The organism is Bacillus sp. 95MFCvi2.1 (assembly GCF_000374965.1).
In the GTDB taxonomy this organism is placed as follows: domain Bacteria; phylum Bacillota; class Bacilli; order Bacillales; family Bacillaceae_G; genus Bacillus_A; species Bacillus_A pseudomycoides.
Map to the genome: position 1 here is coordinate 55,916 of NZ_KB895691.1, position 56,468 is coordinate 112,383.

The 56,468-nt window shown below is 36.7% G+C and carries 66 protein-coding genes, 1 pseudogene, 1 riboswitch and 1 other annotated feature (2 of these 69 running past the window's edge); of the genes and pseudogenes, 47 read left to right on the plus strand and 20 right to left on the minus strand.

Annotation, left to right across the window (positions count from 1 at the left end):
* The 15 genes from lpdA to C568_RS0103420 all read left to right on the plus strand — a co-directional run.
* A protein-coding gene (gene lpdA / locus C568_RS0103350) for a dihydrolipoyl dehydrogenase (RefSeq protein WP_003200196.1) crosses the window boundary here: on the plus strand, nt 1–135 show its 3' portion. It extends 1,287 nt beyond the left edge of the window; only the last 135 of its 1,422 coding nucleotides appear in the window; its start codon lies off the left edge, out of view; its stop codon occupies nt 133–135.
* A 26-nt stretch (nt 136–161) separates the two neighbouring features.
* The gene (gene bfmBAA, locus C568_RS0103355; protein ID WP_018766143.1) at nt 162–1,163 is read left to right on the plus strand and encodes a 3-methyl-2-oxobutanoate dehydrogenase subunit alpha; all 1,002 of its coding nucleotides are present in this window, start codon (nt 162–164) and stop codon (nt 1,161–1,163) included.
* Between the two features lie 13 nt (nt 1,164–1,176).
* Nucleotides 1,177–2,160 carry a 3-methyl-2-oxobutanoate dehydrogenase subunit beta gene (bfmBAB, locus tag C568_RS0103360; RefSeq protein WP_003200187.1) on the plus strand — a complete coding sequence of 328 codons (984 nt, stop codon included), beginning with the start codon at nt 1,177–1,179 and terminating at the stop codon, nt 2,158–2,160.
* Between the two features lie 15 nt (nt 2,161–2,175).
* Nucleotides 2,176–3,492 (plus strand): dihydrolipoamide acetyltransferase family protein, encoded by a 1,317-nt coding sequence (locus C568_RS0103365; RefSeq protein WP_006095956.1) that lies wholly within the window; start codon nt 2,176–2,178, stop codon nt 3,490–3,492.
* A gap of 345 nt (nt 3,493–3,837) precedes the next feature.
* Nucleotides 3,838–5,016 carry an FtsW/RodA/SpoVE family cell cycle protein gene (locus tag C568_RS0103370; RefSeq protein WP_018780792.1) on the plus strand — a complete coding sequence of 393 codons (1,179 nt, stop codon included), beginning with the start codon at nt 3,838–3,840 and terminating at the stop codon, nt 5,014–5,016.
* A gap of 119 nt (nt 5,017–5,135) precedes the next feature.
* Entirely contained in the window at nt 5,136–5,840 is a 705-nt protein-coding gene (locus C568_RS0103375; RefSeq protein ID WP_018766141.1) for a DUF421 domain-containing protein, read from the plus strand.
* Between the two features lie 79 nt (nt 5,841–5,919).
* The gene (locus C568_RS0103380) at nt 5,920–6,393 is read left to right on the plus strand and encodes an NUDIX hydrolase (protein ID WP_018766140.1); all 474 of its coding nucleotides are present in this window, start codon (nt 5,920–5,922) and stop codon (nt 6,391–6,393) included.
* 120 nt (nt 6,394–6,513) lie between these two features.
* Complete coding sequence (locus C568_RS0103385; protein WP_018780793.1) at nt 6,514–6,921, plus strand: YjdF family protein; 408 nt, start codon at nt 6,514–6,516, stop codon at nt 6,919–6,921.
* 154 nt (nt 6,922–7,075) lie between these two features.
* Nucleotides 7,076–7,489: a BrxA/BrxB family bacilliredoxin gene (locus C568_RS0103390; RefSeq protein ID WP_003208428.1), complete on the plus strand. Its 414-nt coding sequence runs from the start codon at nt 7,076–7,078 to the stop codon at nt 7,487–7,489.
* Between the two features lie 398 nt (nt 7,490–7,887).
* The gene (locus C568_RS0103395; RefSeq protein WP_003200151.1) at nt 7,888–8,673 is read left to right on the plus strand and encodes a transporter substrate-binding domain-containing protein; all 786 of its coding nucleotides are present in this window, start codon (nt 7,888–7,890) and stop codon (nt 8,671–8,673) included.
* A 37-nt stretch (nt 8,674–8,710) separates the two neighbouring features.
* Nucleotides 8,711–9,370, plus strand: a complete 660-nt coding sequence (locus C568_RS0103400; RefSeq protein ID WP_003200153.1) for an amino acid ABC transporter permease — start codon at nt 8,711–8,713, stop codon at nt 9,368–9,370.
* The gene (locus C568_RS0103405; protein ID WP_018780794.1) at nt 9,363–10,085 is read left to right on the plus strand and encodes an amino acid ABC transporter ATP-binding protein; all 723 of its coding nucleotides are present in this window, start codon (nt 9,363–9,365) and stop codon (nt 10,083–10,085) included. The genes C568_RS0103400 and C568_RS0103405 overlap by 8 nt, the downstream gene beginning before the upstream one ends.
* A 100-nt stretch (nt 10,086–10,185) precedes the next feature.
* Nucleotides 10,186–11,154: an aromatic acid exporter family protein gene (locus tag C568_RS0103410; protein ID WP_018780795.1), complete on the plus strand. Its 969-nt coding sequence runs from the start codon at nt 10,186–10,188 to the stop codon at nt 11,152–11,154.
* Nucleotides 11,155–11,359: 205 nt separating this feature from the next.
* The gene (locus C568_RS0103415; protein WP_006095921.1) at nt 11,360–11,920 is read left to right on the plus strand and encodes a L,D-transpeptidase; all 561 of its coding nucleotides are present in this window, start codon (nt 11,360–11,362) and stop codon (nt 11,918–11,920) included.
* Nucleotides 11,921–11,983: 63 nt separating this feature from the next.
* Complete coding sequence (locus tag C568_RS0103420; RefSeq protein ID WP_016116232.1) at nt 11,984–12,223, plus strand: DUF3894 domain-containing protein; 240 nt, start codon at nt 11,984–11,986, stop codon at nt 12,221–12,223.
* Between the two features lie 112 nt (nt 12,224–12,335).
* Here C568_RS0103420 and prli42 read toward each other — a convergent pair whose 3' ends face one another.
* Nucleotides 12,336–12,428 carry a stressosome-associated protein Prli42 gene (gene prli42, locus C568_RS34115; RefSeq protein ID WP_018780796.1) on the minus strand — a complete coding sequence of 31 codons (93 nt, stop codon included), beginning with the start codon at nt 12,426–12,428 and terminating at the stop codon, nt 12,336–12,338.
* Nucleotides 12,429–12,785: 357 nt separating this feature from the next.
* On the opposite strand from prli42, the gene C568_RS0103435 reads away from it, so the two are divergent.
* Nucleotides 12,786–13,328, plus strand: coding sequence for a GNAT family N-acetyltransferase (locus tag C568_RS0103435; RefSeq protein ID WP_018780798.1), 543 nt, complete (start codon nt 12,786–12,788; stop codon nt 13,326–13,328).
* Between the two features lie 127 nt (nt 13,329–13,455).
* Nucleotides 13,456–14,574: a tripeptidase T gene (locus tag C568_RS0103440; protein WP_003200167.1), complete on the plus strand. Its 1,119-nt coding sequence runs from the start codon at nt 13,456–13,458 to the stop codon at nt 14,572–14,574.
* A 55-nt stretch (nt 14,575–14,629) separates the two neighbouring features.
* On the opposite strand, the gene C568_RS0103445 is transcribed toward C568_RS0103440, so the two are convergent.
* Nucleotides 14,630–14,836 carry a hypothetical protein gene (locus tag C568_RS0103445; RefSeq protein ID WP_029426860.1) on the minus strand — a complete coding sequence of 69 codons (207 nt, stop codon included), beginning with the start codon at nt 14,834–14,836 and terminating at the stop codon, nt 14,630–14,632.
* Between the two features lie 157 nt (nt 14,837–14,993).
* Here C568_RS0103445 and C568_RS0103450 point away from each other — a divergent pair, with 157 nt between their 5' ends.
* A complete protein-coding gene (locus C568_RS0103450; protein ID WP_018780800.1) occupies nt 14,994–16,232 on the plus strand; it encodes a DNA polymerase IV in 1,239 nt (412 codons plus the stop codon).
* 42 nt (nt 16,233–16,274) lie between these two features.
* On the opposite strand, the pseudogene C568_RS32565 reads toward C568_RS0103450, so the two are convergent.
* From C568_RS32565 to C568_RS0103460, 3 genes and pseudogenes are all read right to left on the minus strand, one after another.
* Nucleotides 16,275–16,379 (minus strand): annotated as a pseudogene (locus tag C568_RS32565) (MgtC/SapB family protein); the annotation flags it as partial.
* Nucleotides 16,379–16,903, minus strand: coding sequence for a YhcN/YlaJ family sporulation lipoprotein (locus tag C568_RS0103455; protein WP_018766132.1), 525 nt, complete (start codon nt 16,901–16,903; stop codon nt 16,379–16,381). The gene C568_RS0103455 and the pseudogene C568_RS32565, both read right to left, overlap by 1 nt.
* A 290-nt stretch (nt 16,904–17,193) precedes the next feature.
* Nucleotides 17,194–17,445 carry a DUF3932 family protein gene (locus C568_RS0103460; protein ID WP_018780801.1) on the minus strand — a complete coding sequence of 84 codons (252 nt, stop codon included), beginning with the start codon at nt 17,443–17,445 and terminating at the stop codon, nt 17,194–17,196.
* Nucleotides 17,446–17,633: 188 nt separating this feature from the next.
* On the opposite strand from C568_RS0103460, the gene rnz reads away from it, so the two are divergent.
* The 4 genes from rnz (at nt 17,634) to sdaAA (ending at nt 20,936) form a co-directional block, all read left to right on the plus strand.
* Nucleotides 17,634–18,557, plus strand: coding sequence for a ribonuclease Z (gene rnz, locus C568_RS0103465; protein WP_003200147.1), 924 nt, complete (start codon nt 17,634–17,636; stop codon nt 18,555–18,557).
* Between the two features lie 504 nt (nt 18,558–19,061).
* Nucleotides 19,062–19,331 (plus strand): hypothetical protein, encoded by a 270-nt coding sequence (locus tag C568_RS35150; RefSeq protein WP_018780802.1) that lies wholly within the window; start codon nt 19,062–19,064, stop codon nt 19,329–19,331.
* A 48-nt stretch (nt 19,332–19,379) separates the two neighbouring features.
* Complete coding sequence (sdaAB, locus tag C568_RS0103475; protein WP_016116224.1) at nt 19,380–20,039, plus strand: L-serine ammonia-lyase, iron-sulfur-dependent subunit beta; 660 nt, start codon at nt 19,380–19,382, stop codon at nt 20,037–20,039.
* 18 nt (nt 20,040–20,057) lie between these two features.
* Complete coding sequence (gene sdaAA / locus C568_RS0103480) at nt 20,058–20,936, plus strand: L-serine ammonia-lyase, iron-sulfur-dependent, subunit alpha (protein WP_003208393.1); 879 nt, start codon at nt 20,058–20,060, stop codon at nt 20,934–20,936.
* A 57-nt stretch (nt 20,937–20,993) separates the two neighbouring features.
* On the opposite strand, the gene proI is transcribed toward sdaAA, so the two are convergent.
* Nucleotides 20,994–21,833 carry a pyrroline-5-carboxylate reductase ProI gene (gene proI, locus C568_RS0103485; protein ID WP_006095917.1) on the minus strand — a complete coding sequence of 280 codons (840 nt, stop codon included), beginning with the start codon at nt 21,831–21,833 and terminating at the stop codon, nt 20,994–20,996.
* A gap of 166 nt (nt 21,834–21,999) precedes the next feature.
* Here proI and C568_RS0103490 point away from each other — a divergent pair, with 166 nt between their 5' ends.
* Together C568_RS0103490 and C568_RS0103495 are read left to right on the plus strand one after the other, a co-directional pair.
* The gene (locus tag C568_RS0103490) at nt 22,000–22,953 is read left to right on the plus strand and encodes an MBL fold metallo-hydrolase (RefSeq protein ID WP_018780803.1); all 954 of its coding nucleotides are present in this window, start codon (nt 22,000–22,002) and stop codon (nt 22,951–22,953) included.
* A gap of 9 nt (nt 22,954–22,962) precedes the next feature.
* Nucleotides 22,963–23,757 (plus strand): SDR family NAD(P)-dependent oxidoreductase, encoded by a 795-nt coding sequence (locus tag C568_RS0103495; protein WP_018780804.1) that lies wholly within the window; start codon nt 22,963–22,965, stop codon nt 23,755–23,757.
* A gap of 29 nt (nt 23,758–23,786) precedes the next feature.
* On the opposite strand, the gene C568_RS0103500 is transcribed toward C568_RS0103495, so the two are convergent.
* A complete protein-coding gene (locus tag C568_RS0103500; RefSeq protein WP_018766126.1) occupies nt 23,787–23,972 on the minus strand; it encodes a YqzH family protein in 186 nt (61 codons plus the stop codon).
* A gap of 225 nt (nt 23,973–24,197) precedes the next feature.
* Between C568_RS0103500 and argC the strand changes: the two genes are divergently transcribed.
* From argC to C568_RS34585, 7 genes are all read left to right on the plus strand, one after another.
* On the plus strand, nt 24,198–25,235 hold the full coding sequence (argC, locus tag C568_RS0103505) for an N-acetyl-gamma-glutamyl-phosphate reductase (RefSeq protein ID WP_018780805.1): 1,038 nt from the start codon (nt 24,198–24,200) through the stop codon (nt 25,233–25,235).
* Nucleotides 25,236–25,247: 12 nt separating this feature from the next.
* On the plus strand, nt 25,248–26,471 hold the full coding sequence (gene argJ, locus C568_RS0103510) for a bifunctional glutamate N-acetyltransferase/amino-acid acetyltransferase ArgJ (RefSeq protein ID WP_018780806.1): 1,224 nt from the start codon (nt 25,248–25,250) through the stop codon (nt 26,469–26,471).
* Between the two features lie 11 nt (nt 26,472–26,482).
* Nucleotides 26,483–27,250 (plus strand): acetylglutamate kinase, encoded by a 768-nt coding sequence (gene argB, locus C568_RS0103515; protein ID WP_018780807.1) that lies wholly within the window; start codon nt 26,483–26,485, stop codon nt 27,248–27,250.
* Nucleotides 27,247–28,407, plus strand: a complete 1,161-nt coding sequence (locus C568_RS0103520; RefSeq protein ID WP_018766124.1) for an acetylornithine transaminase — start codon at nt 27,247–27,249, stop codon at nt 28,405–28,407. Before argB ends, C568_RS0103520 begins: the two co-directional genes overlap by 4 nt.
* A 12-nt stretch (nt 28,408–28,419) precedes the next feature.
* The gene (gene argF, locus C568_RS0103525) at nt 28,420–29,370 is read left to right on the plus strand and encodes an ornithine carbamoyltransferase (protein ID WP_006095911.1); all 951 of its coding nucleotides are present in this window, start codon (nt 28,420–28,422) and stop codon (nt 29,368–29,370) included.
* A 167-nt stretch (nt 29,371–29,537) separates the two neighbouring features.
* Nucleotides 29,538–30,089 (plus strand): DUF2062 domain-containing protein, encoded by a 552-nt coding sequence (locus C568_RS0103530; protein ID WP_003200118.1) that lies wholly within the window; start codon nt 29,538–29,540, stop codon nt 30,087–30,089.
* Between the two features lie 55 nt (nt 30,090–30,144).
* On the plus strand, nt 30,145–30,318 hold the full coding sequence (locus C568_RS34585) for a hypothetical protein (protein ID WP_003200119.1): 174 nt from the start codon (nt 30,145–30,147) through the stop codon (nt 30,316–30,318).
* A 23-nt stretch (nt 30,319–30,341) separates the two neighbouring features.
* On the opposite strand, the gene C568_RS0103540 is transcribed toward C568_RS34585, so the two are convergent.
* Both C568_RS0103540 and C568_RS0103545 read right to left on the minus strand, forming a co-directional pair.
* A complete protein-coding gene (locus C568_RS0103540; protein ID WP_018766123.1) occupies nt 30,342–30,788 on the minus strand; it encodes a MarR family winged helix-turn-helix transcriptional regulator in 447 nt (148 codons plus the stop codon).
* A 72-nt stretch (nt 30,789–30,860) separates the two neighbouring features.
* Complete coding sequence (locus C568_RS0103545; RefSeq protein ID WP_018780808.1) at nt 30,861–31,631, minus strand: GDSL-type esterase/lipase family protein; 771 nt, start codon at nt 31,629–31,631, stop codon at nt 30,861–30,863.
* 459 nt (nt 31,632–32,090) lie between these two features.
* On the opposite strand from C568_RS0103545, the gene cpdB reads away from it, so the two are divergent.
* On the plus strand, nt 32,091–34,415 hold the full coding sequence (cpdB, locus tag C568_RS0103550; RefSeq protein WP_018780809.1) for a bifunctional 2',3'-cyclic-nucleotide 2'-phosphodiesterase/3'-nucleotidase: 2,325 nt from the start codon (nt 32,091–32,093) through the stop codon (nt 34,413–34,415).
* Between the two features lie 74 nt (nt 34,416–34,489).
* Here cpdB and nhaC read toward each other — a convergent pair whose 3' ends face one another.
* Nucleotides 34,490–35,863: a Na+/H+ antiporter NhaC gene (nhaC, locus tag C568_RS0103555; RefSeq protein WP_003208412.1), complete on the minus strand. Its 1,374-nt coding sequence runs from the start codon at nt 35,861–35,863 to the stop codon at nt 34,490–34,492.
* Between the two features lie 257 nt (nt 35,864–36,120).
* Nucleotides 36,121–36,342: a binding site (T-box leader), on the minus strand.
* 144 nt (nt 36,343–36,486) lie between these two features.
* Between nhaC and C568_RS0103560 the strand changes: the two genes are divergently transcribed.
* From C568_RS0103560 to C568_RS0103600, 9 genes are all read left to right on the plus strand, one after another.
* Nucleotides 36,487–36,843, plus strand: a complete 357-nt coding sequence (locus tag C568_RS0103560) for a hypothetical protein (RefSeq protein WP_018780810.1) — start codon at nt 36,487–36,489, stop codon at nt 36,841–36,843.
* A gap of 122 nt (nt 36,844–36,965) precedes the next feature.
* Nucleotides 36,966–38,354: an adenosylmethionine--8-amino-7-oxononanoate transaminase gene (gene bioA, locus C568_RS0103565; protein ID WP_018780811.1), complete on the plus strand. Its 1,389-nt coding sequence runs from the start codon at nt 36,966–36,968 to the stop codon at nt 38,352–38,354.
* Nucleotides 38,354–39,082 (plus strand): dethiobiotin synthase, encoded by a 729-nt coding sequence (gene bioD, locus C568_RS0103570; protein ID WP_018780812.1) that lies wholly within the window; start codon nt 38,354–38,356, stop codon nt 39,080–39,082. The genes bioA and bioD overlap by 1 nt, the downstream gene beginning before the upstream one ends.
* A complete protein-coding gene (gene bioF / locus C568_RS0103575; RefSeq protein ID WP_018780813.1) occupies nt 39,048–40,235 on the plus strand; it encodes an 8-amino-7-oxononanoate synthase in 1,188 nt (395 codons plus the stop codon). Before bioD ends, bioF begins: the two co-directional genes overlap by 35 nt.
* Nucleotides 40,232–40,972: an alpha/beta fold hydrolase gene (locus tag C568_RS0103580; RefSeq protein WP_018780814.1), complete on the plus strand. Its 741-nt coding sequence runs from the start codon at nt 40,232–40,234 to the stop codon at nt 40,970–40,972. The genes bioF and C568_RS0103580 overlap by 4 nt, the downstream gene beginning before the upstream one ends.
* A complete protein-coding gene (gene bioC / locus C568_RS0103585; protein WP_018780815.1) occupies nt 40,938–41,798 on the plus strand; it encodes a malonyl-ACP O-methyltransferase BioC in 861 nt (286 codons plus the stop codon). The genes C568_RS0103580 and bioC overlap by 35 nt, the downstream gene beginning before the upstream one ends.
* Entirely contained in the window at nt 41,752–42,750 is a 999-nt protein-coding gene (gene bioB, locus C568_RS0103590) for a biotin synthase BioB (protein ID WP_018766115.1), read from the plus strand. Before bioC ends, bioB begins: the two co-directional genes overlap by 47 nt.
* 235 nt (nt 42,751–42,985) lie before the next feature.
* A complete protein-coding gene (locus C568_RS0103595) occupies nt 42,986–43,309 on the plus strand; it encodes a GMC family oxidoreductase N-terminal domain-containing protein (protein ID WP_018766114.1) in 324 nt (107 codons plus the stop codon).
* A gap of 357 nt (nt 43,310–43,666) precedes the next feature.
* On the plus strand, nt 43,667–43,987 hold the full coding sequence (locus tag C568_RS0103600; RefSeq protein WP_018766113.1) for a hypothetical protein: 321 nt from the start codon (nt 43,667–43,669) through the stop codon (nt 43,985–43,987).
* 32 nt (nt 43,988–44,019) lie between these two features.
* On the opposite strand, the gene ribH is transcribed toward C568_RS0103600, so the two are convergent.
* Genes ribH through ribD form a run of 4 tightly spaced genes read right to left on the minus strand, consistent with a single transcriptional unit; the run spans nt 44,020 to nt 47,458 of the window.
* Nucleotides 44,020–44,481, minus strand: a complete 462-nt coding sequence (ribH, locus tag C568_RS0103605) for a 6,7-dimethyl-8-ribityllumazine synthase (protein WP_016131961.1) — start codon at nt 44,479–44,481, stop codon at nt 44,020–44,022.
* A 32-nt stretch (nt 44,482–44,513) separates the two neighbouring features.
* Nucleotides 44,514–45,707: a bifunctional 3,4-dihydroxy-2-butanone-4-phosphate synthase/GTP cyclohydrolase II gene (locus C568_RS0103610; protein WP_018780816.1), complete on the minus strand. Its 1,194-nt coding sequence runs from the start codon at nt 45,705–45,707 to the stop codon at nt 44,514–44,516.
* Between the two features lie 12 nt (nt 45,708–45,719).
* On the minus strand, nt 45,720–46,364 hold the full coding sequence (gene ribE, locus C568_RS0103615) for a riboflavin synthase (RefSeq protein ID WP_018780817.1): 645 nt from the start codon (nt 46,362–46,364) through the stop codon (nt 45,720–45,722).
* Nucleotides 46,346–47,458, minus strand: a complete 1,113-nt coding sequence (ribD, locus tag C568_RS0103620) for a bifunctional diaminohydroxyphosphoribosylaminopyrimidine deaminase/5-amino-6-(5-phosphoribosylamino)uracil reductase RibD (protein WP_018780818.1) — start codon at nt 47,456–47,458, stop codon at nt 46,346–46,348. The genes ribE and ribD overlap by 19 nt, the downstream gene beginning before the upstream one ends.
* A gap of 308 nt (nt 47,459–47,766) precedes the next feature.
* Nucleotides 47,767–47,910: riboswitch (FMN riboswitch) on the minus strand.
* Between the two features lie 313 nt (nt 47,911–48,223).
* Here ribD and crcB (C568_RS0103630) point away from each other — a divergent pair.
* Both crcB (C568_RS0103630) and crcB (C568_RS0103635) read left to right on the plus strand, forming a co-directional pair.
* Entirely contained in the window at nt 48,224–48,628 is a 405-nt protein-coding gene (gene crcB / locus C568_RS0103630) for a fluoride efflux transporter CrcB (RefSeq protein ID WP_003208320.1), read from the plus strand.
* Nucleotides 48,625–48,978 carry a fluoride efflux transporter CrcB gene (crcB, locus tag C568_RS0103635; RefSeq protein ID WP_018780819.1) on the plus strand — a complete coding sequence of 118 codons (354 nt, stop codon included), beginning with the start codon at nt 48,625–48,627 and terminating at the stop codon, nt 48,976–48,978. Before crcB (C568_RS0103630) ends, crcB (C568_RS0103635) begins: the two co-directional genes overlap by 4 nt.
* A 38-nt stretch (nt 48,979–49,016) precedes the next feature.
* Here the strand turns inward: crcB (C568_RS0103635) and C568_RS0103640 are convergent, their stop codons facing one another.
* Nucleotides 49,017–49,223: a CDGSH iron-sulfur domain-containing protein gene (locus tag C568_RS0103640; RefSeq protein WP_003200081.1), complete on the minus strand. Its 207-nt coding sequence runs from the start codon at nt 49,221–49,223 to the stop codon at nt 49,017–49,019.
* 141 nt (nt 49,224–49,364) lie between these two features.
* Here C568_RS0103640 and C568_RS0103645 point away from each other — a divergent pair, with 141 nt between their 5' ends.
* Entirely contained in the window at nt 49,365–49,610 is a 246-nt protein-coding gene (locus tag C568_RS0103645) for a DUF2552 family protein (protein WP_003200083.1), read from the plus strand.
* Nucleotides 49,611–49,625: 15 nt separating this feature from the next.
* On the opposite strand, the gene C568_RS0103650 is transcribed toward C568_RS0103645, so the two are convergent.
* Nucleotides 49,626–50,549 (minus strand): alpha/beta hydrolase, encoded by a 924-nt coding sequence (locus C568_RS0103650; RefSeq protein WP_018780820.1) that lies wholly within the window; start codon nt 50,547–50,549, stop codon nt 49,626–49,628.
* Nucleotides 50,550–50,632: 83 nt separating this feature from the next.
* Here C568_RS0103650 and C568_RS0103655 point away from each other — a divergent pair, with 83 nt between their 5' ends.
* On the plus strand, nt 50,633–51,112 hold the full coding sequence (locus tag C568_RS0103655; protein WP_018766107.1) for a GNAT family N-acetyltransferase: 480 nt from the start codon (nt 50,633–50,635) through the stop codon (nt 51,110–51,112).
* 147 nt (nt 51,113–51,259) lie between these two features.
* Complete coding sequence (locus C568_RS0103660; protein WP_018780821.1) at nt 51,260–52,198, plus strand: LacI family DNA-binding transcriptional regulator; 939 nt, start codon at nt 51,260–51,262, stop codon at nt 52,196–52,198.
* 27 nt (nt 52,199–52,225) lie between these two features.
* Here the strand turns inward: C568_RS0103660 and C568_RS0103665 are convergent, their stop codons facing one another.
* Nucleotides 52,226–53,545, minus strand: a complete 1,320-nt coding sequence (locus C568_RS0103665) for a Na+/H+ antiporter family protein (protein WP_018780822.1) — start codon at nt 53,543–53,545, stop codon at nt 52,226–52,228.
* 132 nt (nt 53,546–53,677) lie between these two features.
* Nucleotides 53,678–54,676 carry an alpha/beta fold hydrolase gene (locus C568_RS0103670; protein WP_018780823.1) on the minus strand — a complete coding sequence of 333 codons (999 nt, stop codon included), beginning with the start codon at nt 54,674–54,676 and terminating at the stop codon, nt 53,678–53,680.
* Nucleotides 54,677–54,809: 133 nt separating this feature from the next.
* Between C568_RS0103670 and C568_RS0103675 the strand changes: the two genes are divergently transcribed.
* Nucleotides 54,810–55,286, plus strand: a complete 477-nt coding sequence (locus C568_RS0103675) for a ribbon-helix-helix domain-containing protein (RefSeq protein ID WP_018780824.1) — start codon at nt 54,810–54,812, stop codon at nt 55,284–55,286.
* 154 nt (nt 55,287–55,440) lie between these two features.
* Here C568_RS0103675 and C568_RS0103680 read toward each other — a convergent pair whose 3' ends face one another.
* On the minus strand, nt 55,441–55,884 hold the full coding sequence (locus tag C568_RS0103680) for a ferritin-like domain-containing protein (protein WP_006095889.1): 444 nt from the start codon (nt 55,882–55,884) through the stop codon (nt 55,441–55,443).
* A gap of 242 nt (nt 55,885–56,126) precedes the next feature.
* Nucleotides 56,127–56,468, minus strand: partial view of a bifunctional metallophosphatase/5'-nucleotidase gene (locus C568_RS0103685; RefSeq protein ID WP_018780825.1) — the 3' end only. The gene runs 1,248 nt beyond the window's last position; the window shows 342 of its 1,590 coding nt (coding positions 1,249–1,590); its start codon lies off the right edge, out of view; the stop codon is at nt 56,127–56,129.

Below are 56,468 nucleotides of genomic sequence, written 5' to 3' on the forward strand. Positions count from 1 at the left end.
TCTGAAGCGGGTCTTGCAAGAGTACTTGATGCAACACCTTGGGAAGTTGCACATACAATTCATCCGCATCCATCATTATCAGAAGCAATTGGTGAAGCTGCATTAGCGGTAGATGGAAAAGCGTTACACGCATAAAAATGTGGATTTAGGAGGTTATGAAAATGGCAGAAGTAAAAGAAAAGCGCCATGAAGAGCTTGGCTTAAGTGATGAGCAAGTAGTAGAAATGTATCGTACGATGTTGCTTGCACGTAAAATTGACGAACGTATGTGGCTGTTAAACCGTGCAGGGAAAATTCCATTCGTAATTTCTTGTCAAGGACAGGAAGCTGCACAAGTAGGCGCAGCATTTGCACTTGATCGTGAAAAAGATTATGCATTACCATACTACCGTGATATGGGTGTAGTACTAGCGTTTGGTATGACAGCAAAAGAGCTTATGTTGTCTGGCTTTGCAAAAGCAGGAGATCCAAACTCTGGTGGCCGTCAAATGCCTGGTCACTTCGGTCAGAAGAAAAACCGTATTGTGACAGGTTCATCACCAGTTACAACACAAGTGCCTCATGCAGTAGGCATTGCACTAGCAGGGAAGATGGAAAAGAAAGATTTAGTAACGTTTGTTACCTTCGGTGAAGGCTCTTCTAACCAAGGTGACTTCCACGAAGGTGCTAACTTTGCTGGCGTACACAAATTGCCTGTTATTTTCATGTGTGAGAATAACAAATATGCAATTTCTATCCCTGTTGAAAAGCAATTAGCATGTAAAAATGTATCAGATCGTGCAATTGGTTACGGTATGCCAGGATACACAGTGGACGGAAATGACCCACTTGCAGTATATAAAGCTGTAAAAGAAGCAGCGGATCGTGGCCGCCGCGGCGAAGGTCCAACTTTAATTGAAACAGTATCATATCGTTTAACAGCACACTCTAGTGATGACGATGATCGTGTATATCGTGATAAAGAAGAAGTAGAAGAAGCGAAGAAAAAAGATTCCATCTTTACATTTGCTGCTTACTTAAAAGAGGTTGGCGTGTTAACAGAGGAATCTGAAAAACAAATGTTAGATGAAATTATGCATATCGTAAACGAAGCAACAGAATATGCAGAAAATGCTCCGTATGCAGCACCTGAAGATGCATTGAAGCACGTATACGCAGAATAGGGGGGAACGTTTCATGGCTGTAATGTCTTATATTGACGCGATTACATTAGCAATGCGCGAGGAAATGGAACGCGATGAGAAAGTATTTGTATTAGGAGAAGACGTTGGTAAAAAAGGTGGCGTATTTAAAGCGACAAATGGATTATATGATCAATTTGGTGAAGATCGTGCGCTTGATACACCGCTTGCAGAATCTGCAATTGCAGGGGTAGCAATCGGGGCAGCGATGTACGGAATGCGTCCAATTGCTGAAATGCAATTCGCTGATTTTATTATGCCAGCAGTAAACCAAATTGTTTCTGAGGCAGCAAAAATTCGTTACCGTTCTAATAATGACTGGACTTGTCCGATCACTGTGCGTGCACCATTTGGTGGCGGCGTTCACGGTGCATTGTATCACTCACAGTCTGTAGAAGCAATGTTTGCAAACCAACCAGGTTTAAAAATTGTTATTCCTTCTACACCATATGATGCAAAAGGATTATTAAAAGCCGCAATTCGTGATGAAGATCCAGTACTATTCTTTGAACATAAACGTGCATATCGTTTAATTAAAGGCGAAGTACCAGAAGATGATTATGTATTACCAATCGGAAAAGCAGATGTAAAACGTGAAGGTGATGATATTACTGTCATCACATATGGATTATGTGTTCACTTTGCTCTTCAAGCTGCTGAAAAATTAGCGAAAGATGGCATTTCTGCTCACATTCTTGATTTACGTACTGTATATCCATTAGATAAAGAAGCGATTATTGAAGCAGCTTCTAAAACAGGTAAAGTTCTTCTTGTAACGGAAGATAACAAAGAAGGAAGCATTATAAGTGAAGTAGCAGCAATTATTGCAGAAAATTGCTTATTTGATCTTGATGCACCAATTGCACGTCTTGCAGGTCCAGACGTTCCAGCAATGCCATATGCACCAACAATGGAAAAATTCTTTATGGTAAATCCAGATAAAGTTGAAAAAGCAATGCGTGAACTTGCGGAATTTTAATCGGGGGGACTATACATGGCTGTAGAAAATATCACAATGCCTCAGCTTGGGGAAAGTGTAACGGAAGGTACAATTAGTAAATGGCTCGTAAATGTTGGCGATCACGTAAATAAATATGATCCGCTTGCAGAAGTAATGACAGATAAAGTAAACGCAGAAGTACCATCTTCTTTCACAGGAATTGTGAAGGAGTTAGTCGCTGCTGAAGGTGATACACTTGCTGTAGGTGAAGTCGTTTGTGTGATCCAAGTAGAGGGCGCGGATGAGGTAGCTGCGACAGCTGTAGAAGAGAAAACAAAAGAGGAACCAAAAACAGAAGTGGCTTCAACTGAAAAAGCACCAAAAGTGAAGCAACCAACTGATGGCAAACCTCGTTTCTCACCAGCTGTATTAAAACTTGCAGGTGAGCATAATATTGATTTAGATGCAGTAGAAGGTACGGGTGCAAATGGTCGTATTACACGTAAAGATATTCTGAAGCTTGTGGAATCTGGAAACATTCCGGTAGTTGGTGCGAAGAAAGAAGCAGCACCTGTATCTATGCAGGCATCACAAGAAGCACCAAAAGTGACTGCACCATCAGCTCCAAAAACAGAAGCGGCAAAACCTGTATCTGTACCGACAGTACCTGGCGATATTGAGATTCCGGTAACAGGTGTACGTAAAGCAATTGCTGCGAACATGCTGCGTAGTAAACACGAAGCACCTCACGCTTGGATGATGATTGAAGTAGATGTAACAAATCTTGTATCATACCGTAATTCAATTAAAGGCGAATTTAAAAAGCGTGAAGGCTTCAACTTAACATTCTTTGCATTTTTCGTTAAAGCAGTTGCACAAGCATTGAAAGAATACCCACAAATTAACTCAATGTGGGCTGGTGACAAGATTGTTCAAAAGAAAGATATTAATCTTTCTATCGCTGTTGCAACAGAAGATGAATTATTTGTACCAGTTATTAAACAAGCAGATGAGAAAACAATTAAAGGTATTGCTCGTGAAATTACAGAACTTGCAGGAAAAGTTCGTACAAAATCATTGAAAGCAGACGAAATGCAAGGAGGTACATTTACAATTAATAACACAGGATCATTTGGTTCTGTTCAATCTATGGGTATTATTAACCATCCACAAGCTGCTATTTTACAAGTAGAATCTATTGTAAAGCGTCCAGTTATTATGGATAATGGTATGTTCGGTGCACGCGACATGGTTAACCTATGTTTATCCCTTGATCATCGTGTACTGGATGGCTTAATTTGTGGTAAATTCTTAGGACGTGTAAAAGAAATTCTTGAAAATGTATCAGAGAATAATACGTCTGTATATTAATAAAAAGCTCGCGTCTGCGAGCTTTTTACTTTAGAAAAAATATATTTCTTCACTTTTTATCCCACAATAAAAAATGCCTTCCATTAATGTGACAATGAATAATAATGTATTATGAATTTACGAAAATACATTGCTGATATCCAGTATATAGATATACAATAAGAAAAGAATATTTTTTTGGAAAATCTTACTGATGAAACTGTAGTATAATGTATTGTATTGTTTAAAAAAGAAAGTTATTCTATATAAGTATTTTATAGATTAATGTGCAATCAGTCGTCAAAATATAAAGAATGTTGACTCCTGGTTTTTTATTTTGCCTTAACAATGTTTCAGGAGGATGTCATGAAGAGAAGTACCGAATTTCTAAAAAGTTTAGATGTAAAATTAATTTTAATTTTGTGTATATTATGCGTCACGAGTATAGCTGCCATATATAGCAGTCAACAAACAGGACAATATGGAAATTCAAATTTTGCAATGAAACAAGGGATTAACTATGTAATCGGTATTGTTTTATTACTACTTGTTGCAAGTATTGATTTAGATCAACTGCAAAAATTAGCGTGGCCATTTTATATTGTTGGGTTTGCTTCGATTATTATACTTAAGATTTCACCATTTAAAGCTTTAACCCCTGAAATATTAGGGGCAAAAAGATGGTTTAAAGTCCCAGTTCTTGGGGCGATCCAGCCATCAGAGTTTTTCAAAATTGCGTTGCTTATTTTAGTTGCTAGTTTAGCAGTCAAGCATAATGAAAAATATATGGTACGGACTTTTCAAACGGATTTAAGATTAATAGGTAAAATTATTTTAGTATCGATTCCACCTGCTCTACTTGTATATAGTCAGCCTGATACAGGGATGGTTTTCCTATATGCTGCAGGGATTGCATGTATTTTGTTTATGTCAGGTATTCAAAAGAAATTAATTGCAATATGTACAGTTATTCCACTGACCATATTGTCCACGTTAGTATTTATATTTTTGAAATACCCAGATATTTTTTTCAACAAATTGGTTACTTTACTAAAGCCGCATCAACAGTCACGAATTTTGGGTTGGCTGGATCCATTTGAGCACGTGGATCAAGGTTATCAAACACAACAATCGATTTTAGCGGTTGGTAGTGGAGGAATGGATGGAAAAGGATTTGGATATGGAAGTGTATATATTCCTGAAAAGCATACCGATTTCATTTTTGCTACAATTGCTGAAGAAGGTGGATTTTTAATTGCAGCTTTTGTTGTATTTATGTTCCTGCTTCTTTTATATCGAACAATTATAATTGGGTATTCAGCAGATAATTTGTTCGGTACATTATTATGTGCTGGAGTAATTGGTGTTTTAACATTACAAATTTTCCAAAACGTTGGTATGATTGTTGGATTAATGCCGGTAAAAGGAATTGCGCTTCCGTTTTTATCATATGGAGGAAGTTCCTTATTCTCGAATATGATGATGATGGGGCTCGTCTTATCGGTACGGAAAACATACAAAAAGTATATGTTTTCAGTTAGTTAATTTTTATGTAAAAAGGCTGATTCGTTTTCATGCGAATCGGTCTTTTTTGTATAGATGATCTTAATCATCACAAACTAAAGGGAGTGTGAAAGTTTGTGATGATTAAGGAGTGCAAATTCATGCATATGCATATTTTTGAGGGAGCACATCATCTTTCTCATATAGAATGGATGATTCGAGCTATAATAGCATATATCTTTCTAATTATTGTTGCCAAAGCAATGGGACAACGCTCCATTGCACAACTCCGCTTCTTAGATGTGGTATTAGTTTTATTGTTAGGTGGAAATATTTCCAATGCACTATCCGATGAAAAAGTGGGTTTAACAGGCTCGATGATTACAACTTTTATGCTCGTTGTTCTTCATATCATAAGTTCGATTTTAATGTTGAAATGGGATCGGTGGAGACGTTTTTTAGAACCAGCTCCGGTTATTCTCATACATAATGGTTCAATCGATTTTAGCAATTTGAAAAAAGCAAGAATTACGGTAGAGTATTTATTTTCTGAACTACGCTTACAAAATATTAGTGATATTAAAACAATAAAATTAGCATTATGGGAAGCAAGTGGTGTTGTTTCGGTATTTCAGTATCCAGAATATGAAACGGTATCTCGGCTGGATATGAAAGTAGCTGGTAAAAAATCACCTATTTCATTTATTCTTGTAAAAGACGGGAAAATTCAAAAGGATGTGCTTACTTTATTGGGGAAAACGGAAACATGGGCAAAGGAGGAATTATCAAAAAAAGTATCAATTGAATTGATTCAATTAGCAACGATAGATGAAATGGAAAAAATAAATATTTTGTTAAAAAAATGAAATGAATACGCATTTTACCATCTTATGCATATGATACAATAGTGTGGACAACGAAATAAAAAAAGAAGGGTTTGTTTCGATGGGATATGTAGAGGAGTTACGAAAAGTAGTTGGTCATCGCCCTTTAATTTTAGTTGGTGCTGTTGTTCTCGTATTAAATGAAGGTGGACATGTTTTATTACAACAACGAACAGAACCGTATGGAAAATGGGGATTGCTTGGTGGTTTAATGGAGCTTGGAGAATCCACAGAAGAGACAGCTTGCCGTGAAGTATATGAAGAAGCAGGAATTTATGTGAAAAATTTAAAACTCATTAATGTGTTCTCTGGAGCTAATTACTTTATAAAATTAGCGAATGGTGATGAATTTCAATCTGTAACGACTGCTTATTATACAAATGAATATGAAGGTTTGCTAGCTGTCAATAAAGAGGAAGCGGTTCAGCTTAAATTCTTTCCCGTTACAGAATTGCCTGAGTATATTGTAGGATCACATAAAAAAATGATTGAAGCATATGAGAAGATAGAAAAAGAAAGTAGAAATAATATATAATAGCTATAGAAATACAAAAACACAGTTCTGGTTGGTAGTCCAGACGCATACTAGTATGTCAGTAACCTTCCCCTCCGGGATGTCCAGTATTTCTAATTTTTTTCTAAGGAGGGGCTGTCGATGAAATTGACAGTATATCATGATGGTCAGTTTTTTGTAGGAATGATTGAGGATACACATAAAGGGATTTTGTATGCAGCGAGGTATATTTTTGGTGCTGAGCCATCAGACGAAGAGATACTTGTATTTGTAAATAATACGTTGCTAACGTATTTTAATCACTTTGCCAAATGCGGTGTTAAAGTGGAAGAGAAAAAGCGTCCGAAAAGTATAAAACGTATCATAAGAGAAGCTGCAAAAGAAATGTATACAAAAAGCTTTACGAAGGCACAAGAGGCAATTAGTTTATCTTATGAATTGCATAAGCAAGAAAAGCGAGTGCAATCTAAGGAACAGCGTGAAGCAGAAAAGCAGAAAAAACGCCTTATCAAAGTGCAAAAAGCAAAACAAAAGCATCGCGGACATTAAGAAAAAACGTCTTAGGACACTTGTTCTAGGACGTTTTTTCTATACGCATAAGAAGAATACAAGTAAGTTTACTTGTATTTCTAAAACGGTAACTGGTAAGATACAGAGAGAGAGATCTAGAGGAGGGAAAACATTGATTAACTTTAACTTTTTTATGAATGATGTTGTCCGTCAAGCGCGTGAAGAAATTGTTTCCGCTGGATATACAGAATTAACAACACCATCCGCAGTTGATGAGGCATTTAAGCAAACAGGTACGACACTTGTAATGGTAAACTCAGTATGCGGTTGTGCAGGTGGTATTGCTCGCCCTGCTGCTGCGCATTCCGTACATTATGATAAACGTCCAGATCACCTTGTAACAGTATTTGCGGGGCAGGACAAAGAGGCAACAGCACGTGCACGTGAATATTTTGAAGGATATCCACCATCTTCTCCGTCTTTCGCATTATTAAAAGATGGAAAGATTGTAACGATGGTTGAACGCCATGAAATCGAAGGCCATGAGCCAATGCAAGTCATTGCAAAATTACAATCGTACTTTGAAGAGAATTGTAAAGAGGTTTAATAGAAAATAAAAAAACGGTACATACACTTATAAGTGTATGTACCGTTTTTTTATTTTGTTCCATTTATTAGGATGTTTGTGAGCAGTAAAATCCTGATTGGTGAGGGCTAATAATCAATAGAAGTTAAAGAAAGTCCCCCTCTGATTAAAGTTGCACTTTATTAGGAGGTGAAGTTAATAACATTTGTTTATAATCATTTGTAATGAGAGGGAATATACATGAAATGTATATTTTATACACTAATCTATACATTAATCAACCTAGAAAAACCGTTTTAATAGAATTTGTATTTTATTTTTATTTTAATTGTTGCATAAAAATAAAATTACTGCTACAATACAAACATCGAATAAAAATTCTATAAAACTTTTAAATATACATTATTAGGGGGAGAAATATGAAGAAGTTATTATCAATTTCATTTGCACTTATTTTAATAATAAGTATGTTTAGTGCTTGTAGTAAGGGAGAAACAAAGGAATCGAATACGAAGAAAGATAAGAAAGTACTCGTTATGGGTACTTCAGCAGACTATAAACCTTATGAATATGTGGAAGCTTCAAAGAGTGATGAAATTATCGGTTTTGATGTTGATATTGCAAAGTATATTGGGAAAGAACTTGGTTATGAAGTGAAAGTGAAAGATATGGATTTTGGAGGATTATTAGCATCGCTTAGCTCGGGGAAAGTTGACTTTGTTATGGCTGGTATGACACCAACTCCAGAACGTAAGGGAAATGCGGATTTTACAGATATTTATTTTGTTGCTAAAAACATGATTGTTTCGAAAAAGGATTCAGGTATTAAGTCATTACAAGATTTGGAAGGTAAAAAAGTAGGGGTACAAACAGGTTCTATTCAAGAAGAAAAAGCGAATGAATTTAACAAGCAAGTGAACTTCCAGGCGGAGGGGCGTGACCGTATACCAGAAATCGTACAAGAAATTCAGGCTGGACGTTTTGATGCTGCTATTTTAGAAGATACAGTTGCTAAAAATTATTTAGAAAAAATCAAAGGTTTACAAGGAATTGAAATTCAGGAAGCTCCAGAAGAAGTAGGAGCAGCAATTGCCCTTCCGAAAAATAGTGACAAAACAGCAGAATTTAATAAAGTGATTAAGAAGATGCAAGAAAATGGTGAAATGGACAAATTAGTGAAGAAATGGTTTGGCAGCAAAAAATAAGCTGCCTTTCTCTTTTCTGTGAGAGGAATGACAAAAGATGAACTTAGATTTTTCGGCAATTACTCCGTCGATACCATATATATTAAAGGGACTAGAAGTTACACTGAAAATTGTAGCAGTATCTGCTTTAGTTGGTTTTATACTTGGAACGTTATTAGCACTTTGTAAAATTGCTAGAGTAAGAGTGTTAAATATCGCTGCTGATTTATATACATCGATATTTCGTGGTACACCACTTGTCTTGCAATTAATGATTATTTATTTCGGTGTTCCGCAAATGATTGGATATGATATACCAGCATTTTTAGCAGCAGTACTTGCATTTAGTTTAAATTCGGGTGCATATATGTCAGAGGTAATTCGTGCAGGAATTCAGGCTGTTGATAAAGGACAGACAGAAGCTGCGATGGCTCTCGGTGTTCCATATAGAAAAATGATGAAAAATATTATTTTACCACAAGCATTAAAAAATATATTACCAGCGCTTGTGAACGAATTTGCAACACTTACGAAAGAGTCGGCAGTAGTGACAGTAATTGGTGCGACTGATTTAATGCGCCGTGCATATATTGTAGGCGGTGAAACGTTTAAATATCTTGAACCGTTACTATTTGTCGGACTTGTTTACTATATTCTAGTAATTATTCTTACATTAGTCGGGAAAGCAATTGAAGGGAGAATGAAGAAAAGTGATTAAAATTGAAAACCTTCATAAATCATTTGGACAAAATGAAGTACTAAAAGGAATTACGACAACAATCGAAAAGGGCGAAATTGTTGCGATTGTTGGACCGTCTGGGTCAGGAAAATCAACATTTTTACGTTGTATGAACGTACTAGAAACACCTACAAATGGTCACATTTGGATTGGGAATGAAGAAGTGACCAATCCAAAAACAAATATTATGAGTGTTCGTGAAAATGTTGGAATGGTGTTTCAACATTTTCACTTATTCCCTCATATGACAGTATTAGAAAATATTATGTACGCACCAGTAAATGTAAAAGGTGTGGCAAAACCAGATGCAGAGAAAAAGGCGAAGGAACTTCTTGAAAAGGTAGGATTGCTCGATAAAAAGGATGCATATCCAAACCGTCTTTCAGGTGGACAAAAGCAGCGTGTAGCCATTGCTAGAGCATTGGCAATGGAACCGGAAGTTATGCTTTTTGATGAACCAACATCGGCACTAGATCCTGAAATGGTAAAAGAAGTATTAGAAGTAATGAAATCTTTAGTGACTACAGGAATGACAATGGCAATTGTGACACATGAGATGGGATTTGCAAAAGAAGTAGCTGATCGTGTGCTCTTTTTAGATGGTGGAAAGCTTGTTGAAGATACAAGTCCAGAACAGTTTTTTACAGAACCAAAAAGCAAACGCGCACAAGAATTTTTACAAAAAATATTGTAACATGTAAAAGTTACGTGAATAATAAGGAGAAAAGGATGACAGCTTGTCATCCTTTTTTTATACTTACTGTAAATACGTTTATACATATAGGAGCAATGATATGTTTAGAATTGGATATCGTACAGTGAAAACAGCAGTTGGAACAGGTGCGGCAGTTTTTATTGCGCAGCTATTCGGTTTGGAATTTTATAGTTCTGCGGGCATTTTGGTTATTTTGTGTGTGCAAAATACGAAACGAAAATCACTCCAAGCATCTTTGCATCGGTTTTTAGCTTGCTTATTATCGATGGTATTCTCGTTTTGTATTTTTGAAACAATTGGTTATACACCACTTGCTATTAGTTTGTTACTTCTTACTTTTATCCCAACAGCTGTTATGCTTAAAATTCAAGAAGGAATTGTTACAAGTTCAGTTATTGTCATGCATTTGTATTCATTAAAACATATCACATGGTTAGCGATTGGAAATGAAATTGCAATTTTAACAATTGGAATTAGTGTGGCTTTATTGGTAAATATGTATATGCCAAGTGCAGAAAAAAAATTAAAAAGGTATCAGGAAAAAGTAGAATGGAATTTTAAAACGATTTTATTTGAGATGGCTGTATATTTACGAAATCGAGATAGTACATGGGCTGGAAAAGAATTAATTGAAACAGAGGACATTTTAAAGCAAGCAAAAGAGTTATCCTTCAAAAAACTTGAAAATCAATTTATGCGAGAAGATGATTATTATTATCGGTATTTTGATATGCGTATGCAACAATTTGAAATTTTAGAGCGGATTATGCCGCTTGCAGCTTCCTTATCGTGGTCATATGAGCAATCAGATATGATTGCGGAAGTGATTGGAAACGTGGGGAATTCTATTCGTCCTGAAAGCACAGGTCTTATTTCACTTAGACAATTACAAGAAATGCGAGAGATTTTTAGAGAAATGCCACTTCCTAAGACACGTGAAGAATTTGAAATGCGTGCGAAGCTTGTTCAACTTGTTTACGAAATGGAGCAATATTTACTTATTAAAAGTAGGTTTAAAGGGAAGGATAATGTGAAAGAACTTATATAAATCCAAATTAAAAAGCCAACATCAAACCATTCTTTTTAGGTAGGCAAGAGCATCCGGCCATGCATAGAAGCGGTCAGTGCCCTTTTTCGCCCCATGCCGTGTGAAAATAAAAGAGAAAATAAGTGGAGAGTAGTTTTTGTTTTCATAGCCGCAGCTAATATGTCGAAAAATCAAAATGGATTTATATATAGGGAAGGAATGAATCATGTCGTATTTTCTGTCCTTACTATTATGTTTTTCTCTTTCACCGATATGGCCTCTTGGAGATAATCCGCGTGCTGGAGATCCATTTATTATTGTAAATAAGCAGACGAACAAGCTTGCTTATATTGATGATGGTAAAATACAAAAGGTCTTTCCTGTAGCGACGGGAAAAACAAACGAGTTAACGCCAGAGGGAAGTTTTGATATTGTAATGAAGGCAAAAAATCCTTATTATATTGCGAAGGATATCCCTGGTGGTTCACCAAAAAATCCACTTGGCTCTAGGTGGATGGGGTTTAATGCACGAGATACTGACGGGAGTAAATATGGTATTCACGGTACAAATCAGCCAAGCTCAATTGGAAAATATATTTCACAAGGATGCATTAGAATGAAAAAAAATGATGTGGAATATTTATTTGATCGCATTCCAATTGGAACAAAGGTATGGATTGTAAAATCGAAAAGAACATTTCAGCAGCTTGCAAAAGAAAAAGGAGCTCTGGTTTACGAAAAGGTCAACCGAACAAGTTGGCTTTTTCTTTCCACGAACTTGTCTTGACATGTGTACATATCCATGTATTAATGAGGATATACGAAGATTATTGGAAAAGGAGTTGCTCGTATGTATTTGAATCCAAGGCTTTCTTATATGCAGTTTTTTATTGGCTTTCTATTCATTGTGACTTTCATATTGGCAACTTTTAATGTATGTTCTTTTCTGGTGTCAATTGTGTTCATGGCACTTTTAAATGTAACTTTTGTTATAGGAGCGTTTCAGCAAAAACATTATACCAGCTTTGTTATGGCCCTTGTTATGGCTTTTTCATTTAGTATTGTAGCGCTTGTACTAATAATAAAATAAAATATAAATCATTTATTAAAATGATTGTGATTGAACAGGCTGTTTATTTTCTATCCAGGAGAATAAACAGCCTGTTTGTGCTAAAAAAGGACGACATTATATATCGTCCTCCTTACCAAAACATACTTGCTCCAGTGAGTAATGTTGTTACAAGCATTGAAATTAGCATAACGTATATCATAACTTTTTGTGCTTTCTTATTCATGTTAAACCTCCTTACAATCATTCCAACTCTCCCTCGCTATTTGCGGACAGTAACACTCCCACTTTAAAATTCAGCAAAAGCAAAGAAGTTAGGTGGGAGATGAACTGTCCGTAAAAGCCCAATTGGTGAGGATTAATAATTATTGGGGGAATGGAGACTCCCCAATAATTAAAGTTTCACTTTATTGTATCGAGAAATGGAAATATGGACAAGGGTATAGAGAAGACAAAATTCGAGAAGTGTATCTAAAATATAACAGGAAAATTTGAAATACACAGAGAATATAAACAGCATAGGACACAGTTTTTTCGGTGCCTTTTAAAAAAGTTTTGCAAGCTGAAGAATGGAGATACGATAATGAAAATATATGAAACAGAACGTTTGCAATTAAGAGAAATCGATGAGTCGTATGCAGAGCAAGTTCTTCAATATTACGACAAAAATCGTGAGTTTTTAAAGGCGTGGGAAGAATATCGACCAGATGATTTTTTTACATTGGATTATCAAAGAAAACGGTTGCGAAAAGATGAGAAAGAATTTGTAGAAGGGAAAATTATTCGATTATGGATTTTTAAAAAAGGTGATGATACGAATATTATCGGTTGTATTTCTTTCAATTTAATTGTGCGTGGAATTTATCAGTCCTGTGTTCTTGGTTATAAACTAGATAAAGATGAATTAAACAAAGGTTATACGACAGAAGCGCTTAGAAAAGCAATTGAAGTGGCTTTTCAAGAATTCCAATTACATCGTATAGAAGCCCCGATTATGCCCCGTAACTTAGCATCTATTCAAGTTGTAACGAAGATTGGCTTTCAATATGAAGGGGTGTCCCGGAAGATGTTAATGGTAAATGGGGTTTGGGAAGATCATATGCGGTGGGTCCTTTTAAATGAGTAGAAGAAAGCAGATGGTTATCTAGATGTGTGAACCATCTGTTTTTTTAGCTTGTCTTTCGAAACTTTTGCGAAATTCTGTTATAATTAACGATGTTACATACTTAATGCAATGCAGGAGGCGCATTCTCATGATTAATCAAGAACGTTTAGTAAATGAATTTATGGAACTTGTGCAAGTAGATTCTGAAACAAAATATGAAGCAGAAATTTGCAAAGTGTTAACAGAGAAATTTACTGCTTTAGGTGTTGAAGTATTTGAAGATGACACGATGGGTGTAACTGGACATGGTGCAGGTAACTTAATTTGTACTTTGCCAGCGACGAAAGAAGGAGTAGATACAATTTACTTCACTTCTCATATGGATACAGTAGTTCCTGGTAAAGGAATTAAGCCTTCTATTAAAGATGGTTATATTGTATCAGATGGTACGACAATTTTAGGGTCAGACGATAAAGCTGGATTAGCATCCATGTTTGAAGCAATCCGCGTTTTAAAAGAAGAAAATATTCCTCATGGAAAAATCGAGTTTATTATTACAGTTGGTGAAGAATCAGGTCTTGTTGGGGCGAAAGCATTAGATCGTGAACGTATTACAGCAAAATATGGCTATGCATTAGATAGCAATGGAAAAGTGGGCGAAATCGTAGTTGCAGCGCCAACGCAAGCAAAAGTAAATGCGATTATTCGCGGGAAAACAGCTCACGCCGGTGTAGCACCTGAAAAAGGTGTATCTGCAATTACAATCGCAGCAAAAGCAATTGCAAAAATGCCACTTGGTCGTATTGATTCTGAAACAACTGCAAATATCGGTCGTTTCGAAGGTGGCACACAAACAAACATCGTTTGTGACCATGTGCAAATTTTCGCAGAAGCTCGCTCTTTAGTAGATGAAAAAATGCAAGAGCAAGTTGCAAAAATGAAAGAAGTATTTGAAACAACTGCAAAAGAAATGGGCGGTCAAGCAGATGTTGAAGTAAAAGTTATGTACCCAGGATTTAAATTTGCTGATGGCGATCATGTTGTAGAAGTTGCAAAACGTGCTGCTGAAAAGATTGGTCGTACACCTTCTCTTCACCAAAGTGGTGGCGGAAGTGACGCAAACGTAATTGCAGGGCATGGTATTCCAACAGTAAACTTAGCAGTTGGTTATGAAGAGATTCATACAACAAACGAGAAAATTCCTGTTGAAGAATTAGTAAAAACAGCTGAACTAGTTGTTGCAATTATTGAAGAAATAGCGAAATAATTGTAAGCATACGAAAAAAATGGCGTGTAAACCATCATAGGTTTACACGCCATTTTCATTTGGATTCGATTGCTTTTACAAGGCGAATGAGCCAATATAAAAAAATCCAGGGGAGTATATACGTTGTTGCAACACGTACTAAGTGAGGTAGCAGTGCGAAGGTATTCACATTAATATTAAAAATCGGCAGTAGTAAATAATTAATAGCAATAATTAATATAATAACGAGGAACGTGTAATTGAGTTTACTATGGTTTTTCATACCACCCTCTCCTTTTACATAATTATCCATTGCTGATTTCAGTATATCAAAAAATAGTCGGAAAGAACGTGTTTTTGTGATTGAAAAGCTCCACTGTTTTTGAGGAATTTGATATAATAAATTCAGGAACAAACGTTCTTTTTTGGGGGTGAGAAACATGAGAGAAATGTATCCAAAAAACGGTCGTGTCATTCTACATGTTGATATGAATTGTTTTTTCGCGTCAGTTGAAATTGCCCATGATCCATCATTAAAAGGAAAACCATTAGCGGTTGCAGGGAATGAAAAAGAACGAAAAGGGGTTATTGTAACATGTAGTTATGAAGCAAGGGAATACGGAGTACGTACAACAATGCTCCTTTGGGAAGCGAAGCGGTTATGTCCAGAGTTAGTTGTGAAGCACCCGAATTTTAAATTATATCGCGAGGCGTCATTTGAGATGTTTCAAATTCTTTCACGCTTTACTGAAAAGATTCAGCCAGTTTCTATAGATGAAGGTTACTTAGATATAACAGATTGTTATGGATTAGGTTCACCTCTTGAGATTGCTAAGATGATTCAACAAGCATTATTAACAGAATTAGAGTTGCCATGTAGCATTGGAATAGCCCCAAATCTTTTTCTAGCGAAGACTGCGTCAGATATGAAAAAGCCGCTTGGTATTACTGTGTTTCGGAAACGAGATATTCAGGAATTACTTTGGCCACGTCCTGTTGAAGCAATGCATGGAATTGGTGAGAAAACAGCAGAAAAGCTAAAAGAAATCCATATACATACAATTGAACAGTTGGCAAAGGGAGAAGCGCATGTGATTCGTGCAAAAATAGGAAAGCACGGCGTTGATTTACAAAAACGGGCAAAAGGTATGGATGATAGAGAAGTCGATCCAAATCAAATGGGACAACATAAAAGTATCGGAAATTCAACAACATTTTCGAAGGATATGGATGAAGAGAAGGAATTGCTTGATATGTTAGAGCGCTTATCGAAATCAGTTAGCAAAAGGCTACAAAAACGGACTCTTGTCAGCTATAACATTCAAATTATGATGAAATACTATGATCGGCGTACAGTAACGCGGAGTAAACAATTAAAAAATGCAATTTGGGAAGAATGTGATATTTTTCAAGCTGCTTCACGTTTATGGAAGCAACATTGGGATGGCGATCCGATTCGATTGCTTGGTGTCACAGCTACGGAATTAGAATGGAAAACAGAATCAATTAAACAACTGGATTTATTTTCATTTGAAGAAGATGCGAAAGAAGAGCCACTATTAGCTGTAATTGACCAGATTAATGATAAATATGGAACTCCTGTTTTACAAAGAGGGAGTCAGTTATTTCGAAAGCAGGAGAAATCTTTTCGGCAGAAATTGGAAAATAAATTTATGTAAAAAAGTGTCATGGTAATTTAGTACTCATGACACTTTTTATATTTAACTCGCTTCTAAATCTAATGAAGTTTTCCATCCTGCAGTCGTTACTTCAGATTCCAAAAGCATTTGATTTACTACTTTCTCGATTAAGGCTACTTGATTTGTTACCGAGAATTAGGAAATACTCTTCGAACGGTTTCGGTAAATTCTTCAAATAACCCTGTTACTGGTTTGCCTTGGTTAATTTTGTCCGCATAGTCTCTCATTCGATCTACAAAATCAGGATTTGAAGATACAAATACATGACGAATATCTGGGTCGGTAGCTCTAACTTGATCTGCAACTTTCTTTTCTAATTGTTTTGTGATTTGTCCTTTTACATTTTCACGTAAAACAACGGCAACATAGGCATTTCTATTTGTGACGATTACATTTGCCTTGTCTATTTCTTCTAGTTCAACGATTCGATCTGCCGCTTTATTTGCTATATGCAGTCGTGTTTCATTGTTCGTGACACCGTTCGTATTATTTTTTACTCTTTGAAGGTTAGTGTTGTTTCCTTCGTATGTAACATTTCGTACGCCATTGTTTTCGCGATTATCCAATGCTTTCTCCTTTTGCTTTCCTGCACATCCAAGCAATGAAATAATTGCCAAAAAAATGATTGAAAACATCTTTAATTTTTTCAATGATATCTCTCCTTTACAATACTATGTTTTTAAAATGACCAGTTGGCCATTTATTATTCATAGTAAAAAGGGGATGATATTTTGTATATTTTATAAAAACAAAAAAAGCATCGATTTTCGATGCTTTTTTATTTTTATCCCGCTATTTGCGGACAGTAAGACCCCTATCTCAAATTTCAGTGAAAGCAAAGAAGTTAGATTGGGGATCAACTGTCCGTAAAAGCCCGGTTGGTGAGGGCTAATAATCAGTGGGGGATGAAGCGACACTGATTAAAGTTTCACTTTATAGATTATGAGATGGAAGGATTTTCATAAATCACAATCTCTGAATTGTTTGTTGTTGAAATACGTCGTGCATAATATGTGATAGATGAAGAAATGTATTCAGGTAACGTTCGATTTGTATGCGATGTGGTGTATTCATGAATTAACTCTTTTAAAGTCGTCCATTCTAGTGGTGCTGGGTGATCAGACACGAAAGAACTTACCCAGCGATCAAATGAAGATGAAAAATCAGTTTGTAAACGAAATACTTCTTTCATAGTTAAACGCTCCCTTTATTTGTAATACAATTATTTTACTATAAAACACGAACGATTGCTATTTTTTTATCGTTAACGTTCGTTTAATATAGTTGTCTAGATGAGTAGTTCATAGAAATTCATTTGCCATTTGAAATAACATTCCGTAAGATGAAAGATAGATTCTATAAAGAGCTGGAGGAAAGAAAGTGGAATTTGTATTTTTAGGAACTGGTGCAGGCGTCCCTTCAAAAGGGAGAAATGTTTCGGCAATCGCTTTGCAGTTGTTAGAAGAACGAGGTGAAACGTGGTTATTTGACTGTGGTGAAGCAACACAACATCAAATTTTACATACATCAGTGCGTCCACGTCGCATTGAAAAAATATTTATTACACATTTGCATGGAGATCATATTTTTGGGTTACCTGGTTTATTAGGAAGTCGTTCCTTTCAAGGAGGAACAACTCCATTAACAGTATACGGACCAAAAGGGATTAAGCAATTCATTGAAGTCGCATTATCGGTGAGTACAACACATGTTAAATATCCACTTGAAATTGTAGAAATTACTGAGGAGGGTATTGTTTTTGAAGACAAGCAATTTCATGTAGAAACGAAGAGGTTGTCACATGGAATTGAATGTTTTGGATACCGAATCGTTGAGAAAGACATACAAGGACATCTCCTTGTTGAGAAGCTGCTAGAAGCTGGCGTAAAGCCAGGGCCAATCTTTAAACGTTTAAAAGACGGTGAAGTAGTTGAATTAGAGGATGGAAGGGTTTTACACGGAAAAGACTTTATTGGTCCACCTCAAAAAGGAAGAATCATTACGATTTTAGGGGATACACGTTATTGTGAAGCAAGTAGAATCCTTGCGCAAGATGCAGATATACTTGTACATGAAGCGACATTTGCAGCAGCAGATGAAATCCAGGCACATGATTATTTTCACTCAACAACAGAACAGGCAGCAAGTATTGCATTGCAAGCGAATGTGAAACGGTTAATATTGACTCACATTAGTTCGCGTTATCAAGCAGATACATATAAGGAATTGTTACAAGAAGCTCAGTTGTTGTTTGCAAATACAGAAATAGCTATGGATTTGAAATGTTTTCCAGTAGAACGATAACATTTTACAAACAATGGCAACATAAGTTTGCCATTGTTTTATTTTTTATAAAAAATTTTTTCTCTACAAGATAGTTGAAACTGTTATCATTTGATATCTATATGAACTAATACAGGGATTTTAAGATTTTTAGATGAATATGAGAAAAACACATAACATCGGTCATTTTGAAAAACTGTTATATAGATAGTTTGTCTTATTGTTACTACAAGAGAAGTAAAAAAAAATAATTCTGAAACTTTGAAATTCAACAAAAGTAAGCGTTTCATAAAAAACAAGCTATAATGAGGGCAAATTACAATTCGTCGGGAGTTACAGCGTGCATTTTAGCCATTTTTCGTAACGAAACGAAATTGACTAAAAGAGAGAGGGCATCATGGAGATTATTAAGGGAACCGTATTATTATTATTATTTGTACTCAGTCTTTTTTCACTCTTTAGTTTCTTGGAGAATCAGCAGGTAGTCTAGGCGGAGTAGCTGGTGCAACTCTTGTTGCGTTAGGAATGGGGGTATCACCTGTTTATGCTATGCTTGTAGGGGCTTCTGTGTTAAAATTTGGATTGCTACCAGGATTTATTGCTGGTGCGATTGCCGGACTTATGGTTATGTATGGTTTTAATGATCCGATGAAAGTAACGCTATGTTTCTTATGTATTATGGTGTCTGGTATTATTGCAGGATATATTGGCTTACTTCTATTCAAAAACTATCCGATTCGTACAGCGGAGCAAATTCGTAGTACGGGAGGAAAGGCAACAGAATCGGCAGCTTAATAGAATAGTAGTAAGCAATTTTTTATAAAAGATTTAGGGGGAATCATGATGAAATATCGCTCAGTATTTGATATTATCGGTCCAGTTATGATTGGGCCGTCCAGTTCACATACAGCAGGTGCAGCAAGAATGGGGCAAGTTGCTCGTCAACTTTTCCGTCATGAACCAAAAAGAGTTACGATTTCGTTATATGGCTCGTTTGCAAAAACATATCGTGGTCATGGAACGGATGTAGCATTGATTGGTGGTATACTAGGATTTGAAACAGATGATACACGTATCCCAAGTGCGCTAGAAATTGCAAAAGAGCGTGGGATTGAAGTGGACTTTATTGAAGAAGAAGCGAATGCACCACATCCGAATACAGCGAGAATTCGTTTGTATAAAGGAGAAGAGGAGATTGAAGTGGTTGCTTGTTCAATTGGTGGTGGAAAGATTGAAGTGGTGGAATTAAATGGGTTTGATTTACAACTATCAGGAACAAGTCCGGCACTTCTTATTGTAAATAATGATCGCTTTGGAGCGATTGCATCTGTAGCTTCTATACTTGCCAAACATGAAATTAATATTAGTACGATGAGTGTCTCACGTAAGGAAAAAGGAAGAAGAGCGCTTATGGTCATTGAAACAGATGAATTGTTGGCAGATGAAGTTATCGAAGAAATTAAAGGACAATCTAATATTTGTCAAGTAACTATTATGGATTAATTGCAGGGGGGACACACCATGTTTCGGAACGCAGCGGAACTAGTGGCGCAAGCTAAAGAACAGAATGTAAAAATTGCAGAAATTATGATTCAATGTGAAATGGAGACAAGAAGTATCTCTCGTGAAGAAGTACTTGCAGGCATGGAGAAAAACTTAGTCGTGATGGAACAAGCGGTAGAGCGTGGTATTAAAGGTGTGAAATCACCGACTGGTTTAACTGGCGGAGATGCGGTGAAAGTACAAGAGTATATGAAGAGCGGGAAAGGTTTATCTGGGCATACGATGTTGGATGCAGTGAGCAAAGCGGTTGCAACAAACGAAGTAAATGCAGCAATGGGAATCATTTGTGCAACACCAACAGCTGGATCAGCTGGGACTGTACCAGGCGTACTATTTGCGCTCAAAGAAAAATTACAGCCAACACGTGAAGAAATGATTGAATTTCTATTTACAGCAGGAGCATTTGGGATGGTTGTTGCCAATAATGCTTGCATTTCAGGTGCAGCTGGAGGTTGTCAAGCTGAGGTTGGTTCAGCAAGTGGAATGGCAGCAGCGGCAGCTGTTGAAATGGCTGGAGGAACACAAGAGCAAGCAGCTACAGCGATGGCGATTGCTTTAAAAAATATGCTAGGGTTAGTATGTGATCCAGTTGCTGGACTTGTAGAAGTACCTTGTGTAAAACGTAATGCAGCAGGTGCATCAAATGCTATGATTGCAGCGGATTTATCACTAGCTGGTGTAACAAGTACAATTCCATGCGATGAAGTTATTGAAGCGATGTTTAGAATTGGGCAAACAATGCCAGTTGCACTTCGTGAGACAGCTGAAGGTGGACTAGCAGCAACACCAACAGGGCGTCGCCTTCAAGAAGAGATTTTTGGAAAGAGTAGCAAATAAGAGAATACAATCGTGATAAAAGAACGGAGCTCAGATCTATTTTCTGAGCTCCGTTTATTATTTTTCGTTTGTTAATTGTTCTAATGTTTTTCCAAGTTCATGTGATCGTTTTGTAGCTTGTGTAATACATGCGACGAGTGCTTGTTGAAAATTAAAACTTTGAAGAACCTCGATCCCAGCTTCTGTCGTTCCACCAGGAGAGGTGATTTCTTTTCGTAAGATAGAAGGGTGCTTAGTATTAGCTTTAAGCATTTCAGCGGCACCGATCATTGTTTGTAAAATAAGTGATTTAGCCACAGACTCTTCTAAGCCGATCTGTTTTGCGGCTTCTTCCATTGCTTCAACTACGTAATACACGTACGCAGGGCCACTCCCAGATAGTGCAGTAACAGCATGCATATGTTCTTCTTCCACCACTGAAACAAGGCCAATTGTTTCAAATAAAGATTTAGCAATGTAAATGTGCTGCTCTGTTGTATGCAAGGATGGAGAAATAGCTGTGGCTGATTTTAAAATAGCGGCTGATGTATTTGGCATTGCTCGGATAATCGGAACATTTTTTTGAAGCAGGCTTGTAATAGAACTTGTAGAAACACCTGCTAATAATGAAATAACGAGTTGATTATTCGTTATATATTTTTTTATAGGTTGAAGTGCTTCTGCGACGTCTTTTGGCTTCATTGCAAGGAAAATAATATCCGCATGAGCAAGTAGTTCTTCTTTGTTATGTGTTCCTTTGACACCGTATTTTGTATGTAATTCCTGTAATCTTGTTTCATTTGAGCGGTTACTTACTGTAATTTGTTCACCCGTTACAACCTTCGCATCTAATAAACCGGCGATGATTGCTTCAGCTATAGATCCGGCACCTAGAAAGGAAATATTTTGAATAGACATGATGAAGCCTCCTTAATTTTTGTAAGAAAAACTTATAAATTTACATACATTCGTTTTATTATAGAAAACACCTTCTTTTTATCTGAAAATAATGACAAATTTTTAAAGAAGTTGTAAACTGAAGAGGGATTCATTTTTGAACCGGAGAGAGACGGGGGGCATAAACATGGTAGCAATTCATCGAATGGAGATTCCTGTTCCATTTGCAGTTGAGACAGTTAATGTGTTTTTAGTAAAGGGAGAATCATTAACATTAATTGATACAGGGACAAATACAAAAGAGGCCAGGGCAGCATTAGAAAAACAATTAAGGACTTTAGGATATAGGATAGAAGACATTGAAACAGTAGTGATTACACACCATCATGCTGATCATTGTGGACTTTTAAATACATTTTCTGAGAAGACAAATATTGTGGGCCATCCTTGGAATGAGCCGTGGATTACGCAGGATTCTCAATTTTTGAAACGTTATCAACAATTTTTTAAAGAAGCCGCATTACAGTTCGGAGTTCCAGAAGCATTTTTGAAGAATGAAGCATTACTTACGACGAAAACACTTAAATATTCTTGTAATAGATCGTTAACACATACTGTACGAGAGGGAGACAGTATTGAATCGTTACCGGAGTTTACAGTTATTGAAACACCTGGGCATGCTTCGACTCATATTTCGTTATACAGGGAGCGTGATGGACTATTAATTGGTGGGGATGCTTTAATCAGTCATATTTCCTCCAATCCGATACTAGAACCGCCATATGAAGGACAGACAGAGCGAGCGCAACCTTTACTACAATATAATCAAACATTAAAACGTTTAAGTAACATGAAGATTTCACGCATTTTATCAGGTCATGGAGAAGACATTGTGAATGTGAAAGAGCTGATAGAGGGAAGATTGCAAAAACAAGAAACACGTGCTTTCAAAGTGTTAGAATTATTAAAAGAAAAACCGATGACAGCCTTCGAAGTATGTGTGAAATTATTTCCTGTATTATATAAAGAACAATTGCCACTTACGATTTCGGAAACAGTTGGACAATTGGACTTTTTAGCATATAATCAACAAGTGATGATTGATGAATCGTCGCCACAATTGATTTATTATGCAAAGTAGGTGACAGCGATGACGGGACGTTTACAAGAAAAAGTAATCGTCATTACAGGAGCTTCTAGTGGAATTGGAGAACAAGTTGCGATGCAAGTTGCAGCGCAAGGCGCGATTCCTGTATTAATAGCGCGGACAGAAGAAAAACTACGAGTATTAGCTGGAAAGATTAAAGCGACTTACAATACGCCTTGCTATTATTACGTATTAGATGTAAGTGAAGAAGCAGAGATCGATACTGTTTTTGCAAGAATATTAAAGGATGCAGGGCAGATTGATATATTGGTAAACAATGCTGGTTTTGGTATTTTCAAAACGTTTGAAGAAGCGTCCATGACTGAAGTGAAAGATATGTTTCAGGTCAATGTATTTGGATTAGTAGCTTGTACGAAAGCAGTATTACCTCATATGTTAGAGAGAAATAGTGGACAAATCATTAATATTGCTTCGTTAGCAGGGAAAATTGCAACGCCAAAATCTAGTGCGTATGCAGCAAGCAAACATGCGGTATTAGGATTTACGAATAGCTTACGCATGGAGCTCTCAAATACAAATATTCATGTAACAGCGATTAATCCAGGGCCAATTGACACAAACTTTTTTGATATTGCTGATCAATCAGGTACATATGTAAAAAATATGGGACGTTACATGTTAAAGCCAACATACGTAGCAGAGCAAATTGTAAAAGTGATGCAAACGAAAAAGCGTGAAGTGAATTTGCCAAAATGGATGAGTGTTGGGCCAAAACTTTTTGCGTTATTTCCAGGTTTTTTTGAACGTATAGCAGGTAAATCATTAAGTAAAAAATAGGAGATTTCCATTTGGAAATCTCCTATTTTTTATTTTCCCGTAATATATTCATAAACAATATCCTCAATTGCTTCATATACATCGATATTAGGTTCCGAACCAATGGTTGTTTGGACACTTTGAATTAAAGTTTCCCGATCCTCTTTTGAAATAGGTTTACATTGATATTGCCGAAAACTTTTTATCAACATCTTTTCAATTAATTTTTCATTCATGTTTTTCCCCGCTTGCATGTATAAATGTATTGTTTTTATTGTACTTGAAGTATAGAAAAAATACTAGCGTACATCAAAGGTGTATAAAAATTCATGTATAATTATTGTTTTTCTAGAAAAATTACGTTTTTAAAACTTTTAAAATTAATAAATATTTAATTGACTCTATAAATATACAATATTATAATCATATTTAATTTAAAGAATCGATATAAGGAGGAGCATATGAAAGTCGCGATTATTGGAGCAACTGGATATGGAGGAATTGAGTTAATAAGGTTGTTACATCATCATCCATATTTTTCGATTACATCTGTCCATTCTTTTTCACAAGTAGGGGAACGAATAACAAATGTATATCCGCACTTACAAAATTTTATTGTCCATACGTTACAAGAAATCGACGTGGATGTAATAGCGAAGGAGGCTAGTATTGTATTTTTAGCGACACCAGCAGGGGTTTCGGCGGAGCTGACGCCACGCTTGCTAGCGTCTGGTTTAAAAGTTATTGATTTATCAGGTGATTTCCGTATGTTGAATCCTTGTACATATGAAACATGGTATAAAAGGCCTGCTGCAAAGGAAGAAATTCTTCAAAAGGCAGTGTATGGATTAAGTGAATGGAAAAAGTTAGCTATTAAAGAAACGGAATTGGTTGCAAATCCAGGATGTTTTGCAACAGCGGCACTGCTAGCAGCTGCGCCATTAATGCGGGGCGGGATGATAGAGGAAGACTCACTTATTATCGATGCGAAATCAGGGGTGTCAGGAGCGGGAAAAACACCGACAACAATGACTCATTTTCCAGAGCTGTATGATAATTTCCATATTTATAAAGTGAATGAGCACCAGCATGTTCCAGAGATTGAACAAATGCTTGGTGAGTGGAATAAACAGGCGAAACCAATTACATTTAGTACACATTTAATTCCGATATCGAGAGGGATTATGGTTACTCTCTATGCAAAAGCAAAACGAGATATCCATGCACAGATATTAGAGAGGCTATATGAAGAAACGTATTGTTATGCTCCTTTTGTTCGTATCCGTTCTAAAGGAGAGTTTCCAAGTCCAAAAGAAGTAAGGGGTTCAAATTATTGTGACATTGGAGCGGCTTATGATGAACGAACAGGACGTATTACAGTAGTTTCCGTTATCGACAATATGATGAAAGGAGCGGCTGGGCAAGCAATTCAAAATGCAAACTTATTAGCAGGTCTGGAGGAAACGGCGGGATTACAATATATGCCGCTCTATCCATAAGGGGGAAGAATGATGATTGGAACAGATTCTATTATAAAAGTTGCAAGTGGATCAATTGTAACGCCAAAAGGTTTTGCGGCGATTGGTACCCAGGTTGGGTTGAAAAAAGGGAAAAAAGATATGGGAGCAATTGTTTGTGATGTTCCTGCTAATTGCGGAGCTGTTTATACAACAAATCAATTTCAAGCTGCGCCAGTACAAGTTACAAAAGAAAGTATAGCTGTGGAAGGAAAGCTACAAGCAATTGTTGTAAATAGCGGAAATGCAAATGCATGTACAGGTGTACAGGGGTTACAAGATGCGTATGAAATGAAAACGTTGGCTGCGAAACAATTCCAGCTAAAAGAAAATCATGTAGCAGTTGCTTCAACAGGTGTCATTGGAGTTTCTTTACCAATGGAAGCAATTCGTACTGGTATTTCCTATCTCGTACCATCGAAAGAAAAAGAGAAGGCAGCTTCCTTTTATGAAGCGATATTAACAACGGATCTTGTTATAAAGCAATCATGTTATCAGTTTATGATTGAAGGAAAAGAAGTGACGATTGCAGGGGCAGCAAAAGGTTCTGGTATGATTCATCCGAATATGGCAACGATGCTTAGCTTTATTACAACAGATGTAAATATAGAACAAGAAGCACTCCAGCTAGCATTATCACAAGTTACGAATCATACATTTAATCAAATTACTGTGGACGGTGATACATCTACAAATGATATGGTCGTTGTAATGGCAAGTGGGTTATCAGGAACAACTGCTATTTATACGAATCATACGGAGTGGGAGAAGTTTATGTTTGCTTTGCAAAAGGTATGTGAGGACTTAGCGAAGCAAATTGCTAAAGATGGTGAAGGTGCTACTAAGTTAGTTGAAGTAAATGTATACGGAGCACGAACAGTGGAAGAAGGGAATAAGATTGCGAAACAAATTGTTGGCTCAAGTCTTGTGAAAACTGCAATGTATGGTGAAGATGCAAATTGGGGCCGCATTATTAGTGCGATTGGTCAAAGTGGAGTTGTTATTGATCCTATCGCTGTTGATATTGCTGTTCAGTCTATTCCTGTTTTACAAAGCAGCGAGCCACAAGCGTTTTCTCAAGAGGAAATGAAACAAAAATTAAAGGAATCTGAAATTGTTATTGATGCTCATTTGCACCTTGGAGGGGAGAAAGGAAGAGCTTGGGGCTGCGACTTAAGCTATGACTATGTGAAAATAAATGCTTGTTATCGTACGTAAGGAGAGAGAAGATGAGCGAGTATATCGTAGTAAAATGCGGTGGTAGTATGCTAGAACGTTTAGAACATGTGTTTTTTGAATGTATAGAGCAGCTGAAGAAAAAATATCAAGTTATTGTTGTTCATGGCGGTGGAGCAGAAATTGATGCAAAGCTAAAGCGATTTAATATTCCAATTGAAAAGAAGAATGGATTACGTATGACGACAAAAGAAGTGATGAATGTTGTTCAAATGGTTTTATGCGGAAGCACGAATAAAAAAATGGTGATGAATTTTCAAAAGCATGGCTTGCATGCAGTCGGAATCTCTGGTTGTGATGGGAAATTACTTCAAGTTCAGCCTTTTGATGAGGATATTGGATATGTTGGTGAAGTTACCGGTGTAGAGACTTCACTATTAAAAGGGTTACTAGATTTGAATTATATTCCGGTTATTGCTCCAATTGGGGTAAGAGGAAACCAGGTTTATAACATAAATGCAGATACAGCCGCAGCCGGAATTGCAGCTGCGCTGGGGGCGAAAGAACTTATTTTTATTACGGATGTAGATGGGATATTGTTCGAAGGGAAGTTGTTAACGAAAGCGGATGAAGCTGAGATCCTACGTCTGATAGAAAAAGAAATTATTACAGGGGGGATGATTCCGAAAGTGCAGGCTGCTCTCACCTCAATACAGATGGGAGTCGAGCATGTCAGCATTGTAAATGGTACAAAACATTTTGTAGGAACATCAGGGGAGTGGGTTGGAACGACGGTAACAAAAGGGGTGAATATCGTATGAGTAGTCATATATTTCCGACATATGGGAGACGCAGTGTTGAAATTGTTCAAGGAACCGGAACAAAAGTGATAGATGAAAGTGGGGAAAAGTATTTAGATTTTACTTCTGGAATTGCTGTATGTAATTTAGGACATTGTCATCCTGTACTTGTAGAAGCAGTAAAAAAGCAATTACAGGAAATTTGGCATATATCAAATCTTTTTCCGCACAAGGCACAAGAAAAGGTAGCTGAATTGCTAACAGAGGGGCGTGAGTTAGATTACGTGTTTTTTTGTAATAGCGGGGCAGAAGCCAATGAAGCAGCGCTTAAACTAGCGCGGAAGCATACGGGGAAATCTCTTGTTTTAACATTTCAGCAATCTTTCCATGGAAGAACATTTGGAACGATGAGCGCAACGGGGCAAGAGAAAGTAAAAAAGGGATTTGGTCCACTTCTTCCATCTTTTTCACATATTCCCTTTAATGATATAGCCGCGCTCAGGGAGACAATGAATGAAGAAGTAGCTGCAGTTATGGTGGAAGTTGTTCAAGGTGAGGGTGGCGTCTTACCTGCTGATATTTCCTTTTTGCAAGAGATTGAGAAGTTATGTAGACAATATGGTGCTCTTTATATAATCGACGAGGTGCAAACGGGTATGGGAAGAACGGGAACGTTGTTTGCTTATGAACAGACCGGAACATCCCCAGATATCGTTACAGCGGCAAAGGCGCTTGGAAATGGGATCCCGGTTGGGGCAATGCTTGGAAAGAAAGAGCTTATGACTGCTTTTTCAGCGGGGACTCATGGTTCAACATTTGGCGGAAATTACATTGCAATGACAGCAGCAAAAGAAGTACTACAAATTATAAAACAACCTTCATTTTTACAAGAAGTAAAAGAAAAGGGAGAATACTTCCTGCAAAAATTAAAGAAAGAATTACTTGATGTTGAATGGATTACTAATATTCGAGGGAGAGGACTTATGATTGGAGTCGTTTGTAAGTGTGACGTCACATTCATTATAGAACAGTTAGAAAAAGAGGGGCTTCTTGTATTGCAAGCTGGAACAAATGTTTTGCGACTTTTACCACCACTCATTGTAACGAATGAAGAAATAGACGAAGCAGTAAATATGATAAAAAGAGTGATTTGTACACAAAAATCACCAATATTATAAGGGGGAAATTCTATGTCAACTATACAAGTACCGAAATTACAAACGAAAGATCTTTTAACATTAGAAGAACTGACGCAAGAGGAGATAATTGCGCTAATTGAATTTGCAATGTATTTAAAAAAAGAGAAGCATGAACCTTTATTAGAAGGGAAAATATTAGGGTTAATTTTTGATAAACATTCAACTCGTACGCGTGTTTCTTTCGAAGCAGGAATGGTACAACTCGGTGGACATGGAATGTTTCTAAGTGGAAAAGAAATGCAACTTGGCAGAGGAGAAAGTGTTTCAGACACAGCAAAAGTATTATCTCATTATATTGATGGAATTATGATTCGTACATTCTCGCACGCAGATGTAGAGGAGCTTGCGAAAGAAGCAAGTATTCCTGTTATTAATGGATTGACAGATGATCATCATCCGTGTCAGGCATTAGCTGATTTGATGACAATTTATGAAGAAGTTCATACATTTAAAGGGATTAAACTTGCTTACCTAGGGGATGGAAATAATGTATGTCACTCTTTACTGCTAGCAAGTGCAAAAGTCGGTATGCATATGACAGTGGCGACTCCCCCAGGGTATGAACCGAATGAACAAATTGTAAAGCGTGCGCTAGAAATTGCAAATGAGACGGGAGCAAATATTGAAGTTTTGAATGATCCGGAGTTGGCAGTGAAAGGTGCTGACTTTATCTATACCGATGTTTGGATGAGCATGGGGCAAGAAGATACGGAAGGGAAATACCAATTATTTCAACCGTTTCAAGTGAACGAAAAACTTGTTCAGCATGCGAAAGCAACGTATCGCTTCTTACATTGTTTACCCGCTCATCGTGAAGAGGAAGTAACAGGAGAAATTATAGATGGATCGCATTCTGTTGTCTTTGCGCAAGCAGGGAATCGATTGCACGCTCAAAAAGCATTATTGGTAAGTCTACTTCAAAACATCAAAAAACCTTCCTAATCGGGGAGGTTTTTTTGTTACGAAATGTCTGATGTATATTTGGTGAATGTTCTTTGTATCATTTATAATAAGATGAAGTTAGTATAAGTGAAGTTAAATAGGGTTGTTTGTGTCGTAGTATTAAGTTCATACTACGAAGAGAAAAAACTATTAAAGAGATGATAATTGTGCAAACAGGTAAAAAAACATATTCATTTTTTCAACGTATTTGGAGAGTGCTTAAATTTCATTATTATAAGTTGCTCCGGTCGCCAGAAGGAGCGAAGAAAGTGTCACGTGGATTTGCGATTGGATTTGCTTTGGAAATGTTGGTGATTTATACAGCGTCACTTGTTTATCTTATTTTTTATCCAATTGTACGCTTAGCAAAGGGATCTTTTCCAGCAGCGGTTATTGGTAATATTATCGGAAAAATATCATTTCTTCCGGTAATTTTGTTTCCGTTTGCATATGCATTAGGGAAAACTTTATATCCATTTGAAATAAAGGTAATTCAGCATAAACCATATACAATATCTGATCTTTTCTCGAGTAATATTTTTATTATGTTAAAGAGCTTATTACAGAGTGAAGTATATGTATTAATTGGGATGACAATTTTCGGGGTTGTATTTGGAGTAATATCTTATTTTGTTGTGCATTATTTATATGAAAAGAACCGTAAGTTACGTTTGAAAAAAAGAAAAAAACGCGCGAGAGAACCACTTGTACAAATATAAAGAATGTCACATTCATTTTCCGCCTTGAATATGCTTAAAAAAGGAGGGTGAATGAATGTATTATTACTATGTACCTCAAGCATACTCATATGTGCATTATTATCCTGTTCCTTATACAAGGCAACAGTTTGAAACATATCAGCAAGCGCAGCCTTCTCCGGAGCAAAAACCATACTTAACAACATGGCCGTATTCAAATGTATATTATGGAAACTATTATGAATCATAAAGCTGCTTCCTTTGGAAGCAGCTTTATACGTTTGTTTTCAAAATTAAATTTTGAATCGTTTGAAGCGAGTGAATGAGTTGTTCACGATCGCTTTCCGATAATGTTTGAAAGTTTTCTTTTAGTTTGTCTAAAATGAATTGTTGATATTGACTTACTGACGATTTCCCTTCTAGTGTTAGAGAAATTAAAATGACTCGTCGATCTTTTTCGCTGTAATGACGCTCTATAAGTTCTTCTTGAATCAATTTATTTAATAGAGGTGTCATGTTGGGCCTTGAAATCGCTAATCGCCTTCCGATTTCTGACACTGCTAATGTGCCACGTTCATGCAATAGCAGTAACACCTGTGTATGTGACGGTGGCATGTGCCTTTGTGAAGAAAACTCTCCAGGAAGCATAAATTTGCGATAAAAAAGAGGCACTAACGAAAGAAGATGATCAACAATACGTTCCCATTCGCGTGATTCCATATAAAGGCCCCCTTCCATTATCATTGTAACAAAAAAAGGTACCGTATAAAAATAGAATTGTTCGTTTTTGTTTTAATATTTGTAGGATAGAACTTGTTTAGTAAACGCGTTGGCAATAATTTCATAACCTTTATCATTTGGATGTACTTGATCGTACAGTAATTCTTTTTTATCATTTGGTATTAATTTTCGAATTGGTAAAACAATGGACGGTTGATTCGCTTTTGAAATTGAGTAAACCGCATCATTCCAGCCATCTAAAAACATATCTGCATAAGAAGCAATTGAATCATCGAGTTGTAGAGGGTTATAGAGCTCAGATAGAATGAGTAAAGCATTTGGGTTGAGAGTTCGAACTGTCTTTACAATGTTTTTTACGTCTTCTTCAAAATGAGTTTTTTCTTTATTTAACATTTTAATACCATCTATAACACCTACATCACGATTTAAACGGAATAAATTATTTCCTCCAATATTAATGGTAATTATATTTGCTTCTTTAATTTTTTGCTGCACTTCTTCTGCCTGAATTTTTTGAACGAGACGATCTGTTGTAAGTCCGTTCACTCCAAGGTTTTCTACTCTAATCGGTTTGTGAATTTGTTCCTCTATTTGCTTGGAAGCTAATTCGGAAAACCCTCCTTGTGTCGAGCCATATCCCTTTGCAAGCGAATCTCCTAACACAAGATGATAAAAAGAGTCATTTGTTTGTTTATCAATCCAATGAGGAGTAGATGATGCTGATTTTTCTTTTTGTTTTGTTGTCTCATCGTTCTTTTCAAAATACGAATAAGAAATGATTAGAAGGAGGAGACAAACAATAATTAAGATGACTTTTTTCATAAAATTATCCTCCTTGTAATTGGTTATTGTATCATATTTAGCTGTATAAGTAATGGAAGGTTATATTATATCTTTATGTAAAGTTTACAATAAATTTACATAAAATTTGTAGAAGTATGTCAAAAATTATTGACGATATGAAAGTATGTTCGATATGATAATGTCAGATAAGGTGAAACTTCCATCAGTGGGGGATTTTCTTCATCCCTTCACCTGATGGTTAGTTGAACCAATCGGGCTTTTACGGGCAGTTGATCCCCCATCTAACTTTTTTGCTTCTGCTAAATTTTGAGGTGAGGATCTTACTGCCCGCAAATAGCGGGATAAGTGAATAGGCATCACTCTAATATTCTAATATGAGGAAATAAGAGAATGAAGGTAGAGAATACTTTATTAGAGTTTGATGAAAAGTTCATTTTATTTGTTTTTAAAGGGACAATTTAATAAGGGGGATTTTTTGTGAAGAAATCAAAGAAAGCGCTAGCAGGAGCGACGCTTGCATTAGGTGTTATCGCACCTCAAGTAATGCCAACTATTGCTCATGCAGAGGAACAAGCAGGAGAAAGTACAGTTAATTTACGAATATTGGAAACTTCGGATATTCATGTTAACTTAATGAACTACGACTATTATCAAACGAAAACAGATAATAAAGTTGGTTTAGTTCAGACAGCAACTCTTGTAAATGAGGAACGTGCAAAAGCGAAAAACTCTGTACTATTTGATGATGGGGATGCTCTACAAGGGACGCCGCTTGGGGATTATGTGGCGCAAAAAGGTTTGGATGGAAACTATGTTCACCCTTTATATCGTGTAATGAATTTAATGAAGTATGACGTCATTTCTCTTGGAAACCATGAGTTTAACTATGGCTTGGATTACTTAAAGAAGGCGACTAGTAAAACGCAGTTCCCGGTTATTAATTCAAATGTATATAAATACGATGGCGATGATATTGAAGAGAATGATGAAAACTACTTTAAACCGTACCATATTTTTGACAAAGTAGTAACAGATGAAGCTGGCAAAACACAAACAGTGAAAATCGGTGTAATGGGCTTTGTACCACCCCAAATTATGGGCTGGGATAAAGCGAATTTAGAAGGAAAAGTAAAAGCGAAAGACATTGTACAAACGGCAGAGAAATTGGTTCCAGAAATGCAAGCTAAAGGTGCAGATATTATTGTTGCATTAGCCCACTCTGGTGTTGATCAAAGTGGTTATAATGCTGGCATGGAAAATGCATCATATTATTTAGCAACAAAAGTGCCTGGTGTTGATGCAGTGTTAATGGGACATTCTCATACGGTAATAACGGACAAGTTTAACGGTGTTCCAGTTGTGATGCCAGGTGTTTTTGGAAGTAATTTAGGTATCATTGATATGGAGCTGAAAAAGGTAAACGGCAAGTGGGAAGTACAAAAAGATAAATCAGTTCCAAGTGTTCGTCCGATTTCTGATAGTAAAGGAAATGCATTAGTAGAATCTGATAAGAAATTAGTTGATGAAATTAAAGATGATCATGAAGCGACAATTAAATATGTAAATACACCTGTCGGTAAAACAACAGCACCAATTAATAGTTATTTTTCACTTGTACAAGATGATCCATCTGTACAGCTTGTTACGAATGCCCAAAAATGGTATGTAGAAAAGCTATTTGCAGAAAATGGACAATACAGTAAATATAAAGGAATCCCAGTTTTATCAGCAGGTGCACCTTTTAAAGCAGGCGGCCGAAATGGTGCAACTTATTATACTGATATTCCAGCAGGAACTTTAGCGATTAAAAACGTTGCTGATTTATATGTATATCCAAATACACTGTATGCTGTAAAAGTAAATGGTGCACAAGTAAAAGAATGGCTTGAAATGTCTGCAGGCCAGTTTAATCAAATTGATCCAGCTAAAGCAGAAGAACAGTCATTAGTAAATGTAAACTACCCTACATATAACTTTGATATTTTAGATGGCGTAAAATACGAAATTGATGTTACACAACCAGCAAAATATGATAAAGATGGAAAAGTAGTAAATCCAAATGCGAATCGTATTGTGAACGTATCATATGATGGGAAACCAATCGCTGATAATCAAGAATTTATTGTTGCTACCAATAACTACCGTGGTAGTAGCCAAACATTCCCAGGTGTAAGTAAGGGAGAAGTTGTGTATCAATCTCAAGATGAAACACGTCAAATCATTGCGAAATATATGAAAGAAACACCAGTTATTAACCCGGCAGCAGATCAAAACTGGGCGTTTAAACCAATCGTTGCTGAAAAATTAAATACGACATTTGACTCTTCACCAAATGCGCAAAAGTATATTACAAAAGATGGGAAAATCTCTTATGTTGGTCCATCTGAAAATGAGTTTGCGAAATATGCAATTGATTTAACGAAAAAGAACGATGGAGATAAGCCGACACCGCCAACACCGCCAACACCAGGTGAAGGAAATGATGGAGATAAGCCAACAACACCGCCAACACCAGGTGAGGAGAACAACGGTGGTAATCCAACAACACCAGGCGGGGAAAACAACGGTGGTAACCCAACAACACCAGGCGGAGAAAACAATGGAGATCCCCAAACAAATCCTGACAATGGAAATAAAGATACGAAAGAACATACAAATGTAAGTGAAGATAAAGAAACAAACGAAGTAGAGCGTGATTTACCAAAAACGGGAGCGAGTGTCTTCTCTACAATTGGAGCGGGACTTGCGTTTGTTGGAGCAGGCGTGTTTATGTTATTTAGACGAAAAAAAGCAAATAGATAATAACGTTCGCAAATAGAGGAATAAAGAAAAAAGGGATTACCACTATCGGTAATCCCTTTTTCTTTATATTTCATTTAAGAAACTGAAACAGTTTTTTCTTTTTTCCATGAAAGCCCGAATCCTGTGAATCCAACGATAATTGTAACGATTGGGCAAGCTAAGCAGAAAATTGAGTATGGAACATAATCAATTGTTGGAACGCTTAGTACGTTTGCTAAGAAGACGCCGCTTACGCCCCATGGTACAAGAGGATTAACAACTGTGCCTGCATCTTCTAGTACGCGTGATAAATTACGGCGTTCTAAACCGACTTCATCGTATTTGTTAGCAAATGCTTGTCCTGTTAAAACGATAGATAAGTATTGCTCACCAAGCAAGAAGTTAACTCCAATTGCTGTTGAAGCGGTAGAAATAATTAAACGAGTGCTTGTCTTAACGAAATTAGAAATAATGTTCATAAGCTGAGTAATAATGCCAATTCCTTGTAGTAACCCACCCATAGAAAGAGCAAGGAAAATAAGTGCAATTGACATAAGCATACTTTGTAATCCACCGCGTGATAATAAACTATCAATATCTTTTATGCCTGTCTTAGCAACATAGCCATCTTGCATAATTTTCATCAAATCAGCAAGTGATGTACCCGGCTTGAAAATAAAGAGAATGATAATACCAGCTACAATGCCAGCAAGTAAAGTTGGAACAGCCGGTACTTTTTTAAATGCGCATACGAATAGTAATAGAATCGGAATAAGTGTGACAATTGAAATGATTGTATTCTTTTCTAACGCATTTGTAAAAGTAGAGAAATCAACATTTCCTGAAGAACCACTTCCTAAAATGAAGAAAGCGATAAAGGCAATAATGAAAGCAGGAATTGTTGTCCAAAGCATGTTACGAATATGTTCAAATAGATCCACTCCTGTTACAGCAGGAGCTAAGTTTGTTGTATCCGATAAAGGAGACATCTTATCCCCGAAGAAAGCTCCAGAAACAATTGCACCAGCAATAAGTGCTGGATCGTATCCAAGAGCAGTACCCATTCCCATAAAAGCAAGTCCTACTGTCGCTGCTGTTGTAAAGGCGCTGCCGATACTTGTTCCGACAATTGCACAAACAACAAAGACTGTCGGGATGAAAATCTTTGGTGCTACAAGCCCGAATCCGTATACCATTAATGTTGGAATTGTCCCAGCAGCGATCCAAACGCTAATTAATACACCGACAAGTAAGAAGATGAAAATGGATGGAATACCAGCTGAAATACTACTTATCATTCCTTTTTCCATAGTAGACCAAGGGATTTTTTTAATAAATCCAAATGCTAATAATACAATAATGCCAAATAAAATTGGAATGTGTGGTGATGTTCCTAATTGAATAACGCTAAAGCCAATACAGAAAAAGATGAAAAATGTTAAAAGAATAGATTCAATTTTTGAAACCATTGTTTGCCCCTCCTAATAATCTAAAATAGTTCTTTTTTATATAAAATTCGCCAATATTGTATATTTCCTTCTAAAATTTAGAATTTTGCGACAAATTACCGGTAATTGTTTAGCATCATAAAAAAACGTCCCTGCATATAAATATGCAGGGACGAAAAGAATCGCGGTACCACCCTAGCTTGTGAAATGAACGTAGCACAAAATAAAGGGTCGTATAATATGCACCAACAGAAAATAAAAAACGCCCCTGCAGTATATGCAGGGACGAAAAAAATCGCGGTACCACCCTAAATTGTGAAACAGTTTCATTTCACCACTCTGTAGAAATAACGGTCCATAACCGTCTTTCACTACTCCAAACGTTTCGTAAAAGAAGCTCCAGGGGGTAATTCATAATTCGCTCTGTACTGGTTCGCACCGACCACCAGCTCTCTGAAATCAGGAAACGAAATACTACTAAATCCTATCATCGCCGATTCATATGATGTTAGTTAAATTTTTATCACATATCTATCACATATGTCAACATATATACTTATTATTTTTTTAAAGAAAATAACGAGAGAATGTTTTTTTTAGTTCTTATTTGTGCGTTATAATGAAAATAGAAAGGAGGGGAGTGAATGAAGAAAAAATTATTTCTTTTGACAACCTTACTTGTTCTTGGTGGAGGTGCTGGAATTTATACAGTATTTGCGGCATCACCAGATCAACCGAAATTAAAGGTTGAGCAAAAAGTAGAAACAAAGGAATTAGAGAAAGTCAAAGAAGAAAAGAATAGAGAGAAAACAGCTGCTAAATTAGGTGTTCCTCTTGAAGGAAAAACAGAAAAAGAAATTCAAAAAGAGTTAAATACAGCAAGGTTTGAAAAGCGTCATGAGCTGCTTATAGAACATGCAAAAAAACTTGGAATTGATACTGAAGGGAAAAAAGACGAAGAGATTATTTTGGAAATCGGAAAGATTCAGCATGGAAAATAAAACGACTTATCTTATGATAAGTCGTTCTTTTTTAAGAACATTTACCTTTTAAAATAATTGACAGTATTTTAATTTTAATGTTAACTATATTTATATAAAAGTTAACATTAGGGGTGACAATTGTGACTGTTAGTAGCAATACAAGTAAAAGAACAACCTATACATATGAAGAGTTGGCTGAGAAAAATAAAGCATACGTATGGCATCCATTTACGCAAATGAAGGACTATTTAGCGGAAGATCCAGTTATTATTGAGCGAGGAGAAGGCCGTAAATTATATGACGTAAATGGAAATGGTTATTGGGATGGCGTTTCATCCATTTGGCTTAATGTTCATGGACATCATGTTCCTGAATTAGATAATGCAATTCGTGAACAATTAAATAAAGTCGCGCATTCGACTATGCTAGGACTTGCAAATGTGCCATCGATTTTACTTGCAGAAAAGATCATTGAAGTTGTTCCGGAAGGTTTGAAAAAAGTATTCTATTCAGATTCTGGTTCTACAGCTGTTGAAATTGCAATTAAGATGGCTTTTCAATATTGGCAGCATAAAGGAAAACCTAAAAAACAAAAGTTTATTACATTAAAAGAAGCATATCATGGAGATACAATTGGAGCTGTTTCAGTAGGAGCGATTGACTTGTTTCACCAAGTGTACAGTTCGCTCTTATTTGAAGCAATAAAAATGCCATATCCATATACATATCGTTCTCCTTATGGGGATGACAAAGAACAAATTGTTCAAAAACATTTGGAAGAAATGGAAGAGTTATTAAAAGAAAAACATGATGAGATTGCAGCGATTATTGTAGAGCCGTTAATGCAAGGTGCAGGCGGTATGATTACAATGCCGAAAGGATATTTAAAAGGTCTTCGAGATCTTTGTACAACATATAATGTTTTATTTATTACAGATGAGGTGGCAACGGGATTTGGTCGTACTGGAAAAATGTTTGCTTGTGAACATGAAAATGTTACACCGGATATTTTAACAGCTGGAAAAGGCTTAACCGGTGGGTATTTACCGGTAGCTATTACTGTGACAACAGATGAAATTTATGATGCTTTTTTAGGTAGCTATGAAGAGCAGAAAACATTTTTCCATGGTCATAGTTATACCGGCAATCCATTAGGTTGCGCAGTTGCAATTGCTAATTTAGAACTTTATGAAAAAACAAATCTAGTAAAAGATGTTGCATACAAAGCAGAATATGTAGGGAAACAATTGGAAGCACTTTATGAATACAAACATGTTGGAGATATTCGTCAGTGTGGATTGATGGTAGGAATTGAACTTGTGAAAAATAAAGAAACGAAAGAGCCGTTTGAGTGGACGGAGCGAGTAGGCATGGAAGTGTGTAAGCGATCAAGAGAACTAGGAATGATTTTACGTCCGCTTGGTAATACCATTGTATTTATGCCACCGTTAGCATCTCAAGTAGATGAGATTGATGAAATGCTGCACATTTTATATCAAGCAATTGCAGATGTTACGGAGGGAGAATAATGGGTGGCTTTTTTATAACGGCAACGGATACGGAAGTGGGAAAAACAGTTGTTACAGGTGCATTAGCAGGAGTATTTAGAAATCGCGGGTATAACGTAGGGATATATAAACCATTGCAAAGCGGGCACATCGCTTCGAATCCAGAAGGGGATGCAGTTAGATTGAAAATGGCATCAGGAGTAATGACAGAGGCTGATCGCATTTGTCCTTATTCTATTGAAGAACCTCTCGCGCCAAGATTGGCAATGCGGCGAGCAGGAAGAACTGTGACACTAGCACAAATTACGGCTCATTATAATGAGTTAATGACAGAATTTGATAGTTTGCTTGTAGAAGGTGCAGGTGGTCTTGCAGTCCCATATACAGAAGATGCTTTAGTGGTTGATTTTGCAAAGGAATTGAAATTACCACTTATTATTGTCGCGCGTCCGGCGTTAGGTACTGTGAATCATACCGTTTTAACGATTTCGTATGCGAAAGCCCATGGTTTAACAGTTGCGGGTGTTATTTTATCCGGCTGTAAGGAATGTGAGAAGGAACGTGTGCAAGAGAATAAAGAAATGATTGAGGAGTTAAGTGGTATTCCGGTTTTGGGTTTACTACCAGAGCTTCAAGAAGGGTTTACGCGTGAAGAACTATTGAGAGCAGCAGAAGAGAATATTACGATTTCAAATTTAGAGGAGTTCGTCAAACATGGATCAAACGTGGAATCTACACTTTCACTCTAGTTTAAATCGTTTGAAAGAGAAATCACAATATCGACATGTAGTTATGACTGAGCAAGCTGAAGAACCATGGCTTATTAGGAATGGAAAACGTATGTTAAATTTAGCTTCGAATAACTATCTAGGCTTGGCGGGAGATAGACGATTAAAAGAAGCGTCTATTGTAGCGACAAAGGAATATGGAGTAGGAGCGACAGCATCACGACTTGTTGTAGGAAATTATGCACTATATGAAGAGGTAGAACAGAGTGTTTGTGATTGGAAAGAAACTGAAAAAGCAATCATTGTGAACAGTGGATATTCAGCAAATGTCGGGGCAATCTCTTCTTTAGTTGGGCGTCACGACATTGTTTTTAGCGATAAGTTAAATCATGCCAGCATTGTTGATGGGATTATGCTTAGCGGTGCAGAACATAAAAGATATCGACATAATGATTTAGAATATTTGGAAAGATTGTTGCAGATGGCACCTGTCGCAAAGCGAAAGTTAATCGTAACAGACACGGTTTTCAGCATGGATGGAGATGTTGCGCATCTAAAAGAGTTGATTATGCTGAAAGAAAAATATGGAGCATTATTGATGGTTGATGAGGCGCATGCAGGTGGAATATATGGAAAGCATGGTGCTGGTTTAGCGCATGTAGAGCAGGGACTTTCTGAAGGAATCGACATTCATATGGGAACGTTTAGTAAAGCGCTAGGGTGTTATGGAGCTTATTTAGCAGGTGATGCAATTTGTATCGATTATATGAAAAACACGATGAGAAGCTTCATTTTCACAACAGCATTACCGCCAGGGACACTTGGCGCAATGAAACGTGCAATTGAAATTGTGAAGGAAGATGAGGGAAGACGGCAGCGGCTCTTAGAAAATGGAGCTTATTTCCGCAATGCTTTAGAAGAAGTTGGTTTCAATATTGGTGATAGTTCAACACATATAGTACCAATTATTGTGGCGTCGAATGAAGCTACACTACATTTTAGTAAAAAACTGCAGGAGGCAGGAATTGCTGCAATTGCTATCAGGCCACCAACTGTTCCTTATAATAGTTCGCGAATCCGATTCGCAGTTACATCTGAACATACAAAAGCTGACTTACAATGGGCTATTGAGAAAATCATTCGAATTGGTAAAGAAGAGGGGGGAATGAGATGAAACAGCCCGAGCTTATTTTCATTCCTGGATGGGGGATGGAAAAACAAGTATGGGATCCATTACTTCCGTATTTTCAGGAATATTCTGTCTGGCATGTTGAATGGCGTGGTGTAAAAGAACTTAGTGAGTTTGCAGAACGAGTAGCAGAAGCTGCAAGAGGGCAGGATGTGATTTTGATTGGATGGTCACTTGGTGCATTAGCTGCCCTTCAAGCATGTGATAGAGTGCGGGTAAAAGGGATGATTTTAATAGGTGGTACAGCAAAGTTTACAGTGGATGAAAATTACGAGAGTGGATGGAAACTTCCTTTTGTAGAGCGGATGAAAAGAAGTTTAGTGAAGCGAAAGGACCACACATTGGAGCGTTTCTATAAAAGTATGTTTACAAAACAAGAGATAAAAGATAGTGAACAATTTGAAGACATTGCAGAACGTTTTCAAGGTGATTTCATTGAATCTTTACAGCTGGGACTTGATTATTTAATAGAGATGGATATGAGAAGTCAGTTAAAGCATGTAAAGATGCCGGTATTACTTCTTCATGGAGAACAGGATGCGATATGTCCACTATCTGCTGCTCGCTATATACAAGAAAATACGAATGGGGCGCTTAAAGTAATAAATGGAGCTGGGCATGCACTTTGTGTAACTGATTCCGAATATTGCGCAAATGAAATCATCCAGTTTGTAGAGGGGATACAAAATGATCAACAAAACGTTATTACAAAAACGATTTAATGGGGCAGCTGTATCCTATGATCAATATGCAAGTGTACAAAAAAAGATGGCGCAACAATTAATTTCTATAATGAAAAAACACTATCACAAGATGTCGTCTATCCGTATTTTAGAACTCGGATGTGGCACAGGCTATTTGACTGAGCAATTAGCTGTTTCCTTTCCAAATGCAGCAATTACTGCAATTGATTTTGCTGAAAGTATGATTGCTGTTGCGAAAACGAGAAATCACGTGGAATCTGTGACATTTCGGTGTGAAGATATTGAACATCTTACATTAAGTGAGTCATTTGATGTCATTATTTCAAGTGCAACATTTCAATGGCTAAACGATTTGCAAACAACGGTGAAACGTTTATATCATCATCATTTATTTGAGGATGGCTTGTTGTTATTTTCAACATTTGGAGAGCAAACATTTCAAGAACTTCATACGGCATTTCAAAGTGCTAAAAAAGAAAGAAATATGCAAAATGATGCATCTGTTGGACAACATTTTTTAACGAGAGAACAGCTGCAAGATGTATGTGAAAGTGTAACAGGGGATGTTCATGTTTCTGAAACATGTTACATAGAGAAGTTTGCTACAGTTCGTGAGTTTCTGCAATCGATTCGGAAAGTAGGCGCGACGAATAGCAATGCAGAATCTTACTGTCAAAGCCCGTCTATCTTTCGAACTATGCTCCGCATATACGAAAAAGATTTCACGGAAGAAGGGGAAATTGTAGCAACGTACCATGCTTTATTTGCGTATATTGAAAAAGAGGGGAAGAGAAGAAATGAAACAAGTACAAACAAAAGTAGATTGGAAGCAAATTGCATCTGAAGTAGTAGAGGGCAGAAGTATAACGAAAGAAGAAGCGATAGCTATTTTAGAAGCAGATGATACAGAAGTATTAGAGATTATGAATGCAGCTTATATCATACGTCATCATCATTTTGGTAAAAAAGTAAAATTAAATATGATTATTAATACGAAATCTGGATTATGCCCAGAAGATTGTGGGTATTGCTCACAGTCTATCGTTTCAGAGGCACCAATCGATAAGTATGCATGGTTAACACAGGAAAAAATTATTGAAGGTGCACACGAAGCAATTCGCCGTAAAGCGGGTACATACTGTATTGTTGCATCTGGTCGTCGTCCAACTGATAAAGAAGTAAATCATGTTATCGGTGCAGTGAAAGAAATCCGTGAAACAACGGATTTGAAAATTTGCTGCTGCTTAGGTTTTTTAAATGAGGATCAAGCAGGACGCTTAGCAGAAGCAGGTGTTCACCGTTATAACCATAACTTAAATACACATGCAAACAATTATGATAGCATTTGCTCAACACATACGTATGATGATCGTGTAGATACAGTAGAAAAAGCAAAGCAAGCGGGTATTTCCCCATGTTCTGGTGCGATTTTTGGAATGGGGGAAACGAAAGAGCAGCGCGTTGAAATTGCGCTTGAATTACAACGTATAGATGCGGATTCTATTCCATGTAACTTCCTTGTTGCTGTAAAAGGAACACCGCTTGAAGGACAGAAAGAATTAACACCAGTAGAATGTTTAAAAGTACTAGCGATGATGCGATTTGTCAATCCATCAAAAGAAATTCGAATTTCCGGTGGCCGCGAAATTAATTTGCGCTCTGTGCAGCCGCTTGGCTTATTCGCAGCAAATTCAATCTTTGTTGGTGATTATTTAACAACAGAGGGGCAAGAGCCAACAGCAGATTGGAATATGATTGAAGATTTAGGGTTTGAGATTGAGGAATGTGCGCTGTAAAAATGAGGGGGAAAGCCCCTTTGTAGATTAGAATAATCGAATAAAGTTTATACAAAACAGCCATTTTTTCATGGAATATTTATGAAAGGATGGCTGTTTTTATGGTTTCCATTACAAAGTAAAATATTTTCTTTTGTGTACAAACACCTTTTTTCACTAACAAATAACACATATGGAAAATGAAGGAGGGGTGATTGAAATAAAAAGGTAAATAAAAAAATATTTCGATTATATTGTGATTGGTGCTGGAACTACCGGAGGGGTAATCGCTAAAGAATTGACAGATGATAAATGTACTTCCGTGCTAGTTCTTGAAGCAGGGACAAATATGACGAATCAATTAAGTAATCCTTCTGTGGTGAATGCACTTACCTTAGCTACTGATAATAAGTTTTCATTTAATATTTTGTCTAAAATAGAGCAAGTAATTGGGCGGCAACTTAGATTGCCAGATGGTAATCCTTCTATGCCTGCACAGATAATCGCTTTAAATGCAGTACGATTTATTCAAGAAGATTTTTGCCCATATAGTATGGATGACAGTGATCTTGAATGTTAGGAAGATTAATAATTAAATGTTAAAAAAGTCGTTTTTTCTTGTGAACGTTTTCTATTACTTCGTCTTAATTAAGCAATAATTGTGAAATATTAACATTAGCTTTCTTAGAAATTTAGCTTATTTCAACACCGTTCAAGTTTTGAACGATGTTACTTAATTAAGAGATGAATAAAAATTGATTGTAGCTTTATGAATGTAGTCTTTCGTGAAATTTTATTGTAAATAAAATGTAATAAAGTACCTCTAGTCCTTCAGATAAGTAGCTTTTTAGTAAAAAATTTAATTGTGTGGGCGAATTTTCCACCCTGTAATTGTACATAGTAAAGGTGTAATTTATTTCGGGTTGGAGGATTTCAAATGCACAAATATATACTAGCTATTATGACCTTTCTTATTTTATTAAAGGCAATAAGCACCGATCCTGTTAAGGCAGCTGAAAATCCGGAACAGAAAGAAATGCAGCAAAGAATCGAACAGCATTTTCGAACAAAAGCTGAGCATTTTGGTATTGAAACTGAAGGGAAGGATCTAAAAGAAGTAAGAAAAGAGCTACATATTGTAGAGGAAGAAAAGAAGCGAGAAAATGTCTGGAAAACAGCTCAAAATCTTCGTATTAAGACAGAAGGAAAAACGATGGCTGAATTGATAAAAGATGTGCGGAAAAAAGTGGGAAAATAAATAGAAGAAAAAAGAGGCGAAAGCCTCTTTTTTTATGCCCATTGTTTTGATAAATGAGCCATTTCAATCGCAGCAACTGCAGATTCATATCCTTTGTTGCCAGCTTTTGTACCAGCACGTTCAATTGCTTGTTCAATTGTTTCAGTCGTTAATACGCCGAAAATAACTGGGATGTCTGTTTGTAATGATAAAGAGGCAACACCTTTTGCAACTTCATTACAAACATAATCATAATGAGTTGTAGCACCGCGAATGACTGTACCTAGTGTAATGACAGCATCGTATTTGCCGCTGTTTGCCATTTTCTTTGCGATTAATGGGATTTCAAATGCGCCTGGAACCCATGCAACATCAATATCATTTTCTTCTACACCATGTCGTTTTAAACCGTCTAGTGCACCGCCTAGTAGTTTGCTCGTAATAAATTCATTGAAACGTCCAACAACAATCCCTACTTTTAATCCTGTACCAACTAAATGACCTTCGAATACCATAATATATCTCTCCTTTAATTATAATTAATAGATTATAAGTTTAATAGGTGACCTAATTTTTCTACCTTTGTTTGTAAATATGTTTTGTTTTCTTCTTTTGTTGGCATTTGCAATGGTACGCGTTCGACAACTTCTAAATCATAACCTTGCAAACCTGCGATTTTTCTTGGGTTATTCGTTAATAAACGCAATTGCTGTAACCCTAGATCTTTTAAGATTTGGGCACCAATGCCGTAATCGCGAAGATCGGCAGGAAATCCTAGTTTTTCATTTGCCTCAACAGTATCTAATCCTTCTTCTTGTAATTTGTATGCACGGAGCTTATTCAGCAAGCCAATCCCGCGGCCTTCTTGGCGCATATAAAGAAGAATACCTTTTCCTTCGCGTTCAATTTGAGAAAGAGCAGCATGAAGCTGTGGACCACAGTCACAGCGGCATGAACCGAAAACATCGCCAGTTAAACATTCAGAATGCACACGAACGAGAACAGGTTCACCAGTAGAAATGTCTCCTTTTACGAGAGCGATATGTTCTTTCTGATCCAATGAGTTGGAATAACCGATTGCATGAAATGTACCGAAATCTGTCGGTAATGTAATTTCAATCTCCCTTGTCACGAGCGTTTCATGATGGCGGCGATAGGCGATTAAATCTTCAATCGTAATCATTTTTATATTAAATTGTTTTGCAACTTGTACTAAATCAGGAACACGTGCCATCGTGCCGTCTTCATTTATAATTTCACAAATAACTCCGGCTGGTTCTGCGCCACATAATTTTGCTAAATCAACAGCTGCCTCTGTATGCCCAGCGCGGCGCAGGACTCCACCTTCTTTGGCGATTAAAGGAAAGATATGACCCGGACGATTAAAATCTGTTCTTTTTGAATCCGGATTTAATAATTCGCGCACAGTCGTTGCACGTTCGTAAGCACTAATACCTGTTGTTGTAGAAATATGGTCAACGCTTACTGTAAACGCAGTATGATGAGAATCTGTATTATGAGAAACCATAGGCTCTAACTGTAAGCGTTCCGCATATTGTTCTGTAATCGGTACACAGACAAGGCCACGGCCATGTGTAATCATAAAATTAATTGTTTCTGGTGTAATGTTCTCTGCTAAAGCGATGAAATCTCCTTCGTTTTCACGGCTTTCATCATCACATACGATGACGACTTTTCCTTGTTTTAAATCTTCTAGTGCTTCTTCAATACGATGAAACATTGTGCTTCCTCCTTATAGAAATCCGTTTTCTTGTAAAAAGCTTTCTGTAACTGAAGTGCTTCGCTTTGTTGGCTTTGAAATAAAACGTTCGATATATTTTCCAATCATGTCACATTCAATATTCACAATATCTCCCGCCGCTTTTTTACCAATGATAGATTCGCTTACGGTATGTGGAATGAGCGAGATTGTAATGGAAGATTCATCTATATCAAATATTGTTAAACTTGTGCCATCAACAGCAATGGACCCTTTTTGTAAACAATAACGGAGTAAATCATCTGGAATTCCAATTTTGTAATATATAGCATTGTAGTGCTGTTTTTTATTTAAAATGGTTCCAATTCCATCGATATGCCCTGTGACGAAATGTCCACCAAAGCGTCCGTTTGCAGCCATTGCTCGTTCTAAATTTACTTTAGAACTGGTGTCGAGCATACGTAATGATGTCGCTCGCACCGTTTCAGGCATCGCATCAACAGTAAAAGAAGACGCTGTAAAAGAAGTGACGGTTAAACAGATCCCATTTACAGCAATACTGTCTCCTAGTTTTACGTCTGACAAGATTGTGTTTGCTGTAATTGTTAGCTTCATCGCTTCTCCGCTTTGCCTGATATTCGAAACAGTTCCAAGTTCTTCTACAATTCCTGTAAACATGCAGGCACCTCATTTCGCGCACTAGCAACGATTTTTATATCATCACCAATTTGTTTCATCTCTTGAATTTGCAAGGAAATTGCATCTTGCAGTTTTATAAAGCCGGTGCCACCAAACATAGTTGGAGCATCTTTTCCGCCGATTAATTTTGGACTTATATAGGTCACAATTTCATTGAAACACTTTGTTTCTAAAAAGCTCGCGTGTACCGATTGTCCACCTTCAACAAAGAGTGAAAGGATTTGTTTCTCACCGAGAAGGAGGAGAAGGTCGCGTATTTCAATTTGGCTCGTCTTCATTTGAAGTACAGATACCGCCTGAGATTCGTAGCCCGCTATTTTTTCTTTATTTACATCTTTTCCAACAATAATCCATGTTGGTGCCATCTCGTCTGTAATGACATGAGAGGATAGCGGAGTTCGTAAATGTGTATCTAAAATAATACGAATCGGATGCTTGCCGCCGTTTGGAAGGCGTGTTGTTAAAGATGGATTATCAGCTATGACAGTATTCACTCCGATAAGGATGGCATCGTGCGTATGACGATATTGATGGACATCTGTACGAGCAACTTCACCTGTAATCCATTTGCTTTCCCCGGTAGTAGTTGCTATTTTTCCATCTAAACTCATCGCTGTTTTTATTGTTACAAACGGCAGTTTCGTTTTCATATAGTGGAAAAAGTACCGGTTTAATGCGGTGGCCTCTTCTTCGAGAACACCAGTAGTTACGCTAATACCAGCTTTTTGCAAACGTTTTGCGCCGCTACCTGAAACGAGCGGATTGCAATCAAGTGTGGCAATTACAACACGTTTCACCTTTTTTTCAATAAGTAGATCGCAGCACGGTGGAGTTTTTCCAAAGTGACTACACGGCTCTAACGTTACATATACAGTGGAGCCGTTTGCTTTATCACCGGCCATGCGAAGAGCGTGAACTTCAGCGTGTTCTTCGCCTGCACGCAGATGCGCTCCCATTCCAACGATGTTTCCATCTTTTACAACAACAGCACCGACCATTGGATTTGGACTTGTTTGACCTGCAGTACTTTGTGCTAATTGCAAGGCAATCCTCATATATTCTTGGTCTGTCATTCTTTTCACCTCTCCTAAGAAAAATCAAAAAACCCCAAGGATAATAGTATCCTTGGGGTTTGGGAGACGTGATTTCTAGTAATATAGTTCGAATACGAGAGTATAGGAAAGAAGCCTAACGATAATTGATATTTTTGCACGAGAAAAAAGCCTAGCAAACTATCAATTTTTTATACGCTAGTCGTATCTTTTTATTTCAGCATAGAAAAATAGGTATATGAAATAAAACATATACAGTGATTCAAAACGAATCAGTAAAAATGTGTACGCCAAAATAAAAGTGTATTCGCTATATAAGCACTAGAAAACATATCCTTCTCCCATCCAGACTATACTGTCGGCCCTAGAATTTCACTAGATCCACCGTTTCCGAGTTGGAAACGGGTCACGGACTTAGAAGTGTGCACTTCATCACCGCCGGTTGGGAATTTCACCCGACCCCGAAGGATGCTGTTTGCTCACATTATAGCACAAAAAAGAAAAAGGGATAGTAAAAAATATTCGAATGTGAAGAATTGTATGAAAATGAAGGGGGGAATTAATTTTGTTATACTATATAAATACAAATTGAAAACTTGATAGAAAACCTTTTCTTTTTAGGGGAGGAGAGAGAGTCCGAGGCGGTTCACCCCATGCCATGTTAAACAAAAGGAGAAAATAAATGGAGGTCTGCTTTTGTTTTCATAGCCGCGACTTAAATGTTGGAGAATCAAAATGTATATATAGTATGGGAAAGATTTCAGTATATGTAAACGAGGTGGAAATATGAAATATATTGCAGTAGGAATCGGTGGTATTGTTGGAGCTTTAGCACGATACGAATTAGGACAATGGGCTGGTATTCATTCAGTCGATTCTTTTCCGCTGGCAACATGGTCAGCGAATATGATTGGTAGTTTTTTATTGGCATTTTTAACGATGTATTTGTTTCGTATGAAACATGTTTCACAAGTGATAATGAGTAGCATTGGAACAGGAATGATTGGTTCTTTTACCACTTTTTCAACATTTAACGTAGAGACATTGAAATTCATGCAGCATGAAGCGTTTCTTATGGCATTTTATTATGTAAGTACAAGTGTAGTTGGAGGATTGCTCTTTTCTTTATTTGGATTTTATCTTGGAAATGCATTATATGAAAAAAGCATGAAGAAAGAAGGAGCACTATGAATATATTGCTTGTAGGAATCGGTGGTTTTTTTGGAGCAATTGCTAGATTTTCTATTAGTAATGCAATGAAAGAAAAGTACGGAAGCTTGTTTCCATATGGAACACTATTTGTAAATATATTAGGCTCATTTTTACTAGGTCTATTGTATGGAGCTGAGGTGAGTAGAACATGGCTATTATTATGCGGAACAGGATTTATGGGAGCATTTACTACGTTTTCAACATTTAAGCTTGAAATTGTTCAATTGATACATAAGCGAGAAGGACAAAAGGCTGTATTGTATTTAATAATGAGTTATATGCTAGGCATTTTTTCAGCATTTTTAGGTTTTTATATAGGGCATATATAAGAAGCGCGCGCAAGTCATTGCGCGTGCTTCTTATATCATTATTCTCCCTTTGGTGCTCGAACAACAGATTCAAATATGCCTTTATGCGAAGCGTCGCAATAAGGCATATTTTTTGATAAGCCACAGCGACATAAAGAAAATGCAGGTTTTGCCGGGAAAGCATTCCCTTGTGAGTCGATTAATTCCACATCCCCTGTAATGCGAAATGAACCATTATCATTTACTTTAATTTGAACTTTTGCCAACGTTATTCCCCTCCTCTCAAACGCTTATGTTCATCATATAATTGTAGGAAGCACTTGACAATAAGAAAACAGTTCTTTGTGTGTAGGGGCAGAGAATGTTATAATAACGTTTATAACTGAAATACAGTAAGGTGACGAAACATGAATAAACAATTACGTACATTACAAAATATTGCAAATGAGCGCACTTGGGCATCGTTTTTAAATGATAATCATCCATATAGCTTACTTCATTGGTCGATTGCAGGTGTGGGACAAGAAGCAAAAGATGTGTGGCTTTTGCAAGATGAGGTAACATTTCAAACGACAGAATTTCAAACGCTTGATGAAGCGGTAAAATGGATTTCTGAAAATATGGAACAAGTTACAGATGTTTTAGCGCAGTAATATGAAAAAACAGGCTTATGCAAGCCTGTTTTTTGTTTCTTTTACATATGTTTCTAAGAATTGATCAACGGCATCCTCATACTCTTGTTTATTTTCGTTATAAGAGCAAGCGTGTGCACCGTGTTCTGCAATAAAGAGCTGTTTATTATTTTCTTTTGCTTCATAAAGGGCTTTTGTCATATCACATAAAATATAGTCATCGTCTTTACTATGAATAAAAAGGACTGGATTATTTATGTTTTTTACACAATCGATAGGAGAAACTTCACGTATTGTATAACCGTCTCGTACTTTTAAAACGGCATTTGCCAATGGTAGTAGTGGCCATTTTGGTAAATGAAACTCGACTTTTAAGCGATGGTGTAATTGTTCGTAGAAGTCAGAAAATGGACAATCTGCAATGTAAAAATCAGCACCGTCTTCCACCATACCTGCGTATTGTAGCAATGTCGCTGCTCCCATTGATTCTCCATGAACACCAAGTATAATATTTGTACCAAAACGGTCTTTGAGCCAGTCAACTACCGTCTTTAAATCATATTTTTCGTAATAGCCATAACTTGTCGTTTTACCACCTGTTTTACCATGGCGACGATGATCATAAATAAATACATTGTAGCCTCTGTTTAAAAATAAATTTGCATATTTGACAGAGTTTATTTTATTTACGGTTACACCGTGGCAAAAAATCATAAATTTATTAGAATTGCCTGCAGAAATGTAGTAGCCGTGAAGGTCGTATTTAAATTGAGACGGGATACGAACCTCTTCTTTTGGAATGGCGTTAAAATCCTCTAAGCGAAAGTGTTTTTTTGTTTCACGTTCTAAAATTTCTTCCTCTGTTTTTTTCTTTAAATACATTACTTTATTGGTAAAGAAAATACCGATACCAATTAATGCTCCTATTATGGTTAGCAATGCTGTAAAAAAACGTTTCATATCTTCCCTCATCCTCCAAATATCTCTGCATATGATACACTTATATTGTATCATAATGATGTAAAAGGGGGAGAGAGTGGGACATGATTCGAATACAAAAAATCACAGTGGAAATGAGAAAAACAATTGAACTTTTTATGCATGAAAATTGGGGAAGCACGTTGATGGTTTCACGTGAAAGAGCACATCAGTTAGATCAATTGCCTGGTTTTATTGCAACTGAAGATAACAGAATAATAGGAATTATTACATATGAAATAAAAGAAAATGATTGTGAGATTGTTTCTTTAGATAGCTTTAAGGAGAACAAGGGAATTGGAACTAAGCTTGTAGAGTACGTAATTGATATTGCAAAAAAACAATGTTGTAAAAAGGTGTGGCTTATTACAACAAATGATAATACAAACGCACTTCGTTTTTATCAGAAACGTGGTTTTATGATGACGAATTTATATATTGATGCGGTCAAGGAAGCAAGGAAGATAAAGCGAGAAATTCCGCTTATTGGCTATGATAACATCGCGATTTTACATGAAATTCAACTAGAAAAAATGAATTTATAAAATCCATCTTTATATATGTTGAAGATGGAAAATGTAAGAAGTATTTTATGTAACAATTTTCAGAAATATAAAATAATAACCTTGACGAATACCCTACTTTGTTTTAGGTTTAAATTGTAAGCTATTACCATATTAAGGGGTGACGATGTGGCAACCATACGTGATGTTGCAAAATTGGCCGGTGTTTCAGTCGCAACCGTTTCACGAGTCATTAATGAAAAAGGGTATGTTCATGAGGATACAGTAAAACAAGTAAAACAAGCAATTGAAGAACTACAGTATAAACCAAATGCTGTAGCGAAGGCGTTATTTAAAAAATCTTCGACAATGATTGCTATATTAGTATCAAATTTAGAAGATCCATCCTATATAACATTACTTCGTTCAGTAGAAGAAGCTGCATATAAAGAAGGATATCAAATTGTTATTTGTAATACAGAAAATAAAACAGGATATATAGATATATTAATGCAAAATAATATTGCTGGCGTTATTATGACGAAAGATGTATTTGAGCATGTGAAGCAACTTTCCCTTCCATTTGTTGTACTTGAGGGCGGAACAGAGGCAGCATCTATTTCTACATATTATGAAAGTGGTAGAAAGGCCGTTACTGTATTGAAAGAAAAAGGTTGTCATTTTCTTGCTTATATTGGGGATAAGATAGAAGACGAAGCAATGGAAGAGCACACTGCTGGTTTTTTAGATGCTGTTTGGGATGAAGGAATTGCTTATCGAGAAGAAAAAATAAAGGGACAAGATGAGGAAAGTCAAATTGCTGAATTATTACGGAAGCATCCTTATATAGATGGTATAGTAGCTGCTAGCGATGCGATTGCAATTGCTACAATTCGCGCGGCGAATGCTCTTGATCTCCATATACCGAATCATTTGCAAGTCATTGGTTTTAAGGGAAGTTTACAAGGTGAATGGGTTACGCCGCCTTTGACAACAATTGGAAGTTGTTTTGAAAGGCAAGGAGTATTAGCTGTACAAAGATTGGTAGGGAAAATGAAAAAGGAACAAGTAAAACTTGAGGAAGTGAAGCAAGAGTTTATATTAATCGAACGAGAATCTACAAAGTAAAAGGTGCGTCTAGTAAACGCACCTTTTTTATAATGTTATAGCAGCAATAAAGCCGAATATAAGTAACGGAATATTGTAGTGAAGAAAAGTTGGGACACACGTATCCCATATATGATGATGCCTGCCATCAGCATTTAAACCTGAGGTAGGTCCTAGTGTACTATCAGATGCTGGAGAACCAGCATCACCTAATGCACCAGCTGTACCGATAATCGCGATGGTTGCCATCGGGCTAAACCCAAGTTGGATACATAGCGGGACGAAGATGGTTGTTAAAATCGGAATGGTAGAAAAGGAAGAACCGATTCCCATCGTAACGAGCAGACCGATAACAAGCATAAGAAAGGCAGCGAGCGGTTTGCTGTTTCCAATTAAATTGACGCTTGTCTGAACAAGTGATTCAACATGCCCTGTTTTCCGAAGAACTGCTCCGAATCCAGCGGCAGAAATCATGACGAAACCGATAAATGACATCATTCGCATACCACTTGTTAAAATAGCATCAGCTTCTTTTAAAGGAAGGCTACCACTAACGGATAATACAATGATTCCAGCTAGTGCGCCAAAAATCATGGATTCTGTTGCTAGCTGCACACTTAGTGTTGCGATAATAGACAATAACCCAAAGGAAATGCTTCTTTTTGTATAAGGAGCGGCTTCATCAGATGTGGCATGAATAGGTTCGGTGTGATAAGTACGTGGTTTACGATATGTAATGAAAACAGCGATACATAGACCGATAATCATTCCTATTGCTGGAATTGTCATTGCTTTTGGGATAAGCGCTACATCAAATGTAAGTCCGCTTTGCTGTGCATTTGTTTGTAGTACATCGTGATAAATTTTTCCAAATCCAGCTGGAATCCACATGTAAGGAGTGATTAATCCGAATGTAATAATACATGTAACAAGCCGGCGGTCCACTTTCAGTTCATTTAGTACTTTTAAAAGCGCTGGAATTAGAATAGGGATAAAAGCAATATGAACCGGAATAACATTTTGTGAAAAACAAGCCATTGCCAAAATAATAAATAAAATGAGTATTTTTGAATATGTTTGCTTTTGTGTGTCTTTTTCATTACCAACTAAGTTCAGTGCAGTATGAATCATAGCATCGGGCAGACCTGTTTTGGAAAGAGAAATAGCAAATCCTCCGAGCATGGCGTAACTTAAAGCGATTGGAGCACTGTTTCCAAGACCCGTAGTAAAAGTATTGATTGTTTCTGAAATTCCAAGTCCACCAATTAGTCCACCTGTTAAGGCACCGACGATAATAGCGACAATGACTTGGACACGTAATAAACTAAGCAGTAGCATCACTGCTACTGCGATGAGTACAGCGTTCATAATAAATGTAATCTCCCTGATCTTTTTCTGTTTGTGCAGCTTATTCTGGATAGAAATGCTTACTAACTTGAGTAAAGTTGCGACATGTAATTATAAAATGTTTTCTGTGAAATGTAAAAGGTATAACGATTACTAGTGTGGAAAAGATAGCTCTTGTTTAATAGAGCATAAAGACTTTGCAAACAGTTTAGGTTCTTCTAAATTTGGTGAATGAGCAGAGTTTGGGAACCAAATCATTTTTTTGATGGGTGCTTGAATTGTATCGCAATATTGTTGAACGAGTGCATAAGGTGTTTGATAGTCGAAACGACCAGAACAAAAATAAACAGGTACGGAAAGTTTTGAGATTGAAGAAAAGAAATCTACTGTCAGCATTTCTTCCCATAATGCCCCGGATTTCATATTTCCTGCGAGAAATCTCACCCAATCTAGCGATGTATATTCTGAAGAAAATAGTCCTTTACGAATGAAAGAAAACGAAGTCCCGTTTTGAACTGCTCCTCCAAATGTACCGAGCCACTTCCTTTGAATGATAAGACGCCGCATATCTAGAAAAGGAGGTTTTCCTAGTTTTGTTAGAGAGGTCAATGCCCGCTCGTGTCCATGTTTTTTTGCAGAATGAATTAAATGCTGATAGAGCAATTCTTCGTTTTGCTTCATATGTACAATCTGACCGATGCCAATGTAGGCTTCGATGTATTCTGGATATTGATTTGCGATTTGTAGACCGATAATACTTCCCCAAGAATGTCCAGCGAGAAATAGTTTTTGTTTTTTGAAGCGAGAAAGAAGGTATTTTATTACTTCAAGTGCATCTAAAACAAATTGTTCAATTGTGAAAGGTGCTTTTATATCCCGCCAAGAAAAGGATTTTCCAGCTCCGCGTTGATCCCAATTGACAACAATAAAGTGCTTTTCTAAGTCTTCTTGAAAATGGCGAATGAACCCAATTTGCGCCATACCAGGACCGCCATGACAGCATAATAAAATAGGCTGATTTACGTCTTGACCGCGAATGAGTAGAGATTGCTGATGATTGTTAATCGTCACGCTTTCTATCGTAGCGACGCTATTTGGAGTTGGATTCTTAAATTCGTTGTAAAACTGTGGAGTGTGGCTACGAAACAGCATATAAAAAACCTCCTTTTCTCTAATGGTATGTATCGCAAGGGTGTACGATTTTGCATATACTATTAAGAAATTATTGTATCATAACATGCCGACTGTATTTCAACTATGAGAGCTCAGGGAGAGGGGGAAGGAAGTGACGGTTGGAGAAATTATAGATTGCTTAAACAAACGTGAACCACTTGCTATTATTGCGAAACGCCTCGACATGAGCCCATATGCATTGTCGAAAAAGTTAAGAGTGCTTGGATATGAATATGATGGTGAACAGAAGAAACGAATATTCATTGGAGAGGGAGAAGAGCCCCGCCATTTATATCTTCAAGAAGCTACTGCGCTTCAATATGTAAAAACAGATTATCAGGTTTTGATTTATGAACAATTGCAAAAAATTTATGAATTACTGCGAAAACGAGAGGAACTTATTATCCCCAAAAGAGTCAAAAGTAATGAGAAGAAAAAACGTACTTTTTCTATATGTACGGAAATTTTAGAGAAACTAGACGTTGTATCGGATGCAACAGGTATTCATAAATCTAGAATTGTAGAAGAAGCGTTGATAGAATTTTTGCGGAAATATGAAGAAGCTGATGAAATGTATCAGGATAAATGAAAGAAAGGATACTATGTTCAATGTAAGAGCATGTATCCTCTGTATTTTTATCTAGCTATTTGTGGATAGTTAGAGTTTTTAGTGAAAGTAAAGGAGTTAGGTGGGGATGAGAAAATCTTCATGGAATAGGCATTTGCCTTGTATAAAACAATTATTATTTTTTAGCTTTTAAAAAATAATATAGGAACCAAACGGCGTGATTTTGTTCATCTGCTGCTGTTCTACGAAATGTCTCTTTAATATATTGATCTGTAGTATCATCTGCAATTTTCAAGTAAAAATCGACTGTTCGTTGCTCATCTTGTAGCGCGTATTCTAATCCATTCACATAAGAATCTGGACATTGTTCAATAATTTTTGGCTGAGGTTGTTTACCGGTTAAATGAATATAAATTTGTACAAATTGCTGGAAATGTTTTATTTCGTCTTGTCGGATTTCGAGTATTTGATTGCGTTCATTATCTTGTGGAGCTAAATTAGCTAATTTAGCATAGCAATTTATTGCACTATACTCTCCGTTAATTGCATTTTCAATGTCATGAATTAGCTTGTCGTTTTGTCTGTATATCAAATTGCAATCATTTGAATAAGAATACATATGTTCACCTCCCAGTGTCTGCTCATATATCCTACGAGAAATCAATATACTGAGTGCATATCCTTTAAAAGGTTATTTAGGGGAAAGTGAATTTTTATTGCATGTCCTTTCTCCATAGAGACCAATAAAAAGCCCTGTATTCTAATGGAATACAGGGTTCTTATCATAAAGATTAATTTTTGGAAAATCATAATTTAATAATATAGTTTCTCTCTTTTTTATAAATTTATTTAAAAGAAAAGTTAATTAACTTTTTGAATTCTCCCATCAATAATAGGTTGAATCGGTTCTTTTACTTGTTTTACATAATCCACTAACGCTTCGAAATCAGTTGGTCCTGTTTCGGCATCTTTTCCATTTTTAAAGGATACAAATCCATCACCGCCTGAAGCTAGAAAAGCATTTGCAACGACGCTGTAAGTTTTAGAGGCAACTAACTCTTCTCCGTTTGTTAAGTGGATATTTGTAACTTTTTCACCATTTGGTTTATTCGCATCCCAAGTGTACTGAATACCTGAAATTTGAAGCATTCTTGTTATGTCTTTTTGCCATTGTTGATTTAAAATATCTCGAATGTCTTGACC

Coding starts and splice junctions, on each gene's coding strand:
- bfmBAA (WP_018766143.1), top strand. CDS start 162: ATGGCAGAAGTAAAAGAAAAGCGCCATGAAGAGCTTGGCTTAAGTGAT.
- bfmBAB (WP_003200187.1), top strand. CDS start 1,177: ATGGCTGTAATGTCTTATATTGACGCGATTACATTAGCAATGCGCGAG.
- C568_RS0103365 (WP_006095956.1), top strand. CDS start 2,176: ATGGCTGTAGAAAATATCACAATGCCTCAGCTTGGGGAAAGTGTAACG.
- C568_RS0103370 (WP_018780792.1), top strand. CDS start 3,838: ATGAAGAGAAGTACCGAATTTCTAAAAAGTTTAGATGTAAAATTAATT.
- C568_RS0103375 (WP_018766141.1), top strand. CDS start 5,136: ATGCATATGCATATTTTTGAGGGAGCACATCATCTTTCTCATATAGAA.
- C568_RS0103380 (WP_018766140.1), top strand. CDS start 5,920: ATGGGATATGTAGAGGAGTTACGAAAAGTAGTTGGTCATCGCCCTTTA.
- C568_RS0103385 (WP_018780793.1), top strand. CDS start 6,514: ATGAAATTGACAGTATATCATGATGGTCAGTTTTTTGTAGGAATGATT.
- C568_RS0103390 (WP_003208428.1), top strand. CDS start 7,076: ATGAATGATGTTGTCCGTCAAGCGCGTGAAGAAATTGTTTCCGCTGGA.
- C568_RS0103395 (WP_003200151.1), top strand. CDS start 7,888: ATGAAGAAGTTATTATCAATTTCATTTGCACTTATTTTAATAATAAGT.
- C568_RS0103400 (WP_003200153.1), top strand. CDS start 8,711: ATGAACTTAGATTTTTCGGCAATTACTCCGTCGATACCATATATATTA.
- C568_RS0103410 (WP_018780795.1), top strand. CDS start 10,186: ATGTTTAGAATTGGATATCGTACAGTGAAAACAGCAGTTGGAACAGGT.
- C568_RS0103415 (WP_006095921.1), top strand. CDS start 11,360: ATGTCGTATTTTCTGTCCTTACTATTATGTTTTTCTCTTTCACCGATA.
- C568_RS0103420 (WP_016116232.1), top strand. CDS start 11,984: ATGTATTTGAATCCAAGGCTTTCTTATATGCAGTTTTTTATTGGCTTT.
- prli42 (WP_018780796.1), bottom strand. CDS start 12,428: ATGAATAAGAAAGCACAAAAAGTTATGATATACGTTATGCTAATTTCA.
- C568_RS0103435 (WP_018780798.1), top strand. CDS start 12,786: ATGAAAATATATGAAACAGAACGTTTGCAATTAAGAGAAATCGATGAG.
- C568_RS0103440 (WP_003200167.1), top strand. CDS start 13,456: ATGATTAATCAAGAACGTTTAGTAAATGAATTTATGGAACTTGTGCAA.
- C568_RS0103445 (WP_029426860.1), bottom strand. CDS start 14,836: ATGAAAAACCATAGTAAACTCAATTACACGTTCCTCGTTATTATATTA.
- C568_RS0103450 (WP_018780800.1), top strand. CDS start 14,994: ATGAGAGAAATGTATCCAAAAAACGGTCGTGTCATTCTACATGTTGAT.
- C568_RS0103460 (WP_018780801.1), bottom strand. CDS start 17,445: ATGAAAGAAGTATTTCGTTTACAAACTGATTTTTCATCTTCATTTGAT.
- C568_RS35150 (WP_018780802.1), top strand. CDS start 19,062: ATGGGGGTATCACCTGTTTATGCTATGCTTGTAGGGGCTTCTGTGTTA.
- sdaAB (WP_016116224.1), top strand. CDS start 19,380: ATGAAATATCGCTCAGTATTTGATATTATCGGTCCAGTTATGATTGGG.
- sdaAA (WP_003208393.1), top strand. CDS start 20,058: ATGTTTCGGAACGCAGCGGAACTAGTGGCGCAAGCTAAAGAACAGAAT.
- proI (WP_006095917.1), bottom strand. CDS start 21,833: ATGTCTATTCAAAATATTTCCTTTCTAGGTGCCGGATCTATAGCTGAA.
- C568_RS0103490 (WP_018780803.1), top strand. CDS start 22,000: ATGGTAGCAATTCATCGAATGGAGATTCCTGTTCCATTTGCAGTTGAG.
- C568_RS0103495 (WP_018780804.1), top strand. CDS start 22,963: ATGACGGGACGTTTACAAGAAAAAGTAATCGTCATTACAGGAGCTTCT.
- C568_RS0103500 (WP_018766126.1), bottom strand. CDS start 23,972: ATGAATGAAAAATTAATTGAAAAGATGTTGATAAAAAGTTTTCGGCAA.
- argC (WP_018780805.1), top strand. CDS start 24,198: ATGAAAGTCGCGATTATTGGAGCAACTGGATATGGAGGAATTGAGTTA.
- argJ (WP_018780806.1), top strand. CDS start 25,248: ATGATTGGAACAGATTCTATTATAAAAGTTGCAAGTGGATCAATTGTA.
- argB (WP_018780807.1), top strand. CDS start 26,483: ATGAGCGAGTATATCGTAGTAAAATGCGGTGGTAGTATGCTAGAACGT.
- C568_RS0103520 (WP_018766124.1), top strand. CDS start 27,247: ATGAGTAGTCATATATTTCCGACATATGGGAGACGCAGTGTTGAAATT.
- argF (WP_006095911.1), top strand. CDS start 28,420: ATGTCAACTATACAAGTACCGAAATTACAAACGAAAGATCTTTTAACA.
- C568_RS34585 (WP_003200119.1), top strand. CDS start 30,145: ATGTATTATTACTATGTACCTCAAGCATACTCATATGTGCATTATTAT.
- C568_RS0103540 (WP_018766123.1), bottom strand. CDS start 30,788: ATGGAATCACGCGAATGGGAACGTATTGTTGATCATCTTCTTTCGTTA.
- C568_RS0103545 (WP_018780808.1), bottom strand. CDS start 31,631: ATGAAAAAAGTCATCTTAATTATTGTTTGTCTCCTCCTTCTAATCATT.
- nhaC (WP_003208412.1), bottom strand. CDS start 35,863: ATGGTTTCAAAAATTGAATCTATTCTTTTAACATTTTTCATCTTTTTC.
- C568_RS0103560 (WP_018780810.1), top strand. CDS start 36,487: ATGAAGAAAAAATTATTTCTTTTGACAACCTTACTTGTTCTTGGTGGA.
- bioD (WP_018780812.1), top strand. CDS start 38,354: ATGGGTGGCTTTTTTATAACGGCAACGGATACGGAAGTGGGAAAAACA.
- bioF (WP_018780813.1), top strand. CDS start 39,048: ATGGATCAAACGTGGAATCTACACTTTCACTCTAGTTTAAATCGTTTG.
- C568_RS0103580 (WP_018780814.1), top strand. CDS start 40,232: ATGAAACAGCCCGAGCTTATTTTCATTCCTGGATGGGGGATGGAAAAA.
- bioC (WP_018780815.1), top strand. CDS start 40,938: ATGATCAACAAAACGTTATTACAAAAACGATTTAATGGGGCAGCTGTA.
- bioB (WP_018766115.1), top strand. CDS start 41,752: ATGAAACAAGTACAAACAAAAGTAGATTGGAAGCAAATTGCATCTGAA.
- C568_RS0103600 (WP_018766113.1), top strand. CDS start 43,667: ATGCACAAATATATACTAGCTATTATGACCTTTCTTATTTTATTAAAG.
- ribH (WP_016131961.1), bottom strand. CDS start 44,481: ATGGTATTCGAAGGTCATTTAGTTGGTACAGGATTAAAAGTAGGGATT.
- C568_RS0103610 (WP_018780816.1), bottom strand. CDS start 45,707: ATGTTTCATCGTATTGAAGAAGCACTAGAAGATTTAAAACAAGGAAAA.
- ribE (WP_018780817.1), bottom strand. CDS start 46,364: ATGTTTACAGGAATTGTAGAAGAACTTGGAACTGTTTCGAATATCAGG.
- ribD (WP_018780818.1), bottom strand. CDS start 47,458: ATGACAGACCAAGAATATATGAGGATTGCCTTGCAATTAGCACAAAGT.
- crcB (WP_003208320.1), top strand. CDS start 48,224: ATGAAATATATTGCAGTAGGAATCGGTGGTATTGTTGGAGCTTTAGCA.
- crcB (WP_018780819.1), top strand. CDS start 48,625: ATGAATATATTGCTTGTAGGAATCGGTGGTTTTTTTGGAGCAATTGCT.
- C568_RS0103645 (WP_003200083.1), top strand. CDS start 49,365: ATGAATAAACAATTACGTACATTACAAAATATTGCAAATGAGCGCACT.
- C568_RS0103650 (WP_018780820.1), bottom strand. CDS start 50,549: ATGAAACGTTTTTTTACAGCATTGCTAACCATAATAGGAGCATTAATT.
- C568_RS0103655 (WP_018766107.1), top strand. CDS start 50,633: ATGATTCGAATACAAAAAATCACAGTGGAAATGAGAAAAACAATTGAA.
- C568_RS0103665 (WP_018780822.1), bottom strand. CDS start 53,545: ATGAACGCTGTACTCATCGCAGTAGCAGTGATGCTACTGCTTAGTTTA.
- C568_RS0103670 (WP_018780823.1), bottom strand. CDS start 54,676: ATGCTGTTTCGTAGCCACACTCCACAGTTTTACAACGAATTTAAGAAT.
- C568_RS0103680 (WP_006095889.1), bottom strand. CDS start 55,884: ATGTATTCTTATTCAAATGATTGCAATTTGATATACAGACAAAACGAC.